Source organism: Aquimarina ulvae, from assembly GCF_053613295.3.
This window is the reverse complement of record NZ_JBSIBP030000006.1, coordinates 288,358-337,061: the sequence shown is the minus strand read 5'-3', so window position 1 is coordinate 337,061 and position 48,704 is coordinate 288,358. Positions and strand designations below refer to the sequence as shown.

Sequence of the window (48,704 nt, the reverse complement as noted above, 5' to 3'; positions counted from 1 at the left end):
AATCTGAAAAAGTATCTGAAATTAATACATAAAAAGGTGAAAAGAGGAGCAACCACAGCGAATTTAATTAAATGTATAAAAACCTCTCTTAAAGAGGCTTAAAATAAGTCGTTCTATTAAGAATTATTGGCTTGTCCAGTAGCTACCATTGTTGGCGGTAGTTAAAATTTTAAATTTTTATGTAAAGTCATTGTTGTGGCCTAAGGGTTTCAATAATCTTGGCATCAACCCAGTATTTTGTCGTCTCCCAATAGGTGCTGCCATCTTCTTTTTCTTTTTCTTCTGACCTTCCAAAAAGTAAATATTTTCCATCAGGTGTTAATCTAGCACCGCTCTCTACTAGCTCTGAATTTATCTTATCTCCCATATTAATAGCTGGACCCCATGAACCATCTTGCTGTCCAAAACTGATATAATTGTCCTGCTTACCATATCCATCGTCTCGTTCACTACCCCATATTAAGAAGGATTCATCTGGAGCTATAAATGGGTGAGCTGTCCATTTTCCCGTATTAATATGTTCGCCAAGTAATTTTGGTTCTTCACGTTTACCGTCTATTATCCTTGACATTCGGATCACGTCATTACTTTTATAGTCATCAAAAACAAAGGTGCCTTTAGAGGAAACTGACATCACCATAATACCCCAGTCTTCCCTATCAAACATGGGACCTAGACTTTTAATTTTCGACCATCCAGAACCTGTGCGCTCTATATAGTTCCATCTTGAATATAAGATGTTATTATCGCTGGGATTATGTTTAAAGCTAAATTTATTTACCCTATAATAACTACCTTCATTCCGATACACAACTAATGGGTCCTCAAAGGGATCGTTGCCGGTGTATGTAAAATAAAATTCATCCATAGTCAAAGAGTCCGTATTCCCTATTTTCCAATCTTGAGAGGTACTCTTTTTAGGGATAAAAATTTCGGGGGTTAATCCCGGTGGGTTATACCCAAAATAAAGGTTTTCCTCTTTTAAAGAATTATTCTTTTTTGTTTCAGAATTCTCGGTTTTACAGGCATTTAAAAATATTATGAATGACAGTGTTAAAAACTTAAGTATGCTATTTCTCATTGTTCATGTTGTTTTAATTACCGCCAGCATAAGTTTACATCTCCTGGTTGCTATATTGTTATAATATCCATCGAATTAAACGTTTAATTCGACGGTTACATCTTCATTTATATCATATAAATAAAACATAATTCCCTATAAACCAAAGCCAAGTACATCAATATCTGGTTTTAGTGGTTTTTATAAGGTTGACTGTGGTATTATTCCACCTTTACTCTAACGCCTTCAGAATGGCTGCTAAACTCTGGTGCATACATACTCTGTATGGTCGTGATTCCGTTAGAGAAATCTCCTTTATTGTTGACACGTAGATCATATTCAAACACATAGACTCCTTTGGGGAGATAGTCAAAGAAAAAATTAGTAGAAGCATCCTTTGTACTTTCATAATAGCCTAATCCATCCTGATATTTATATTGAGAAATGACGTTGGTCGGTTCTAGCCCAGAAGCCCTCATATCTTTCATATGTATAAACTCCATTGCGCGATCTGATCGTAGTTCGATGCGTACGCGAACCAAATCGCCTAACTGCAATGGTGTATCTTTAGTGACTTCTGTAATTTCTTCACCTTGGGCGGTATTCTTTTTTACAAAAAGCTTTTTCTTTAGTTTTAACGGAGTTTCTGCAGAAGTAATCTTATCCAGGTTTTCAAAATACTGCCAGTATAATGCTCCCCAGGCGATCCCTTTTCCTTTTTGAGTGATTTTGGCAGTAGCCATTTCTTTTTGTATTTCATTTCCGTTCCAAGACGTTTTAAAATATCCTGTACCAGCTTCTACTCTTACCTCCTCCATTTGGCTAGGATCAATTGTTTGATTTCCGATTACAATTTCTACCATATCGGTTACCGATAACCAATCGCTGCCTTGCAGAAGTAAGGCATAAACAGCTTCTGTAGTAGCTTTGGTAGTTTTCCATCGATTGGTTTGCTTGTTTTTCAATAACCAAACCTTTAGATTGTCTACAGTTGTTGTCTTTTTTGGCTCTTGTTCGATCTCAGCAAAAACTTCAACCATCAGTGCTTGGGTTTCAATAGGTGCCTGATACCAATACCAACTAGCGGTATTCGATTTCCAGTACATACCCAGTTCTTCGCTGGTGATACTTTTTTCATCCAATGATCGAATGATTTTGGTCGCGGTAGCAGGATCATTGTTTCGGTGTACTATCAACGCCAACATTCCCTGAGCATATAAACCCCTATCTAACCAATATTTTTTAGACTGGCCCATATAATACTCCCAAGCTTCATCGGTATTACTAGCTCTTTTGATATCAGAAAAGAAACTACGCATATATAAATAATGAACCTGTGTATGACTCAGATGATCTTTATTGATATCAATATTATTTTGCTTACAGTATTTCTTAAGTTTTTCATATTCTTTTACAAATTCCTGATCCAAGTATCGAACCGCTTTTTGAATCATATTCTGTGCCTTGTTATCAAATTGGGTTACTCCTAATTTTTTTAAGTGCCCAAAACCTGCGGCGACATGTTGTGTGATGTAGCGATTTTCTATTCCACCTTTAAACCACGGAAACGCTCCGGAACCATATTGTACTTGTTGCAATTTGTTTAATGCGCTTTCTAACTCATTATTCATCTTATTAAGATCAAAAAGCAATGCAATGCGTTTCTTTTGTTCTGTTTCGTTAAGTGCATCTCGTAACCAAGGTGTTTCTTGAATAATTAATGATTTTAATTCCTGATTTTTTTCGAGATTACTCAATAAAGCGTCTGTGTTTTTCCATTGCTCAAACACCTCCCGAATTCTGGGATTAGAATTGGCAATATGACTCGCTAATGAATTGGCATAATACCTGGCAAATGTTTGCTCTGCGCATTCATAGGGATATTCCATAAGGTAGGGTAGTGCCTGCACCGCGTACCAAGCTGGATTGGATGTCATTTCTAACGTGAGCTTGTGGTTTTTTAGCGTAGTCGATGTGTTGTTTTTTAACTTATCTAATGTAAAAGTTTTGGTTTGATCAGAACGTATCCACATAGGCAGTGTTTCTGTTACCATCATTCTGTTAGATAATACAGGAAGCACATTTTGTTCACCGTCAGAGAATTCACCGGCCTTGGCAACAATTTTATATTGTACCGTTTGTACATTGTCGGGGATCTCAAGTTCCCAGGAGATATTGGTGTTTCCGCCAGCTTTTACCGAGAATTCCTTGCGAATGCTGGTGTTCTTCAAATCGGTATCAATGGATTTACCAGTTAATGCATCTGTTAATTGTAATGCTATAACACCTGTAAGATCTTTAGCAGAAATGTTAGACACTTTAGAACTCAAAATTATCCGATCCCCTTCTCGTAAGAATCTTGGTGGGTTTGGTAAAATCATCAACTCTTTTTGGGTCACCGTTTCCAGTAATTGTGTACCTGCATTCAATTCTTTGGTATGGGCAAGTAATTGTAATTTCCATCGGGTCAAAGCCTCAGGAGCAGTAAAGTTAAAACTCACATTCCCTTCTGAATCTGTGGTTAACTGTGGAAAGAAAAAAGCAGTTTCCTGAAGATTTTTACGGATTTTAATACCTTCTAGAGAGGATTCTTTTTTATCATTGTTATTGTCAACAGTACCTAAAGAATCTGCTTCCTTTTCTTCTTTCATATTCCCAGCTACTGCAACTTCTTCTAATTCTTCATCGTTGGCAACAGATTCCATCGCCATTTCTGCCACAGGAGCACTTTTACTAGCCATTCTGCTCAGTTTCTCTCCTCTTACTCCTCCTACCAGATATGCGTTGCCAAAATACAGTCCAAACCAATTAAGTTGATCATAGCCTTGCGTTTGAAAGCGGTTTTTTTGATCATATCCGTCATAAATATTGAAATTAGTTTCAGTAAAACTTCTAGCAGCTTTGCGCTGAGCGTAGGAGTAATACTTAGGTCTGCTGATTGGATTAAAATACCATTGATGTGTCCTAAACTGATCTAATGAAGCATCATACATACTAGCAAGTAGTTCTGCAGTTACTTTATCTCCTTTGGATCCTTTGATGGTAAAACTCCAGGTTTCTTGTTGTCCAGGTTGTAATTTATCTCTAAAAGTGTTGGTTTCGATCGTAAGTTCTGTAGGTTCATAAGGAACTGTGATAGGCAAAGTACCACTTTGGAATCCGTTAAAATTTGCAAAGCTGTAGGCGATTGCAAATCCACCCAGATCTTCTTTTTTTACCGGTATTGTTATGGTTTTATTATTATTGGATAGTTTTACAATGTTGGTTTGGATCAGCTTGTGATTCTTTTCAATATCAACGGTTACGTATAGATCTTTTGATGCAGAACTTAGTTTTAGCACCACTTCATCCCCAGTTTTGTAGGTAGTTCTGTTTGTTGTAATTTCGAATAGTTTATTATCCGGAATTATGTTATCTGATTGATCAAATACGGTAAAGTATCTAATATCTTTCACTTCCTGTCCAAACTTGTCCGTGGTGTTTAGTGCTATCACATATTTACCGGCTTCCCATTTATTGATGGTTCCAAGGGATAATTCTTCTATGCCTTTTTCGTTATTTTTGGTCTCTTTGGTATCATAATCTTTTTCAAAAACCAGATTTCCTTTTTCCCAGTTTCTAAAATCATCCTCATTTTGATAAGCATCGTTCGGGAATAATTTTTTAAACGCTTCTTTTGTCAAACTACGATAATCAGGGGCTTTCCAGGGGCGATCACGCAATGGACATTCCGGAGCTTTTAGTTTATGGATTTTGATGGTTCCGCTATTTGCAACAAATTCATTATTAAGATTTTGCGTACGTATACCAAGGGTATGGTCTTTCTTCGCTTTGTCAATTTCAGAAGGGACGCTTATGGATGCTGTTAAAGCGTGATATCCTACACGGACATTGGTTGTAGTACTTCTTGTTTCTCCATTGATATCCGTAACATCCGCAGTCACTTTATAGGTAAAAATTGGTTGATTGTCTTTTGAAACACTTTTGTCGGGGATTGCGACAAATGTAATATGGTATTCGCCTGTATCATTTGTTTTAGTTTCTCCATAAGTGATCTCTTGTTCTTCTGTTCTATTTCTGGGAAACCAATAGCACCAGCGTGGATACTGTACTTGTCGGGATACCCGATATACTACTTTAGCATCTGTAATATTGCCACCAGCATAAGCAGTTGCAGTACCTGTAAGTTTGATACTATCATTTAGTTTATAGGTTTCTGTAACCGAATTAAATGTTGTTTCGAACTTAGGTCGTTTATACTCCTCTACCGAGAAAGAGGTACTGTTATAATTGCTTGTTTGGATGGTGTAATTGCCTGTCAGCCCCGAAGAAGGTATGATAAACTCACCTGCAAAAGACCCATATTCATTGGTCTTAAAACGTACTAGTTTAACTTCTTGTCCATTTACGTCAATGAGTTTTGCAAACGTCGGACTGTTAGTAACTACTTTGGGATCTTCTTTTCCCGTTGCAGCCATCATAATTCCTTTAAAGTACACTGTTTGTCCCGGTCTGTAAATACTTCGATCTGTAAATAAAAAAGAGGTATTTCTGGGACTATTGTCCGGAGTATTGTTGGCAGCATATTGATTGAGATATAATCCTTTAAAATATGCTTTATCAGTTCCTTTACTAATGGTTGCGGTCACGTTGTAATAATAGCCCTCTTTGATAAAAGAGGCTTCCCCTTTTTCGTCGGTGGTAAGGGTTTGATTTAAATTATTTCTTCTGTTCTCTGATATTAATTTGATCGAAGCATTTGCAATAGGAGCACCATTGTTTCTATCTATAACCTGAAACTTTGTTTCTTTTACTGTTTTGTTTTCAACAAGAGCGAGATTTGTTACCTGAAGGTTCCCAAAAGAAAACAACTGTTTTGCGTTTAGCTCTTTAGTCGTTGACCCCACAATAATGTAAGCACCTTGTAATAATTCAGGAATGATAACTTCTATATCGTGGTTTTGGTAGTCTTTTTCATCACGAAGTTTAGCTTCCCAGGAATTTACTATAGATAATTTGTTCAGAAAAGCGATTTGTTTTTCTCTTTCATAAATTGTCTGAAATAATTCTAACTGGTTTTGATTCACTTTTAAAACCTTACAATATAACCGCTCGAGATTTTTATAATTGACCAAAATTCGTGAGGGTTTGTTTATCGGAATGTAGCTTTCTACTTTTATAGAATTGACCTGTTTATCCAGTATTTGTTCTTTTAGATATTTGCAATTATTTGCACCTCTGGATTTGGGATAGGCAGCAATAGCCTCATCACATATCCTGATTGCTTTCTGAAGTGTCCATCGATGTATTTCATTTTCATTAGGGATATATGAAGCGGCTTGTGTCTGGTAAAGATGGGCAATTTCATAATCATATAGTGTAGAAGACGGACTGCTTTCGTGTTTCTTTTTTTCGGACTGTAATGTAGCCAGTAAAAGTTCTTGCTTGTCTATAAATACGGCGTGATCATAAACGAATTGTAAGCGCTCAATATTTACTTCGATCAATGCATTAGGTTGCTGATCTCTCTTATGAAAATTGATAAGGTTTTGATAAATTTTTAACGCATGAAACTGCAATGATAATGAGTCCTGAGTACTAAGTTTACGCATCGAAAATTTTACATGCCCCTCCAAATAATCAGGAGAATCTATTTCAAACGCATACGCTGGTTTGGTTATGTTGGTTTCTGAAGTTTTGTAAAAAGCTAAAGCATTATGTGATAGGAAATCATAAAGTGTAGGTCTGTATACTTTAGAATTCCTTGCTTGCGAAAGTATATTATCAAATTGTGCTAAATCGGTTTGTTGAGCTAACAACCCATTATCTAATGATTTTTGATAGTATTTATGGACTTCCTCAAATAAGGTTTCCAAATCCCAGGTTCTAAAGTCTTCTTTGTCTACTTTTTCTGAAGTTTTGGTTCTATTATAAAACTGCCACCTGTTTTCCTGAAAATATTGCCAATACAAATTTGCCAAAATACTTTCCAGAATGTTCCTGCTTGGAAACTTACTTTTGTTGATTTCACTTTTAAATTCCTGAATAATATTTAGTTGTGCATTTTCTTCTAAAATCAGATTGTATTTGGCCTTATAAAGTAATGCTTTGATGATTTGATCAGAATTGTTGGTGTTTTTGGCTTTGGTCTGTATGTTTTCTACAATTTCTAATGCAGATTTTGGAAGTCCCTGTTGGTCAAAATCTTCTACTTTTTTCCAGTCGTCCTGATAATTGTCTTGCGAGGCCATATAATGTAGGTTTGTAATAAAGAGTATGAAAACAAGAATGATATTTTTCTTCATCTGTTTGATTTTTGTGTTTGTTAAATCAGTAACAAGTCTTGTACCATTTTTCTTTGTACAAACTTGATGTAGGTAAATAACTGTATAAAGCTACATAATTGCAACGGTAATTTAGGGAAAAGCTTGTTTTGTTTAGTGAAGTCTTTTAATAAATGAGTGTTTGGGTATGTGAATAGGTTGGCAAGTGAGCAATGCAATTGGTAGTGGTTTACTTATAACCTGATCTTTATTATAGAAATGCGGCGTTGTAAATATTAATATTTCCTTTAATGAAACGTTTTATGCCTTTTTTAGCTTGCCGGTTTCTGAGGTTTTCACAAGCTCAAAGCACATAGATACTTTTTGTTTTGTCGTAAATCGTAATCCAAACTTCGCAATTAATTTTATCTTTACTCTCTTCAAAAAAAAGAACATAATTATGCGAGTACATTTTATTGCTATAGGAGGTAGTGCTATGCACAACCTGGCTATGGCACTGCATCAAAAAGGAGATCAGGTAACTGGGAGTGATGATGTTATTTTTGAACCTTCAAAATCAAGATTAAATCATTTTGGGTTGTTGCCTGAAGCTTTTGGCTGGTTTCCTGAGAAAATTACTGCCGATATTGATGCAATTATACTGGGTATGCACGCTAAAGAAGATAATCCAGAGTTACGTAAAGCCCAAGAATTAGGGGTGACAATATATTCGTACCCGGAGTTTCTGTTTGAACAGTCTAAAAATAAAACCCGTGTGGTTATTGGAGGGTCTCACGGTAAAACTACGATTACCTCAATGATTTTGCATGTCTTGCATTATCATGAAAAAGAAGTAGATTATATGGTGGGTGCACAATTAAAAGGTTTTGATACCATGGTTCATCTTACAGAAGATAATGATTTTATGGTACTAGAAGGAGATGAATATCTTTCTTCTCCGATAGACCGAAGACCAAAATTCCATTTATATCAACCTAATATTGCATTACTTAGCGGAATTGCCTGGGATCATATTAATGTATTTCCGACATTTGAAAATTATGTGGATCAATTTCAGATTTTTGTAAATAGTGTGGTTCGCGGCGGAAGTATTAATTATAATGCAGAAGATACTGAAGTGGTAAAAGTGGTTGAGAATTCTGAAAATCAAATTCGAAAAATACCATACAAAACCCCAGCTTATAGGGTAGAAGATGGAGAGACATTATTACAAACTCCAGAGGGAGAAATGCCTATTGAAATTTTTGGCGCACATAACTTAAATAATCTGGCAGGAGCCAAATGGATATGCCAACATATGGGTATAGACGAAGATGAATTTTATGAAGCCATTGCCTCTTTTAAAGGGGCTTCTAAAAGGCTGGAAAAAATAGCAGAAAGTAATACTGCAGTTGCGTATAAGGATTTTGCACACAGTCCATCTAAAGTAAGTGCTACGACCAAGGCTGTAAAAGACCAATATAAAAACAGGCAATTGATTGCTTGTTTAGAATTACATACATATAGCAGTCTTAACGCAGAGTTTCTCAACGAATACGAAGGAGCACTGGATGCAGCTGACGAAGCTGTAGTGTTTTATTCCCCAAATGCTGTAAAAATTAAACAGTTAGAAGAGGTCTCTGCAGAACAAATAGCACGGGCTTTCAAAAGGAATGACCTTATAATCTATACCAACCCAGACGAGTTTAAAACGTATTTATATCGCAAGGATTTTACGAATGCTGCATTGCTTCTAATGAGTAGTGGTAATTATGGAGGTTTAGATTTTGATGAGGTAACGGAATTGATTTAAGGTTAAAAATGCATTTCGTACAATCCATTCACAAAATCGGCAATATTCTTTTGATTATTTTTGATAAGTTCATGCTTGGCATTTTCAATATCCGCAGGTATTTTATCCTGACTTAGTTTGAACTTTCCTTCCCATTTTTGTACCTCAATTTCGAAACAATGTATGTATGGAACCAGGCGATCCATTCTAGGGTCTTCTAATGATAATATAAAATCCTGATTAGGAGCTTCAAGAAATTCTGTCATCATAACCATAGATTTTTTTATAATTTCAGTTTCTTTTATTTCGTTTACGATTCCTGTTGCGTGTGCAATAATATAGTTCCAGGTTGGTAACTGATTAGTGGTATAAATCGATGGTGAAATATAGGTTTGCGGCCCCTGAAAAATTGTAGTAACCGGATAATTACTTTTCAATAATTCGACATGAGGATTCTTGGTATCAATATGTCCAACAAGCTTTTCGTCATGAAAAATAAGCGGTGCATGCGTTACAAAAGGTGTTGTGTTCTTAGCAGATATAAGAGTGGCAAAAGGGTAAGAAGTTGCTACACTTTTAATATGCTTCTCGTTATAGTCCTGATGATGTTTTGGTGGATACACAGGCTATACGTTAAATTGTTGAAGATGATGATCTAAATGCTTGTATTGCATTTTACCCCACTGATCTTTAGTAAACTTTCCGAACATAGGATGTGGATCCCAATCGGAAACCGTTCTTTTTTCAGAGAATTCGTTTACAAGCTCTAATAAATGATGCTTTTCTTTTTCAAAAACCTTTTCATCCGCTACTTTAAGTTTTGGATGGGTGGGTAAACCTTGCTTCCAAGGTTTGTCATTATACATCGCTTTCTTAAAGAATAGTTTGGCTAATAAATTAGACTTCATTGGCGGATGATCCTTCTTAAGAGCGATTTTAAGAGGAAACTGACAGTGATAAAACATTTGGGAAACATCCATCTTACCCCACGAAGGAGTACTCGTATTCGATAAATCAAGAATACGTTTTTCTATTTCTTTTCTAGTAGATTCGTCAAAGAGAGATTTCATGTAGCGTACTTTTTAGCAATCAAAAATAACAGAATTATTTTAAAAAAGCGCGTACCAGTGCTAAGCTATTATTAAATAACTCTTAGACAATACTAAAAAGGGAGATGTTATATTTTTATTAACCTACTTTTTCGAAAACAAGTTTGAGAATACCTTCTAAATCACCATTAGCAGATATATCCGAAGGCGTTCCCAGATTGATCATTAACGGTTGATCTTTGATTTTTCCCATTAAAAAATACTGAAAAGTAGTCCCAGACTTAAATTTAAACCCTGTTAGTTGTGATCCAAAGGAAGTAAATGTTACTGCGGTTTTAGAAGTATTCTCGGCTCCAAAAGCATCAATAGTAGCGTCAAAAACAGCTGTTAACATATCATCACTGTAATAATCCCACTTTATGGATGTTCCGTTACAAGCTTGTAATTCAAACTCTGATTGTGCCTGGCATCCTCGAGGAACTTGTATGTGATTTCCTACTAGATTTAAAAAACTGATACGTTTCCTGTCTTGTCCATAGAAACATATGGTGGTGAATAGTAATACGAAAGTAAAAATGTTTTTCATAAATAGGTCAATTTGAAGTTGTTAAATTCTTTGTTTTTAGATTATGGGTGGTCAAATATAGTAAAACTTTCATTTTCAAACAAATATATATTTCAATAATATATAGATATGTGAATAGCAAGCTGTAATTGTATGAATATTTTAGGCAATAAAATATTGTGTTTGAGATAAATAGTTTATACTTATATAATTAAAATTTAAGGGAATAAAACTGTATAAAAATAGATTATGAGTAAGGTTAATTCTTCATTTTCGATCAGGGAATGGGATGAAAATGATCGCCCAAGAGAGAAATTATTGGTTAAAGGGAAGCATGTGTTAAGCGACTCAGAATTGATTGCAATCTTGATAGGTTCAGGAAATCGTAATGAGAGCGCGGTCGCATTAAGTAAAAGGATTTTAGCCAGTGTAGACCATCAAATCAATTTTTTGGGAAAGTTATCTGTAAAACAGTTGATGAATTTTAAAGGTATTGGAGAGGCTAAGGCAATTTCTATCGTTGCAGCGCTCGAATTGGGGAGAAGGAGAAAGGAGGAAGAGGTTCCTGTTGTACGTAAAATAGCAAGTAGTAAAGATGTATTCGAAATTCTAAATCCGTATATAGGTGATTTGGAACACGAAGAGTTTTGGATATTGTATCTTAATAATGCTAATACAGTATTACAAAAAAAACAAATAAGTGTAGGAGGCAAGACGGGAACATTGGTAGATCCAAGAATCGTTTACAGGTTTGCATTAGAGTTTGGTGCAACTTCTATAATCCTGGCTCATAATCATCCCAGCGGATCGTTGACTCCAAGCCAATCGGATAAAGTCTTAACCCAAAAATTGAAACATGCTGGTGCAACTTTAGATATTAAGCTCTTAGACCACCTCATAGTTACAGAAAAGAAGTATTTTAGCTTTGCAGACGCAGCAATACTATAATTAAAAGTATGTTATTAGTTCACGTTCAAAAAATAACTCCCAGAGTATCTTATACATTTAAGCACATCTGCAAGAGAATATTGGGATTAGAGATCGATTTTTCTTCTAAAATAGAATCTTTTATTGCTCATGATGGTCCCAAACTATCCTATGGAAAACAACCATTGGGAAAGGAACTCTATTTTCAAAGTGTTGATTTGCTTTTTGAACACGGCTTTAATGAGGTAGATATTCAAGTATTGCCTTGGGACGATACGCAATGTTTTTTTCAGGTTAAACATCCTAATAAGGCGTTGCCATTTGATATTTTTGCAGCTTCTTTTTATTTATTGACTAGATATGAAGAATATCTACCCCATGTAAAGGATGTACTTGGCAGATTTGCCGCCACAGAAAGTATAGCTTATCAGAATGACTTTTTGCAGGAACCGGTCGTAGATATTTGGGCACTTAAGTTTAAGAATGTTTTACAGGAAAAATATCCGGATATACTATTTCAGGAAAGAAAGTTTAGTGTACTTCCAATTTTGTATGTAAATCAAACTTTTGCCTATTGGCAAAAAGGAATATTAAGATCTTTGGGTGGAGCTTTTCGTGATCTTTGGCAACTAAAAATTAATGAGTTCACAGATCGAATAAAGGTGTTGCTAGGCATCAAAAAGGATCCATACAATACTTTTGATTTTATTATTAATTTACAAAAGAATAATGCTCGAAAGTGTATTTTGTTTTTTGGTTTGGGCGATTATACGAATTATGAAAAAAACATCAATCATAACAATCCTGAACATAGAGAAGTAATTAAACACGCTTCAGATTATATTGATGTCGGACTTAAAGTATCGTACGAAGCGATCGCTGATCTAACGATATTAAAAACAGAAAAAACAAGAATAGAGCATATTGTTAATAGGCAATTACGATATGCATTATGTGCTTTTTACAAGTTGAAACTACCCGAAGCTTATAGAAACTTTATTGAATTAGAAATTAGTGAAGACTTTTCTATGGGGTATCCTAGACATGCCGGTTTTAGAGCAGGAACGTGCACGCCCTTTATGTTTTATGATCTGGACTATGAGGTACAAACACCTTTAGTGATACATTCTTTTTGTTGTACACCCAAAAGTTTTGAAAATGCAGAGAATGAATATGCCGTAAAGAAAGAGGTACAGGTGTACATCGAAAAAATTAAAAAAGTAAACGGATTGTTTATCCCTGTTTTTAATAATGGATTATTTGGGGAACTTAGTGAACAAACCTACTGGAAATCCATACTAGAATTTATTTGGAACACTAATGAAAATAGAAAAAGTTAACCATATATTTTTTGATTTAGATCATACACTGTGGGATTTTGACAGAAACTCTGCCTTGGCATTTCAGCTTATGTTCGATAAATTCGAAATTCGAATTGCTATCGATGAGTTTTTATCAGTGTATCAACCTATTAATTTACGATATTGGAAATTGTATCGGGAAGAACAGGTAAGTAAGACCGAACTGCGCAGAGGACGACTTATAGAAGCCTTTGACGTATTGGGAAAACAATTGCCATTAGAAGTGATAGATGCTTTATCAGATGATTATATTAATTTCTTACCATTAAATAATTATTTAATCAGCGGTGCAATAGAATTATTAGAATATTTAATGCCAAAATATCACATGCACATTATTACTAATGGCTTTAAGGAAGTACAGCATACAAAACTTTCTAATGCTAGAATCAACCATTATTTTAAAACAGTTACCAATAGTGAAGAGGTTGGTGTTAAAAAACCAAACCCTATTATTTTTGAGCATGCGTTAGAAGTTTCGGGGGCCGATATTGACAGAAGTTTAATGATTGGAGACAACTATGAAGCTGATATTATGGGGGCTGAAGCGTTAGGTATCAAAGCAATATGTTATAATTACCATCAAGAGGATTTACCAAAAGAGGTTATACAGGTTGCTACTTTAAATCAGATAAAAAGATACATTTAGTAATAAATATTTGTATATTTTCGTTATCAGTAAAACAACTCTCCCCAGATGAAAACAAAAAAAACGTATGCATTGTTGCTATTTGTAGGCGCAATTTTGATAACAATTTCTTGTGTTAAAGAGCTGGATTTTGAGCAACTCGATGAGGTGGTTCTAACACCTGTCTTTGAAGCGGATTTTATTTATTCAGAATTTAACGTAGTAGATTATATTCTCGAAGGAACTCCTCCAAATACAGAATTTATGATTCCTCCCGAAGTTTTACGGGATACTATAAACTATGATTTGGTCGGGACGGATTTTGCTATCGATAATTTAGATAGGGTAGAGTTGACAATAGAAGTACGTAATACAATAGAAAGGTCATTTACACTTCAGTTTCAGTTCTTAACAGAATCAGAGCAACCTATAGGGCAAGTATATAGTGTTCCTGTTCGAGCAGGTCGAGGAGACGGCACACAACCTGTGGTGTCATTTTCTGACCCTGATCCGATCATATTGGATAATGTAACGTTAAATCAATTAGCTTCTGCTCAAAAAATAGCTACCGAGATTGTTGCCCCAACTCTAAATTCTGATCTAAGGGGAATGTTACAAATAAGATCAAAAGCCAGTTATTATGTAAATTATCAACTATGAGAATTCTATTATGCCTTTACCTTGGTTTATTGGGATCCTCATTATATTCTCAGAATAAAGAAACCTTATACGATTTTACAGATTTGCCTCAATCTTTAATGCTTAATCCAGGAGCAGAGGTTGATTTTAAGTATCATATAGGAGTACCCTTTTTATCTCAGATACATTTTAATGTTGGCTTTAGAGGCGCTTCGATTTATGATGTTTTTGCCGATGATGGCAGTAATATCAATGACAAGATAGAAAACACGATAAATAAACTAACCAGTAATGATTTCTTTACACTTACCCAACAGTTAGATCTTATCAATTTTGGCTGGCGAAGTAAAAAATATAATGATTTATACTACTCGGCGGGATTGTATCAGGAGTTGGACTTAATTGTGTACTTTCCAAAAGATTTTGCCGTATTGGCATACCAAGGTAATCAGGATTTTATCAATATTCCGTTTCGGTTTTCTAACGTAAGTGCTACAGGAGAATTACTTACAGTCTTTCATTTGGGTTACAATAAAAAAGTAAATAATAAACTTACTTTTGGAGCTAGAGCGAAATTATATTCCAGTATTTTTAATTTCAGAAGTACAAAAAACAGCGGGACTTTTACAACTATAGAAACTCCCCAAGGAAATAATATTTATCAACACGTAATTAGTAACGCAGATGTAAGTGCACAAACTGCAGGATATGCTTCTTTACGCGACATTGAATCTGAGGATAATTCTGATGGAGCTAGTCAGGTATTTAATAAATTTCTTGGAAGAGCATTTCTTGGCGGTAATTTAGGAATTGGAGTAGATGTGGGTTTTAGTTATAAAATAGAGGATCAGTGGACATTTACCGGAAGCATGACTGATTTGGGTATGATTTTTTATACTAAAGATGTGGAAACATACAGGGCAAGAGGAAGTTTTGTTTTCGAAGGGCTTGAAACTCCCATAACAGAGGATAACGGTCAGGATGTTTTGGATGAATTGGAAGAGGCAATACCTATTGACACACTAAACACTAGTTATGCTGCTTTGCGTCCGCTTAAACTCAATAGTTCCATTAAATATTCGTTTAATCGATACGATGATGGCAGCTGTAATTGTGCAAATCCTCCTTATCAAGACGCATTCGGTTTGCAGGTTTTTACACAATTTAGACCTAAAAGACCTCAATATGCAGCATCGCTATTTTATTATAAGAGATTGTCTCATTTGTTAAGAGGAAAAATAACTTATACTGTCGATGTGTATTCTTATAAAAATATAGGTTTTTTATTATCTACCCATATTGACAAAATTAATTTCTATATTTCGGCAAATAATCTTTTAGAATATTCTAATCTAGCAGATGCCAGAGGTGCATCAATTCAGTTAGGATTTAATGTAATAATGTGATGGATATAACACGTGTTTTATTTTTAGGGCTTGCTTTTTTATTGATATCAAATGTTTCTGCACAGAATGATGTGAATGACTATAAGTATGTCATTGTGCCAGAAGGGTATGTTTTTTTGAAAGAAAATGATGATTATCAATTGAATTCTTTGACTAAATTTTTGTTCAATAAATATGGATTTGAGGCATTTATGCAGGGCGAAAAATTACCAGAAGACCTAAAGACAAATGGTTGTAGGGGATTAAGAGCCGACGTGAAAAAAAATTCAAGTTTACTAAAGACAAAATTAATTGTGAGTTTAGTAGACTGTAATGGAACTACTATTTTTAGTTCTAGAGAAGGGACCAGTAGAGAAAAAGAATTTAAAAAATCTTACCACGAGGCTCTTAGAGATGCTTTTAAAGATGTTAAATTACTTAAGTATAGGTATAATGGCAAAAGTGAAGGAACTTTACAAAAAGAAGCTAAACCAGTCCCTAATACCGTGGTAGTAGCCACTCCATCTGTAAGTACAACAGATACTCCAATTACTAATAATCGTACGAATGAAAAGCAGGCTGCAAATACGATGTTAGAAGCAAAAAACATTTCTTTCTCATTTAAAGAAGAAACTTATTTTTTTGAAAATATGCCTTATGGTTTTGAAATAAAACAAAAGAAAGATAAAGCCTTTATTTCGATCGGAAAAGTTTTTAAGTCTAGCAGAAAGAATGATTTTATCCTGCAGGCAGGTGATTTAAGTGGGAGCGGTTATTTTGATTCTTATGGAAACTTTATTCTTGACAGAATCAATCCTGTAACGAATAAAGTGATAACAGATACTTTTGCCCGGCAATAATATTAATATCCGTACTTATCACCCCAACGGGATTTTAGAAAGGCTCTTAATGAATTTTCACGCTGATTGTTACCTGGTTCATAAAACTTCGTGTTTTCTAGGGTTTTAGGAAGAAACTCTTGGTTAACAAAATTATTGCTGTGGTCGTGTGCATATTTATAATCTTCGCCGTAACCTAATTCTTTCATCAGTTTGGTTGGTGCATTTCTAATATGTAATGGCACTGATAAGTCCCCTGTTTGTTTTACTAACTGTTGCGCTTTGTTGATAGCCATATAAGAAGCGTTACTCTTTGGAGAAGTAGCCAGATATACTGCACATTGACTTAAAATAATTCTAGCCTCAGGATATCCTACAGTAGTAACGGCCTGAAAAGTGTTGTTTGCCATGATTAATGCAGTTGGATTGGCATTACCAATATCCTCAGATGCTAAGATAATCAATCTGCGTGCTAAGAACTTTAAGTCTTCTCCTCCCTCGATCATTCTGGCCAGCCAATATACGGATGCATTAGGATCGCTTCCTCTAACAGATTTAATAAATGCTGAAATGATATCATAATGTTGCTCTCCTGTTTTATCGTATCGAACTGTGTTCTGTTGCACCAGTTTTAAAACAAGTTCATTAGTAATGATAACTGTATCCTGATCCTGACTGGAAACGATTAATTCGAAAATATTTAATAGTTTTCTAGCGTCTCCACCACTTAATCTAAGTAAAGCTTCTGTTTCTTTTAAATTTATATCCTTTGCAACTAAATATTCATCTTGTCTCATCGCTCTGTCCAACAAAGCTTCCAGTTCTTTTTTTCCAAAAGGATTAAGAACATATACCTGACAGCGTGATAACAATGCTGGAATTACTTCAAAGCTTGGGTTTTCGGTGGTGGCTCCGATCAAAGTAATCCACCCTTTTTCTACGGCCCCAAGTAAAGAATCTTGTTGGGATTTGCTAAAACGATGAATTTCATCAATAAATAAAATAGGATTTTTTGCCGTAAATAATCCACCACTTTGCTTGGCCTTGTCGATTACTTCCCGCACTTCTTTCACACCACTATTAATGGCGCTTAATGTATAAAAAGGTCTACCAGACTGGTTTGCTATAATATTGGCTAACGTAGTTTTGCCAACTCCCGGCGGTCCCCAAAGTATCAAAGAAGGAATAATTCCTTTTTTTATTTGTTTGGTTAGCGAACCATCATCACCAATCAAGTGCTCTTGACTTAGATACTCTTCTAAGGATTTAGGACGAATTCTTTCTGCCAGCGGTTTGTTCATATTTGCAAAGGTATAAAAAGAGTGGGGTAGTAGTATGTGTAATAATGATTAACTTTATCCTATTTTCTACAAGTAGTTGTAGGTGTTAAAGTAATCGGATTACTGACAATTTAGCGGTGTTTGGTGTTTGGATGGTTTTTTGATTTATGAAAGATACTTATGGACAGAGATAATCATTTTCGATTTAGTACTGGAGTTATAGGGTATCCATTATTATTTGTGTTGTTAATATGGATAACTTTTTGGTTTGAAATTCGCTTTGGTTTTGATTTTAATAACTTTGGGATATACCCAAGAACTTTGAAAGGATTTAGAGGAGTGTTTTTTTCTCCCTTTATTCACGGAGATTTATCACATTTATGGCATAACACGCTTCCATTATTAATTTTATCCATTTCATTATTCTTCTTTTATCCAAAAAACTCGTGGAAAGTATTGTTTTTAGGTATGCTCTTTACCGGAATTTTAACTTGGTTTTTGGGGAGGCCAGCAAATCATATTGGAGCCAGTGGTGTGATTTATATGTTATTTGGGTTTTTATTTTTTAAAGGAATTGTAGCAAAACATTTTAGGTTAATTGCAGTATCCTTTGTTGTTGTTTTTATTTATGGAAGTATGATATGGTATACCTTACCTGTAGATCCTAAAATTTCATGGGAAGGTCACTTGTCTGGGCTTTTAGTTGGTGTGTTTTTAGCTTTTATCATAAAAAAAGGTATTGTTCAACCAAAAAGATATTATTGGGAATCTTCGGATTATAATCCTGAAGAAGATGAGTTTTTAAAACATTTTGATGAAAATGGCAACTTCATAGAAAGATTACCAGAAGAAGAATTGAACGATGACATGGAAGTAATTTATGAGTACAAGTGCAAAGAAGACATTGAAAACAAGGAGTAAATGTTTTTAATCTCTTCATTATAACCTTTGTCGAATTGATTCGTATAGAAACACACCACATGCAACCGAAACGTTAAGAGATCCTATTTTTCCGTACATAGGCAATTTAGCCATATGATCCGCAATTTTTAAGACAGAATTAGATATCCCTTTGCCTTCACTACCCATTACTATGGCAGTGGGATTGGTGAGATTTATATCATAAATAGGAGAAGAAGCTTTTTCTGTTGCCGCTATTATTTGGATACCTGAAGCTTGTAAATAAAACATAGCATCTTTGATATGGTCTACTTTGCAAATCGGAACTTTAAAAATAGCACCGGCTGAAGTTTTTACAGTATCAGCACTCACAGGTGCTCCACCTTTTTTTTGGATAATAATTCCATCTACACCAGTACATTCTGCAGTTCGTATAATAGCACCAAAATTACGTACATCTGATAACTGGTCAAGAATTAGAAATAGAGGAACTTTGCCCGACTCAGTAACCTGTATTACTAAGTTTTCTAAATCGTAGAAGTCGATAGGGGCAATATGTGCAACAACACCTTGATGGTTTTTACGAGTAAGCCGATGTAGCTTTTCTACTGGCACATATGAATAATTTAAATTCTTTTTTTTAAGTAAGCTCATCAATTCCTGAGCTAACTCACCTTGTAGACCTTTTTGAATAAAGAGTTTGTCTATTGTTTTTCCAGAGTTGATCGCTTCAATAACTACTCTAATCCCAAAAATTTGTGATTCATTTTTCATAGAAAACAAAGATATATATTAAAAAACAATCCCGATGCTTCAGCATCGGGATTGTCAAATTATTGTCTAATATCGTTTTACACTTTGGTCTACAGACCAGCGATATTTATATAACTAGTAACACCAGTTTCTACATTTGTTGATTTCTCAAAAGTAGCAATAGGAATACGAGTACTAGATGGAGAACCAGCCGGTAACGTTCCACTTACTACCTCCAATACACCATTAGGAAGTGTCATTAGCACATTATAATCAATAGGTTCTGTTGGAGAAGCTGAAAAAATAGTAGCGTAAATATCATAAATCCCATCTGCTCTACCAGAGGTTTGAAATAAATCACTTTCAAATCTAGAACCAGTACCTGAACTTTCAAAGATAGCCGTAAAATCTCTATCGATTACATCCATATCTAAGTCGTTAGCTCCGGGATTATCCCAATCAAATAAGATATTCAAACCACCTGCAGCAGGAAGTGTATCAGGATATATTCCTAAACTAAGAGCATTAGAAGAAATGGTATATGTCGTATCAGGAATCAATTCGTCTAATAAGATACCAATTAGCGATATTTCAACAGCATCTGCTGCACCATCAATACTATCACCGTCGATAACATTGTCATCTGGAGATAAGGTAACAAAACCAGTACCTACTGTAGACCCTGCCTCCACAACTGCTGTACCTGTTGTAGAGTTGCCATTATCAAAAATAGCTCTTGCCGTAACAGTAGCATCAGATGAAAACGACTGCGGAAGTGTAACTGTAAAATCTACTCTGTTTCCTTCTCCAGTAACTGTAACGTCTGAAGCAATAGTAGCTTCTAAATTTATAACCTCTTTATTAAGAGGATCACCAATTCCTGCAGATATTGGATCATCGTCTTCACAAGCAGTAAATAAAAGACCAAAAACTGCTATTATCGATATATATTTTAATTTGTTTAATTTCATAGTTCCAAATTTTTATAATTTTTGTGCTTCAAATGGTATAGATCCAAAAGTAAATCTCGCTCCGGTTGCTATTTGTTCGATGGAAGTATCTACTGTTGTAGTGATAGTTCCAACACAAGAAAAGAAGAAACCACTTTCCGTTTCGATTGTCGTTGGTTTAAATCCATTGTTACCAGTGTCTGCCGTATCAAAAGCATCTTGTTCTTCGATAGTAATTTCACCACTGGCAGGATTTATCTGAATAACAATATCAAAAGGTTCTCCAGTTGATGGGTCAAATGAATTGTACGGATTTTGCATCACTACAGTATTAGGCTCATCACCTTCAACTATTTCAAATGTGTTTCCACCATTACAAAATGTAAGACCACAGGAAACTAATTGATAGGTTCCAAGTGCTTCAGCAACTGAAAATGGACAAGAAACAAAAGTTTGCAATCTGTATGCTTGTCTTTGACCAGTTTCAGCTAATATATCAGGACCTAAGTTGCTTTCCACAACAATACTACCATCAATAGCAGTTGTTTTTCCTGAAAAATCAAAACGATCTCCAGGTAAAATATCTGTGATATTCAAACCAAGAGCAGCTGCAATTTCAGGAGCTCCTATTTGAAAATCAGCAGGAAATGATGTAGCTGTAAAAATTGGAACGAACTCAGAGGCAACACCTCCACTTACTCTTCTTACCTGAAATTCATGACTAGCTACGTTATCTGTTGGAGCTTTTAAAGTACCTCCATAAGTAGATGTTTCTATAGCTGTAACATCAATAACCGGATTTTCAATATCAACTAGCACAAATGCTCCATTGACCTGTTCTCCTAATGGAGACTTTTCATTGTCTTCACAGTTTGTCAGGGTTGTACAAACCAGACAAACTAAAAGTATTTTAAATATATTTTTCATCGATATAATTTTTTAGTTAATGAATCCTGCTGGATTTGTATCCCAGAATATCTGCTCAGTACGGTCTTTCTGAACCGCGTTACTATTATTGTTGATATAGTTCGCTGGGTATAATGCACTTCTGTAGTAAGCACCAGGACTAGGATCCAAAGTTGGCTGATAGTTACTTGGAAAACCAGTTCTTCTGTATGCATTGTATATTTCCAAACCATTACCAAAGGCAGCAATCTGATATTCTTTCATTAAAATATCTAGTTTTTCACTTGGTCCTGCTGCATCGAATGCAGTAAGAACAACGGTTATATAGGCATTAACATCGGTTTGTGTAGCAGCAAATGGACTAGCAGCAGTATTAGGGTCAAAGTTTAATACTTTGGTCATAGATTCACTAATTCCACTTGCTAAGAAAGTTCTTGCATCGCCAATAGTTCCTAATTCTAGTTGTGCCTCGGCCTTAATAAAGTCCACATAAGATGATAATAAGATAGGGGTGATACCTTTTCCTAAAAGACCATCTTCACCTTCATTTTGAATACTACCTGCATCATCTATATCAAATGAACCACCTACCGGATAAACTCCGTAAACTGTTCTTTTTTCAGTATCTGGTGGAATACCTCCGTTATCTCCGTGATCTCTACCCCAATATCCTCTACCTGCATCTGCTACACAAAATGGCATTCCGATAGAAATATCATAAATAGAAGTTTCTGTTCCATAGTGTCCAGGAGCAGATTGCACGATACATCCTAGTGTAAAAATGTCTTCATTATTTGCATTACTATCTTGACGATAGAAATAGTATCGTAGACGAGGATCATCTCCTTCATCTTTTTCGTCAATCATCGCCCACATTAGATAGTTGGACATATATCCCACAGCATCAGCTTCATAATATCTATTATATCCAGGATGTCTTGAGTTAGGGTTTAATCTAGTATTTCCATAATTAAACTGCCAATCTTCAGCTGGAGTATCAATTAAATCATTTTCTATCAACAAAGAATTGATAGCGGAAGTTACATCAACACCAATGGCAGAACCATTTTTTCTAACGTTATTATAGATTTTTAATTTCAACGATTTTGCAGCAGTAATCCAATTGTCTTGTAAAGCAACATCAGTAGATCCGTCAGTGGTGTTATTTAGTGCGAAATACATATCATCACTAGGAAGCACGGTTGTTTCAGTTCCCAAAATTGAGATTGCTTCATCTAACTCTGCAAGAGCAGCTTGGTAGATAGATGCCTGATCATCAACTCCAGGGTTTTGGTTTCCATTACCTTGCAAAGCTTCTGAAAATGGTACATCTCCAAATAAATCAACAAGAGTTACCATTACGTATGCTTTCATAACCTTAGAAGCACCAAGTTGATAAGTTAACCCTTGCTCTATGGCAATTGGCTCTAAGGCTTGAACGTCGTTTAAAACTCCTGCGTATGCAGATGTCCATATTGCATTAAAGCTAATAGGAGCAAATGCATTGGCATATTGGTTTCCTCCTGTCATCGCAAATGATCGTGTTACCTGAGAGGTAAAAGACGCGTCTCCCGCAGCATTCTGAACAAAATTATTGAATCCTAATTGGATGCCGTTAAATAATTGGTCTGGATCTAACTGATCTTGAGTCACATCCGTTGGGTCTTGTAGAAGATCTAGTTCGGTCGTCTCACAGGAGATAAGTCCTAGAAGAACGAACATAGATAATATAATTGATTTTAAATGTTTATTTTTCATTTCCTTTTGTTTTTTTAGAATGTAAGGTTTAAGCTAAATCCATATCTCTTTGCAGTAGGACCAGTCAAATAATCAAAACCTTGTCCATTACCAACACCTAAACTTGTCACTTCAGGATCAAAATTTAATCCATCAGGGAAGTTTATAGCTTTATACCACATATTTTGTCCTATAATTCTTACAGATAAGCTTCCGAATGGAGTTTGCTCTAAGAATTTTTTCGGGAAGCTATAACTTAAAGAAACTTCACGTAATCTTATAGTTGATGCATCGTATACTGCTTGCTCATCAATTACAAAGCCCGAATTATTAAACCCGTAATCTGTAGCAGCAATCTGTGTAGTATTAGGAGCACCAGTGGCTGTTACACCTGGTAAGATAAATGTTTGAGTTCTATCAAAATCGGTATCTGTAGTTAAACCTCTAGATAATAATGCTGAAGCAGTTGTAGAAAAGATATCGCCACCGTGCGTATATTCTACCTGAGCAGCTAACGAGAAGTTCTTGTAAGAAAATTCGTTTATCACAGTAGTTCTCCAATCTGCATTAGGATCACCAATAATTTTTAGATCATTATCAGCTAGATAGTTTCCATCAGAACCAACAATAAAATTCCCATTAGCATCTCTAGCAATAGAACTACCTACGATTACACCATAAGCTTCTCCCGAGATAGCAGCATTCCCCTGATTACCAAAACCAGCAAATACTTCAATACTCCCAGGTTCTCCACCATTGTCTTCAACGATATTTTCATTAATAGTGTATTGTCCAGAAATGTCCCATCTAAATCCGTTTTCATCCTTAGGTCGTATTGGGTTTAGATTAAACCCTACCTCGATACCTTCATTTGATACTTCTCCGATATTGTCGGCAGTTAAAGTATATCCGGTTGATGGATCTAACTGTCTTGTTTGAAGAATAAGATCTTCAGATACTTTTCTGTACACAGATAAATCAAATCCAACTCTATTATCGAATAATTTTGTTTCTAAACCTGCTTCTAATTCTGTAATAAGCTCTGGTTTTAAGTTCGGATTTCCAAGAGTGTTAGAAATACCTAATGTATTGGTAGTTCCTCCAGTTGGACTATCAAACACATTTGTTCCACTGGCAAGACCAACAATGGTCGAATAAGCTGCAGGGAAACCTGCTGATGAACCATACCCTAATCTTAATTTTAAATAGTTGATAGCTTTGCTACCTCTCAGACTTTCGAAAGCAGCTGTTGGAACAAATGACAAACTAGCTGATGGATAAAAGATCGATCTATTCTCAGAAGGTAACGAAGAGAACCAGTCATTTCTTCCCTGAAGATTTAAATATAAGTAATCTTCATATCCAAAAATAAAACTTGCATATGCACCTACAATATTAAATTCATTAAAACCTGTCTGTCCTGTTTGCTCCTCAAAATTTTGATGAGTAAATAGCCCATAAATATTTTGTTGCGTACTATTTATGAAAGTGAACTCTGTTCTTTCTTGTCTAGGGTTTAAACCTAAAGTACCATTGATGTTGAAACTATCAGAAATATTTTTGTCAAAATTCAAACTTAACGTATGATCCCAAACAGTGCTTTCTAGATTCAATGTATTAAGGTTACCACCAATTACTTGCTGCCCACCTTTATTAGCTCTTCTTTCATTCTTTTGATTGTAACCATCAATAGTAACTCTATAAGAAAGATTTAACCAATCATTTACTTGGTAAGTGGTCGATATGTTACCAAAGAATCTTCTAATATTTTCTTCGTCCTCAATGTTGTTAAGTGTCCATAATGGGTTTTGAATATCATCACCTGCACGATAAAACACAGAAGAGTTATCTAAGGGGTTTTCAAATGGAAGCCCAAACAAATCTATACTTCTTGGTGTGTATAAAACGTTCGCAAACAACGAAGCTCCAGAAGGGTTACTACCAAATCCAACAGCGGTTGGAGGTACTAAACGATCTGTTCTAACATAGTTCATCGATGTGCTGATACTTAACTTATTTGATAACTTAAGAGATCCACCAAGACTGAAGTTAATTCTTCGATATTCATTGGTCTCAACAAACCCTTGGTCATCTGTATGACCAAATGATACATTAATATTTCCTTTCTCACCAGATGATGTAGCTGAAACAGTATTTGTTATAACGGACCCTGTTTTGAAGAATCTCTCTACACTATCATAAGCTCTATAATCATATCTTGCACCTTGAAATTCAGGAAATGCTGTAGCTAAAGCCTCTCTGTCATATGGATGTGGTACTGTTCCATCAGCAGCTATACCTTGTTGTCCTCTTACATTAAAGTTAGGTCCCCAGTTACTAAATGCTTGTGAATAGTTTTGATAAAAACCATTACCATAACTATCTTGATAATCAGGTAAATTGGCAATTTCATTAGCAAAATATGAAGTATTAACAGATACTTCAAACTTTTTGTTAGCATCCGTGTCTGATCCAGTTTTTGTCGTAATTAATACCACACCATTTCTACCAGCCTGTCCGTATAGTGTTGTTGCACTTAAACCTTTCAGTACAGAGATTTCCTTGATGTTATTTGGATCAATATCAAGAAAACGACTGGAAGCAGATGCACCACCTTGTACAAAGTTGGATGTGTTATTGGTTGCCGAGTTAAATGGGATACCATCAACTACGAATAGCGGTTGGTTACTTCCATTAATTGAGGAATATCCTCTAATAATGATGTTAGTACCTGAACCCGAAAGACCCGAAGTCTGTTGAATATTAACCCCAGGAGCTTTTCCTGTAAGTGCTCTAACAACATCAGTTTGGGGTTTTGATGAGATGTCATCGGAGGAAATAGTTGCCACAGCATAACCAAGAGCCTTTTTCTCTCTTCGTATCCCCTGCGCAGTTACTACTACCTCTTCTAATGTAGCAGCATCCTCAGAAAGCTGCACATTAATACTGCTTCCATCTCCAATTACAACCTCTTTTGTTGTAAAACCAAGATAACTGAAAGAAAGTACCGCTCCTTTATTTGCATTAATGGTATAGTTACCATCAAAATCAGATTGTGTACCCTTACTAGTACCTTTTATAACGATATTTACTCCTGGTAACGGTAGCCCACTGTTGTCGGTCACATTACCTGAGATCGTCTTTTCTTGTGCAAACGTTAGTTGCACCACAAACGCCAGCAATAGCGTTAGAATTCCTCTAAACTTTGTTCTCATTTTATAATTTATTTGAATTAGCCAATGCCAAAAATCATAATAATATCTTAATTAAACAACTTTTATTTAGTTAAAAATTAAATTATTGTTCAGTTCACGTTAATATAGTGTGAAATCCAACTATAACGTTATAGTGCTAAGTTTGAGCCTTTTTAGGTGGGCATTTAAACGGGCTTTTGGAGGTGGGTGGTTTTTTTGAGTAGCGCGTATAGTCTTTTGTGATTAACAGTAAATCTTTTGTTTTGAGGCTGTTAGTAGTGCGTGGTTTTGGTTTAATAATTTATGCTCATTTAAATTTCTTGAAAAACACCATAACTTTAAGTTGTAAGCTTGGCGTTAACAAATTGTCCAAATTTGAGAGGTTTGGGTTTAATTTTTTTAAAAATAATACTTCTCAAAGAGTGTTAAAATATTGCATTAAGGCTAATATGCACCTTTGTATTAGAGAATTTAAAGTTAGAACTGCTACTTTTTCCATTTGCAAAGATAATTCTGAACAGTCCTGTTTTTGTGAGAAGTCCCAACCCAAATCCAAAACTAGTTAGGTTGTCAGATAATTCTAGGCTTTCATCCTCAAAATAGGAATAATCAATTATTGAATGGATATATAGGTTTGATGAAAGTAAATATTGATATTCTGTGTTTAGTGTGTTAAACAACGAAGCATTAATGCTATTTTCTTCAAAACCTCGAATTGAATTAATGCCTCCAAATCTAAATAGCTCATTGGTTAATAAGTTCTCCGAAAATATTGCGGCTCCTTCGTTTTTTAAGAAAATAGAGTTTCTTTGGTTTAACTCGAATCTGTAGCTCACATCAATAATCCCTCGTACTTGATTGATATTTTCTAAACTGGTTTTTCTTGTGCCAAACTCTGCCGTGATTATGTATTTGTTTTTAATGGGGAAAAGGCTGTTGTTTTGTCGTTTAGTATGTTGGAAACTGGTTTGAAAAAAGGAAGATGAGTAGTCAGCAATATTCAGGCCTGGTTGTGGGGTGTCAAGTAAGTTGTCAGAAGCGGTTGCCTTGTAACCTAAAGATAGGTTGTTTTTATCGTTGATAAGGTAATTTAGGTTTGCACGTTGTTCTGTGACTAAAAAAGAGGAATCTTTCTTAAAGATATCTAGACCTGCTTCAAGCCCAATAGGGGTTTTAAGTATATACGGTAATGATATATTCGTTTGAAATCTCTGTTGTTCGTTTCCGTCGCTTTTATAAATTAAATTGAGCTTTTCTCCAAAATTCAGGTTGTTAATGAGGTTCAGATTTAGATATCCATTAAGTTCTAGGTTGCCTGATTCGGTATCTGAAGAAAAACCCAGAAATCCATCAAAGGTATTAGCAGATCTTTTTTCTAAGTAAAGATATACTTTAGTGGAATCCTTTTCAAATAAAACTTCAGGAGCTTTGATGTTTTTAGCAAAACCTAGATTGTCAATTTTTTCAGATTTTTCTATGATTTCATATTTGTTGAAGGTTCTTCCTTTTTGTATTCTAGTATTGTATCTAAGATAAGAGTGCGGGAATTTTTCATACCCTTTAATTATAATATCGTCTATTGTTCTGATTTTGCTTTTTGAGCTAATCAGTTTTGCGGATATACCGTTTTTGTTTTTTTGTATTCCTGTAAGCGATAAATTGCTAAAGGTGTTTCCTTTACTTACTAGGTTATCTGTAAGAAATTGCAGGGTTTCTTCTATTTTTTCAAAAGGGATTGAGAATTGGTTTTCCGTAACATTGGATGATATTTGATTTAAAGTTTTTTTGGGGATTACCTTTTGGGTGTAAAAAATAGTGAGCCCATTGTATTTTTTGTTGAGTTCTAAAACGGCCGTGAACAAGGAATCTGATGTTTTTTCGAGTTCTAACAACCTAATATCCAGGTGTCCTAATCTTAAAAGTTTTTTTTGAGTAGTTTCTATCTCAGTTTTTATGTCGATAAAGTTCTTAAAAATCGTTTTATAGCCAATGCTATCTATTTTTGAGGATTCAATAGTGTCCTTGCCTTTAATCAATAGTTTCAATGTTGTGTTTTGTGCATTACAAAATGAATGTATACATATATTAAGGAGAAGAATATAGAATAAAGATGTTTTCAATTCAATTTTTAATAGTGCTAAAATAACGCAAAATAGAAGGATTTCGCATAGTTAAGTAATATCATTTTAAATCTATTTGAAAATTAATCCCTTAGGATTTGAATTGCTCGAAAATATTTCTACCTTTGCAGCCCTCATAAAAGAGGTAATTTAAAATTATTTTAATATAGTGTAAAGCAAATTATGCCAACAATTTCACAATTAGTAAGAAAAGGTAGAACCAAAATAACTAAGAAGAGTAAATCGGCTGCTTTAGATTCATGTCCGCAACGCCGCGGTGTTTGTACGCGTGTTTATACGACTACACCAAAAAAACCAAATTCAGCTATGCGTAAAGTAGCTCGTGTTAGGTTAACAAATGGTAAGGAAGTTAACGCATACATCGGAGGCGAAGGTCATAACCTACAAGAGCACTCGATAGTATTAGTTAGAGGTGGAAGGGTAAAAGATTTACCAGGAGTTAGGTATCACATTGTTCGTGGAGCTTTAGACACCGCAGGTGTAGAAGGAAGAACGCAACGTAGATCTAAGTATGGTGCAAAACGCCCTAAGAAGTAATTAAAAACTTTAAGAAGAAGACATGAGAAAAAGAAAGGCTAAAAAAAGACCTATTTTGCCGGATCCACGTTTTAACGATCAGTTAGTGACGCGTTTTGTAAATATGATGATGTGGGACGGAAAGAAATCGGTTGCTTTCAGAATTTTCTATGATGCGATAGATATCGTAGAAGAGAAAAAACAAAACGAAGAAAAAACTGCTTTGGAGATGTGGAAAGATGCGTTATCTAACGTTATGCCACACGTAGAGGTAAGAAGCCGTCGTGTTGGAGGGGCTACCTTCCAAATTCCTAATCCAATTAGACCTGATCGAAAGATATCTACTGCTATGAAGTGGTTGATTAGTTTCTCACGTAAAAGAAACGAGAAGTCTATGGCTCAAAAACTTGCTGCAGAGATTATTGCAGCTGAAAAAGAAGAAGGAGCTGCGGTTAAGAAAAGAGTTGATACTCATAAGATGGCAGAAGCAAATAAAGCATTCTCACACTTTAGATTTTAATCACGTACAGAAATGGCTAGAGATTTAAAATATACAAGAAATATTGGTATTGCTGCGCATATTGACGCAGGAAAAACTACGACAACTGAGCGTATTTTATATTATACGGGAGTTAGTCACAAGATAGGTGAGGTGCATGATGGTGCTGCTACAATGGACTGGATGGAGCAAGAGCAGGAAAGAGGTATTACAATTACTTCTGCTGCTACAACTTGTACTTGGAAGTTTCCAATGGAAAACGCAAAACCATTGCCAGATACTAAGGATTATCATTTTAATATTATTGATACTCCGGGTCACGTTGATTTTACGGTAGAAGTAAACCGTTCTTTGCGTGTTTTGGATGGTTTGGTATTCTTATTTAGTGCTGTAGATGGTGTTGAGCCACAATCAGAAACGAACTGGAGACTTGCGGATAATTATAAGGTGCCACGTATCGGTTTTGTTAATAAAATGGATCGTCAGGGGTCTAACTTTATGGCAGTATGTCAGCAAGTAAAAGACATGTTGGGGTCCAATGCGGTTCCTATTGTGTTGAACATTGGTGATGAGGCTGATTTTAAAGGGATTGTTGATTTAGTGAAGAATCGTGCTATTGTTTGGCACGATGAGACTCAAGGAGCAACTTTTGATGTGGTAGATATTCCAGAAGATTTAAAAGAAGAGGCTAAAATTTTACGTGGTAAGCTTATTGAAGAGGTTGCTGCTTATGATGAGAATCTTTTAGAAAAATATATGGAAGACGAAGATTCAATTACAGAAGACGAGGTGCATTCGGCACTGAGAGCTGCTGTAATGGATATGAGTATCATTCCTATGATTTGTGGTTCTGCGTTTAAGAATAAAGGAGTTCAGTTCCTGTTGGATGCAGTATGCCGTTATTTGCCTTCTCCAACGGATAAAGATGGTATCGTAGGGATTAATCCTAATACAGATAAAGAAGAATTACGTAAGCCTGATGTAAAAGAGCCGTTTGCTGCTTTAGCATTTAAGATTGCAACAGATCCTTTTGTAGGACGTTTAGCATTTTTCCGTGCGTATTCTGGTCGCTTAGATGCGGGTTCGTATATATTAAACAACCGTTCCGGTAAAAAAGAGCGTATTTCTCGTATATATCAAATGCACTCGAATAAGCAGAATGCTATTGATCATATAGAAGCAGGTGATATTGGAGCAGCTGTTGGTTTTAAAGATATTAAAACTGGTGATACCATGTCTGATGAAAAGCATCCAATTGTGTTAGAATCTATGGATTTTCCAGATCCGGTAATCGGTATTGCTGTAGAGCCAAAAACAAAAGCAGATGTAGATAAATTGGGTATGTCTTTAGCAAAATTAGCTGAAGAAGATCCAACATTTACTGTAAGAACAGATGAGGCTTCTGGTCAAACTATTATCTCAGGTATGGGTGAACTACACTTGGATATTATTGTGGATCGTCTTAGAAGAGAATTTAAAGTTGAAGTAAATCAAGGTCAGCCACAAGTAGAGTATAAAGAAGCTATTACTCAGGCTGCAGATCATAGAGAGGTTTATAAAAAACAATCCGGTGGTCGTGGTAAGTTTGCAGATATTGTATTTACTATCGAACCAGCTGATGAAGGTGTAGAAGGTCTTCAGTTTGAATCTATCATTAAAGGAGGTAACGTTCCTAAAGAATTTATCCCTTCTGTAGAGAAGGGTTTCAAAACAGCTATGCAGAATGGTCCTTTAGCAGGATATGAGGTTGATTCAATGAAGGTGACCTTAAAGGATGGTTCTTATCACGATGTGGATTCAGATCAATTATCATTTGAGTTGGCTGCCAAACTAGGATTTAAGAATTCTGCAAAAGCTGCAAAAGCTGTGATAATGGAGCCTATTATGAAATTAGAAGTTATTACTCCAGAAGAAAATATGGGGGATATCGTAGGGGATCTTAATAGACGTAGAGGACAAGTAAGTGATATGGGTGATAGAGCTGGAGCAAAAACAGTGAAAGCTACTGTACCACTTTCAGAAATGTTTGGTTACGTTACTACGTTAAGAACATTGTCTTCAGGTAGAGCAACATCTACTATGGAATTTTCTCACTATGCAGAAACTCCTTCGAATATTTCAGAAGAAGTAATTGCAGCAGCAAAAGGAGTTAACGCTTAATTTTACAGAAATGAGTCAAAAAATTAGAATAAAACTAAAATCTTACGATCATAACTTGGTGGATAAGTCTGCAGAGAAGATTGTTAAGACCGTTAAGAGCACTGGGGCTGTGGTTACAGGTCCAATCCCTTTACCAACACATAAGAAGATTTTTACGGTATTGCGTTCACCGCACGTCAACAAAAAATCTAGAGAGCAATTTCAATTAAGTTCTTATAAAAGACTTTTGGATATTTATAGCTCATCTTCGAAGACAATCGATGCGTTAATGAAGCTTGAATTGCCAAGTGGAGTAGAGGTTGAAATCAAGGTGTGATAACGCTTTTGAGTAAAAAGATCTTACGATAAATGTCCCGAGCTGCGAGCAAGGGAAAAACGGAAAAAAAATACATTCAGGGTTGAAGTGTTTTTGACCCTGTTTTTTTACAAAAAAATAATAAGTATACTAATTAATAATTAATAAATATGTCTGGGTTAATAGGAAAAAAGATCGGCATGACCAGCATCTTTGACGAGAATGGAAAGAATATTCCATGTACAGTTATCGAAGCTGGACCGTGTGTGGTTACCCAAGTCAGAACTGAAGAGGTTGATGGTTATGAAGCTATTCAGCTAGGTTTCGATGACAAAGCAGACAAAAATGCTACTAAAGCGGCGCTAGGTCACTTTAAGAAGGCAGGAACTGTTGCTAAACGTGAAGCTGTCGAATTCCAAGGTTTTGATGAGGAGTACAAGTTAGGTGATACAATAACGGTAGAGCACTTCGCAGAGGGAGAGTTTGTTGATGTATCGGGAACCTCTAAAGGTAAAGGTTTTCAGGGAGTTGTAAAAAGACACGGTTTCGGTGGTGTTGGACAAGCAACTCACGGTCAGCATAACCGTTTGAGAGCTCCTGGTTCCATTGGAGCTGCATCCTATCCTGCGAGAGTATTCAAAGGAATGCGTATGGCAGGAAGAATGGGTGGAGATAAAGTAAAAGTTCAAAACTTAAGAGTGTTAAAAGTAGTTACTGAAAAGAACTTACTTGTTGTGAAGGGATGTGTTCCTGGACATAAAAACGCTTACGTAACGATTCAGAAGTAATGAAAGTAACAGTAATCGATATTAACGGAAAAGAAACAGGAAGAAAGGTAGACCTTTCAGATGCTGTTTTTGGTATAGAACCAAACGATCATGCTGTGTACTTAGATGTGAAGCAGTATTTGGCAAACCAACGTCAAGGAACTCACAAAGCTAAGGAGCGAGCAGAGATTGTAGGTAGTACAAGAAAGATTAAGAAGCAAAAAGGAACTGGTACAGCGAGAGCGGGTAGTATAAAATCACCTATCTTTAAAGGTGGTGGTAGAATATTTGGCCCGAGACCACGTAACTATTCATTTAAATTAAATAAAAATTTAAAAAGATTAGCGCGTAAATCTGCACTAAGTATTAAAGCTAGTGACAAGGCAATTACGGTTATAGAAGACTTTACATTTGATACAATTAAAACTAAGAATTTTACTGCAGTTTTAAAGTCTTTAGGACTGGAGGATAAAAAATCTTTATTTGTGTTGGGAGAGTCAAATAAAAACGTATATTTGTCGTCACGCAATTTGAAAAGCTCTGAAGTTATAACTTCTTCAGAATTAAGTACTTATAAGATACTTAATGCTAAAAACGTTGTGATTTTAGAAAGTTCTTTGAAAGGAATTGAAATGAATTTAAGTAAATAGAAGCCATGAGTATCTTAATAAAACCTATTATTACGGAAAAGGCTACTGCAGATAGTGAGGTATATAACCGCTATGGTTTTGTAGTAGATAAAAAAGCGAATAAGGTAGAGATCAAAAAAGCAGTAGAAGCTGCTTATGGAGTATCTGTTACTAAAGTTCGAACTATTAATGTCCGTCCAGACCGTAAGACACGTTATACAAAAACGGGTGTGGTCACTGGTAAAACAAAAGCTATTAAAAAAGCTATTGTACAGGTGGCGGAAGGTGAAGTAATTGATTTATATAGTAATCTTTAAGACTAAGAAATGTCAGTAAGAAAATTGAAACCAATTACCCCAGGTCAGCGTTTTAGAGTAGTTAATGGGTTTGATGCCATAACTACTGATAAGCCGGAGAAGAGTTTATTGGCTCCGAAAAAAAGATCTGGAGGTAGAAACAATCAAGGAAAAATGACCATGCGCTACAAAGGTGGAGGTCATAAAAAAAGGTATCGTATTATTGATTTTAAACGAGATAAGCAAGGAATTCCTGCTACCGTGGCTACAATAGAATATGATCCAAACAGAACTGCGTTTATAGCCCTGCTAAATTACCAAGATGGTGAAAAGCGTTACGTGATCGCTCAAAATGGTCTACAAGTTGGTCAGAACATCGTTTCTGGAAGCAATGTGGCTCCAGAAATTGGAAACGCAATGCCGCTTAGTGATATCCCTTTAGGTACCATTATATCTTGTATAGAATTACGTCCTGGTCAAGGTGCTGTTATGGCACGTAGTGCTGGTTCGTTTGCTCAGCTGATGGCTCGTGATGGTAAATTTGCTACTGTAAAATTACCTTCTGGAGAAGTCAGATTAGTGTTGGCAAATTGTATAGCAACTGTTGGAGCTGTTTCGAATAGTGATCATCAGTTGGTTGTAGGTGGTAAGGCTGGTAGAGGAAGATGGTTAGGTCGTCGCCCACGCACCAGACCAGTTGCAATGAACCCTGTTGATCACCCAATGGGTGGTGGAGAAGGACGTTCTTCTGGAGGTCACCCACGTTCTAGAAAAGGTGTTCCTGCTAAAGGATATAGAACCCGTTCTAAGACAAAAGCGAGTAATAAGTATATTGTAGAACGTAGAAAGAAATAATAAGATATGGCACGTTCATTAAAAAAAGGACCTTACATTCACTATAAGTTAGAGAAGAAAGTAGCTGCGAATGTAGAGGCTAACAAAAAGACTGTGATAAAGACTTGGTCAAGAGCATCAATGATATCTCCGGATTTTGTCGGTCAAACGATTGCAGTACATAATGGTCGCCAGTTCGTTCCTGTATATATTACAGAAAACATGGTGGGTCATAAATTAGGAGAATTTTCGCCAACACGTTCTTTTAGAGGGCACGCTGGTGCTAAAAATAAAGGTAAAAAATAATTTAAGCTATGGGAGTTCGTAAAAGAGAAATGGCAGAAAAAATTAAGGAAGAGAAAAAGCAAATTGCTTTTGCCAAGCTTAATAACTGTCCTACTTCACCTCGCAAAATGCGCTTAGTAGCAGATTTAGTTCGTGGTGAAAAAGTTGAAAGAGCGCTTCATATTCTTAGATTTAACCCTAAAGAAGCATCGCGTCGTCTAGAAAAATTATTGCTTTCGGCAATAACGAACTGGCAAGCGAAAAATGAAGACGTCAGCATCGAAGATGCAGATCTTTTTGTAAAAGAGATTCGTGTAGATGGAGGAAGTATGTTAAAAAGACTACGTCCTGCTCCACAAGGTCGCGCACACAGAATAAGAAAACGCTCTAATCACGTTACAATTGTGGTTGCAGCAAAAAATAATACACAAAGCTAATATAAATAGTATGGGACAGAAGACAAATCCAATCGGAAATCGCCTAGGTATCATTAGAGGATGGGAATCCAATTGGTACGGAGGTAATGACTACGGTGATAAGCTTGCCGAAGACGATAAGATTAGAAAGTACATACACGCACGTTTATCAAAAGCTAGTGTATCCAGAGTAATTATTGAGCGTACGCTTAAACTTGTAACCGTTACTATCACTACTGCTAGACCTGGTATTATTATTGGAAAAGGTGGTCAAGAGGTAGACAAGTTAAAAGAAGAGCTTAAGAAAATTACTGATAAAGAAGTTCAGATTAACATCTTTGAAATCAAAAGACCAGAGCTTGATGCATTTTTAGTTGGATCTAGTGTTGCAAGACAAATAGAGAGTCGTATCTCATATCGTCGTGCAATCAAGATGGCTATTGCGGCTGCGATGAGAATGAATGCAGAAGGTATCAAAATTCAGATTTCTGGACGCTTAAATGGTGCTGAAATGGCGCGTTCAGAGTCTTATAAAGATGGTCGTATTCCTTTATCAACATTTAGAGCTGACATAGATTATGCTTTGGTTGAGGCACATACTACTTATGGTAGACTTGGTGTTAAAGTATGGATTATGAAAGGCGAAGTATATGGTAAGAGAGAGCTTTCTCCTTTAGTTGGTCTTTCTAAGAAACAAGGAAAAGGAGGCGATAGAGCCGGACGAGGTGGAAATAATAAATCACGTCGTAGAAAGTAATTTTTTAAAGTAAATTAACAATGTTACAGCCTAAAAGAACAAAATTCCGCAAGCAACAAAAGGGTCGTATGAAAGGTATTTCTCAAAGAGGATATACGCTTTCTAATGGAACCTTCGGAATTAAATCATTAGATTCAAGTTTTGTTACTGCTAGACAAATAGAAGCAGCACGTATTTCTGCAACTCGTTACATGAAAAGAGAAGGTTCTCTGTGGATTAAAATTTTCCCGGACAAACCGATAACAAAAAAGCCTCTTGAAGTACGTATGGGTAAAGGTAAAGGTGCGGTAGAATATTGGGCAGCAGTGGTGAAACCAGGAAGAATCTTATTTGAGATAAGTGGTGTGCCTTATGATGTAGCTAAAGAAGCATTGCGCTTAGCTGCACAAAAGTTACCCGTCAAAACTAAGTTTATTGTATCAAGAACCTATCAAGGTTAAAATTCAAAAAGAGACTATGAAACAATCACAAGTAAAAGAATCGTCTACAGCTGAATTGCAAGAAGAACTTGGTAAATATCGAAAAGAATATTCTGATTTAAAAATGGCACATGCTATGTCTCCACTAGAAAATCCTTTACAATTACGTAAGGTAAGAAGATCTATTGCTAGAATGGCAACTGAGCTAACTAAAAGAGAATTAAACGGTTAATTCTGCTGAAAGATGGAAAAAAGAAACTTAAGAAAAGAACGTATAGGTGTAGTTACCAGTAATAAGATGCAGAAATCAATCGTGGTTTCTGAGGTTAAGAAAGTAAAACACCCGATGTACGGAAAATTCGTGTTAAAAACGAAAAAATACGTTGCACACGATGAGAAAAACGACTGCAATATTGGTGATACTGTAAAGATCATGGAAACAAGACCTATGAGTAGAACCAAATGTTGGAGATTAGTAGAAGTAATTGAAAGAGCGAAGTAATTATGGTACAACAAGAGTCTAGATTAAAAGTAGCAGACAACACAGGTGGTAAAGAAGTTTTAGTTATCCGTGTTTTAGGTGGTACAAAAAGAAGATACGCCTCTGTAGGAGACAAAATCGTTGTCAGTGTTAAAGAAGCAACTCCTAATGGAAACATTAAAAAAGGAGCGGTTTCAACTGCGGTTGTAGTTCGTACCAAAAAAGAAGTGCGCAGACCAGATGGTTCTTATATACGTTTCGACGATAACGCTTGTGTTCTTTTGAACCCAGCTGGAGAAATGAGAGGAACTCGTGTTTTTGGACCTGTTGCAAGAGAGCTTCGTGATAAACAATTCATGAAGATTGTATCATTAGCGCCAGAAGTGCTTTAATAACACAGCAAAGATGACAAAGCTAAAAATAAAATCAGGAGATACTGTAAAGGTTATCGCTGGAGACAATAAAGGTCAACAGGGGACTGTACAGAAGGTATTGAAAGATAAGAATAAGGCAGTAGTAGAAGGTGTAAACCTTGTGTCTAAACATCAGAAACCTAGTGCTGCTAATCCACAGGGTGGTATAGTGAAGCAGGAAGCACCTATTCATATTTCTAATCTATCGTTGTTAACATCTAGTGGTGATGCAACGAGAGTTGGATATAGAGTAGAAGGAGATAAGAAAGTAAGATTTTCTAAAAAATCTAATGAAGTAATATAGTTATGGCTTATATCCCAAGACTAAAACAAGAGTATAAAGACAGGATAATGTCAGCTCTTACAGAAGAATTCAGTTATAGTAATGTAATGGAAGTACCAAAACTTAAAAAAATTGTTTTAAGTAGAGGTGTAGGTGCAGCTGTAGCAGATAAGAAATTAATTGACTACGCTGTAGATGAATTAACAATGATAACAGGTCAAAAGGCTGTAGCTACTATTTCTAAAAAGGATGTTGCTACCTTCAAACTTCGTAAAGGTATGCCAATTGGTGCAAAAGTTACCTTGAGAGGTGAGAAGATGTACGAATTCTTGGATCGTTTGATTACCTCGGCTTTGCCGCGTGTAAGAGATTTTAACGGAATTAATGCTACTGGTTTTGATGGTAGAGGTAACTACTCTTTAGGAATTACTGAACAGATCATTTTTCCAGAAATAGATATAGATAAAGTGAATAAAATTTCAGGAATGAATATCACTTTTGAAACTTCGGCAAGTACGGATAAAGAAGCGAAATCATTGTTAACAGAACTAGGGTTACCTTTTAAAAAGAATTAATTATGGCTAAAGAATCAATGAAAGCCCGTGAGGTGAAGAGAGCAAAAACAGTTGCTAAATATGCGGAAAAACGTAAGGCTTTAAAAGAAGCTGGAGATTATGAAGCATTACAGAAACTGCCTAAAAACGCATCACCGATTCGTCAGCACAATAGATGTAAATTAACAGGAAGACCAAAAGGATATATGCGTCAATTTGGTATTTCACGTGTTACATTTAGAGAAATGGCTAATCAGGGTTTAATTCCAGGTGTAACAAAAGCTAGTTGGTAGAAATAGAAAATTAATTGGTCTAAGGTTCGACTATACTAGTGGAAAACCAAGATCATAAATTATATATAATGAATACAGATCCTATTGCAGATTATTTAACCAGAATACGTAATGCAAATAGTGCTCAGCATAGAGTTGTTGAGATTCCTGCATCAAAGGTTAAAAAGGAGATCACTAAGATATTATTCGATCAAGGATATATTTTAAGTTATAAGTTTGAAGAAAACACAAAACAAGGTAGTATTAAGATAGCTCTTAAATACGATAAGTTAACCAAAGAACCTGTTATTAAAGAATTACAAAGAATAAGTAAACCTGGTTTACGAAAGTATGCAGGATCAGGCGAAATACCAAGAATTCTTAATGGATTAGGTATCGCAATAATTTCTACTTCTCACGGTGTGATGACTGGTAAACAGGCAAAACAAGAGAATGTAGGTGGTGAAGTACTTTGTTACGTATATTAACAGTATAAAAGACAAAAGAAATGTCAAGAATAGGAAAAAATCCAGTAACTATTCCGTCTGGTGTCACTGTAGAAGTGACAGGTAATGTTGTTACTGTTAAAGGAAAATTAGGAGAGCTTACACAAGAGATAAATGCTATTAGTGTAAAGGTTGAGGATGATCAGGTGGTTCTTGAACGACCTACAGAGTCTAAGGACCATAAAGCAAAGCATGGTTTATACAGAGCTTTGATCAACAATATGGTACAAGGTGTGTCTGAAGGTTTTACTAAAGAATTAGAATTGGTAGGAGTGGGTTATAGAGCTTCTAATCAAGGACAAAAATTAGATTTAGCTCTAGGTTTCTCTCACAATATCGTTTTAGATATTGCTCCAGAAATTAAAATAGAGACAGTATCTGAAAAAGGTAAAAACCCGATCGTAAAATTAACTTCTCACGACAAACAATTAGTAGGACAGGTAGCAGCTAAGATTAGAAGCTTCCGTAAGCCAGAGCCTTACAAAGGAAAAGGAGTTAAATTTGTAGGAGAACAATTAAGAAGAAAAGCAGGTAAATCTGCATAATAACGAAGTTATGGCATTCTCAAAAGATTTAAGAAGATTAAAAATCAGAAAGCGTATCCGCAGTAAAGTAAGCGGAACAGAACAACGTCCTAGATTATCTGTATACAGAAGTAATAAAGAAATCTATGCTCAGATCATAGATGATGTAACCGGTAAAACTATCGGTGCGGCTTCTTCAAGAGATAAAGATATTGCTACTGCATCAGGAAATAAAGAAGAAAAAGCAAGCTTGGTAGGTAAAGCCCTTGCTGAAAAAGCTAAAAAAGCTGGTATCGATACGGTATCATTTGATAGAGGTGGATATTTATATCATGGTAGAGTAAAATCATTAGCTGAAGGAGCTAGAGAAGCAGGACTTAAATTCTAAGAAATTATGTATCAAAAATATAAAAACGCAGAATTAGTTAAACCAAGTGGACTTGAATTAAAAGACCGTTTAGTTGGAGTGCAACGTGTTACCAAGGTAACAAAAGGAGGTAGAGCATTTGGATTTTCGGCCATTGTAGTTGTAGGAGATGAAAACGGGGTTGTTGGTCACGGTTTAGGTAAGTCTAAGGAAGTTGCAGAAGCTATTGCAAAGGCAGTAGAGGATGCTAAGAAAAATTTAGTTCGTATACCATTAACCAAAGGAACATTACCTCACGAACAAAAAGGAAAATACGGTGGGGCAAGAGTGTTGTTGATGCCCGCTGCTACTGGTACTGGAGTAATTGCTGGTGGAGCGATCCGTGCAGTATTAGAATCCGTAGGTGTTCACGATGTACTTTCTAAAAATCAAGGATCCTCTAATCCGCACAACGTGGTAAAAGCAACATTCGATGCTTTATTGCAAATGCGAAGTGCTGAGCAAGTAGCAAAACAACGAGGAGTTTCACTTGATAAAGTGTTTAAAGGATAAAAATTAGGAACGATGGCAAAGATTAAAGTTAAGAAAGTAAAAAGCGCTATTAACCGTACGCAGAGACAAAAAAGGACTCTGGAGGCTTTAGGTCTTAAGAAGATCGGTCAGGTTGTTGAGCACGATGACACTCCTAATATCCTTGGGATGGTAAATAAAGTTAAACATTTAGTTTCTGTAGAAACAAAATAATATAAGCACATGGATTTAAGTAACTTAAAACCTGCTGCAGGTTCAGTAAAAAATAACAGTAAGCGATTAGGACGTGGTCAAGGATCCGGTAAGGGTGGAACTGCTACTCGTGGTCACAAAGGAGCAAAGTCTCGTTCGGGTTATTCTAAAAAGATTGGTTTCGAAGGAGGGCAAATGCCGCTTCAAAGACGTGTGCCTAAGTTCGGTTTCACGAATATCAATAGAAAAGAATATCAAGGAATCAATTTAGATACCCTACAGAAGTTGGTTGATGCTGGAAAAATAACTGATACCGTTGATCTCGACGTGATATTAGATACACGCCTTGCAGGAAAGAATGATTTAGTTAAGATACTGGGTAGAGGAGAGTTGAAGGCCAAATTAAAAGTCTCAGCTCACAAATTTACAGCCACTGCAAAAGCTGCTATAGAGGCAGCGGGTGGTGAAGCAGTAACCTTATAAAAGATATTTCATGAAATTTATTGATACAATAAAAAACATTTGGAAAATCGAAGAACTGAAGAATAGAATTTTAGTTACACTAGGATTACTTTTGGTATATCGATTTGGAGCACAGGTTGTATTGCCTGGAGTTGATGCTGCAGAATTGGCTAATTTGGGAACTCAAACCCAAGATGGTTTATTAGGCTTACTAAATGCATTTACTGGAGGAGCATTTGCGAATGCTTCGGTATTTGCCTTAGGAATCATGCCCTATATTTCTGCTTCCATTGTAGTGCAGTTGATGGGGATTGCTATCCCTTATCTTCAAAAATTACAAAAAGAAGGGGAGAGTGGTCGAAAGAAGATTAATCAAATTACTCGTTGGTTGACTATCGCTATTACGCTGGTTCAAGGTCCTGGTTATATTTACAATTTATTTGCAACACTTCCTCCTACTGCTTTTAGTGCAGAGATAAGTCAAACTGTTTTCGTTGTGTCATCGGTAATTATTCTAACTACTGGATGTATTTTTGCTATGTGGTTAGGTGAAAAGATTACAGATAAAGGAATAGGAAATGGTATTTCTTTACTGATTATGGTAGGTATTATTGCCACATTACCACAATCGTTCGTCCAGAATTTTATTTCTAGAACCTCTGGAGAAGGTGGAGATATTATTATGGTATTAATTGAGTTGGTGATATGGTTTGTAATTATTTTGGCATCCGTTTTATTGGTAATGGCGGTGCGCCAGATTCCAGTTCAATATGCTAGAAGAACAGCTGGCGGAGGTTATGAAAAAAATGTTTTTGGCTCCCGACAGTATATACCTTTAAAATTAAATGCTTCTGGTGTAATGCCAATTATATTCGCTCAAGCAATTATGTTTATTCCAGCTGCGGTTGCAGGTCTTTCAGAGTCTGAAACTTCTCAGGGAATAGCTGCTGCATTTAGTGATATATTCGGTTTATGGTATAATTTGTTATTTGCATTACTAATCATAATATTTACATACTTCTATACTGCTATTACGGTTCCGACTAATAAAATGGCTGATGATTTAAAAAGAAGTGGTGGTTTTATACCAGGTATTAGACCGGGCAGTGAAACAGCCGAATATTTAGATAAAATAATGTCACAGATAACATTACCAGGATCTGTATTCTTAGCGTTAATTGCTGTTTTTCCGGCGATAGCTGTTAAACTTTTAGGAGTTCAACAAGGATGGGCATTGTTTTTCGGAGGAACTTCTTTATTAATTATGGTTGGGGTTGCAATAGATACGATGCAACAAGTCAACTCATACTTATTGAATAGACATTACGATGGATTAATGAAAACTGGTAAAAACCGTAAAGCAGTAGCATAATGGCAAAACAACCAGCAATAGAACAAGATGGAAGTATAATCGAGGCATTGTCTAATGCAATGTTCCGAGTAGAATTGGAAAATGGTCACGTAGTGACTGCCCATATCTCCGGTAAAATGCGTATGCATTATATAAAATTATTACCTGGAGATAAGGTAAAACTAGAAATGAGTCCTTATGATTTATCAAAGGCTCGTATCACATACAGATACTAATAATTTTAAGAATATTAGTTAATTAAGATTTTTTATGTACTTTTGCAGGCTGAAAATCTTGTTAACAATACCTTCTGAAATATGCGTTGTGTATTTTCAGAATTTAAAAACAAAGAGATGAAAGTTAGAGCATCAATAAAAAAGAGAAGTGCCGAGTGCAAGATTGTGCGTAGAAAAGGCCGACTTTACGTGATTAATAAAAAGAATCCTAGATTTAAACAAAGACAAGGGTAATTATGGCAAGAATTGCAGGGGTAGATATACCCAAACAAAAGCGAGGAGTTATAGCATTAACCTATATCTTCGGAATTGGTAGAAGTAGAGCTAAAGAAATTTTAGCAAATGCCAAAGTAGATGAGAGTATAAAAGTTTCTGACTGGGATGATGATCAAATAGGTCGAATCCGTGAAGCCGTAGGAGTCTATACCATAGAAGGAGAATTACGTTCTGAAGTACAGTTAAGTATCAAACGTCTTATGGATATAGGATGTTACAGAGGGATCCGTCACAGAGCCGGTTTGCCACTTAGAGGACAGCGTACTAAGAATAACTCTAGAACACGTAAAGGAAGAAGAAAAACAGTGGCTAACAAGAAAAAGGCAACTAAATAATAAGTAGTATGGCAAAGTCAACTTCAAAAAAACGTAAAGTAATAGTTGAATCAGTAGGAGAGGCACACGTAACAGCTTCCTTTAACAACATTATTGTATCGTTAACGAATAAAAAAGGAGACGTTATTTCTTGGTCTTCAGCTGGGAAAATGGGATTCAGAGGTTCTAAAAAGAACACCCCATATGCTGCACAGTTAGCTGCAGAGGATGCTGCTAAGGTAGCAACCGAGGCTGGACTTAAGAAAGTTAAGGTATACGTTAAGGGACCGGGAAATGGTAGAGAGTCTGCAATACGATCTCTTCACAACTCAGGAATTGAAGTTTCAGAAATTATTGATGTAACTCCAATGCCCCATAACGGATGTCGTCCTCCAAAAAGACGTAGAGTATAATCATTAATTGTATCCCGAAAAAATTCGGGATCTTTTATACTTCAAAAATAGTAATTAAAGTAAGTCTCAAAGAGGAATAAAGGATTATCGAAGGAAAGAGACCTTAATTCATAACCTCCTCTAAATTAAATTAATAATATAATGGCAAGATATACTGGTCCAAAAACTAAAATCGCTCGTAAATTCGGAGAAGCGATATTCGGGGATGATAAGTCATTCGAAAAAAGAAATTACCCTCCTGGTCAACATGGAAACAACAGACGAAGAGGAAAGAAAAGTGAATATGCCATCCAGTTAATGGAAAAGCAAAAAGCTAAATATACATACGGAATATTAGAACGTCAGTTCAGAAATATGTTCGAAAAAGCAACTAGATCTCAAGGGATTACTGGTGAGGTGTTACTTCAACTATGTGAGTCTCGTTTAGATAATGTAGCTTTCAGAATGGGATTGGCAAATTCTCGTAGAGGGGCTAGACAATTAGTTTCTCACAGACACATTACTGTAAACGGAGAATTAGTAAATATTCCATCTTACCAATTAAGACCAGGTGATGTTGTAGGGGTGAGAGAAAAATCAAAATCATTAGAGGTTATCCAAAATGCTCTTTCAAATAATAGCAAGGTGTACGAGTGGATTACTTTTAACAATGATACAAAAGAAGGTACTTTCGTATCTGTTCCAGGAAGAATTCAAATTCCGGAAAATATTAACGAACAATTCATCGTCGAATTATATTCGAAGTAATAACTCTTAGAAGAAACAATAATATGGCAATATTAAATTTTCAGAAGCCCGATAAAGTTATCATGATCGACTCCAGTGAGTTTGATGGTAAATTTGAATTTAGACCATTAGAACCGGGGTACGGATTGACAGTTGGTAACGCTTTACGAAGAGTTTTGCTATCTTCTTTAGAGGGATTCGCTATAACTTCATTAAGAATTGAGGGAGTAGATCACGAGTTTTCTACTATTTCTGGAGTTGTAGAAGATGTAACTGAAATTATTCTTAATCTTAAACAAGTTCGTTTCAAGCGTCAGATTGAAGATGTTGATAATGAATCGGTTACTATTTCAATTTCAGGTCAAGAGCAGTTAACTGCTGGAGATTTTCAAAAATTTATTTCAGGTTTTCAGGTTCTTAACCCGGATCTAGTGATCTGTAATATGGATAAGAAAGTAGCACTAAACCTGGAGATAACCATCGAAAAAGGAAGAGGTTACGTTCCTGCAGAAGAAAATAAGAAAACAAACGCTCCAATCGGAACAATCTTTACAGATTCTATATATACACCGATTAAGAATGTTAAGTATAGTATCGAGAATTATCGTGTTGAACAAAAAACGGATTACGAAAAACTTGTTTTCGAAATAGTTACAGACGGATCAATTCATCCTAAAGATGCTCTAACCGAAGCCGCAAAAATCTTGATTCATCACTTCATGTTATTCTCTGATGAGCGTATTACTTTAGAGGCTGATGAAATTGCACAAACTGAAACATATGATGAAGAATCTTTGCATATGAGACAGTTGTTGAAAACGAAGTTAATCGATATGGATCTTTCTGTGAGAGCTCTTAATTGTTTAAAAGCTGCAGAAGTCGATACATTGGGTGATTTAGTTTCCTACAATAAAAATGATTTAATGAAGTTCCGTAACTTTGGTAAAAAGTCTTTAACTGAGCTAGAAGAGCTTGTAAATGTTAAAGGTCTTAATTTTGGTATGGATCTTTCTAAATATAAATTAGATAAAGACTAACACATCATATTTTGCTCTCTGCACGAGGTAGATTGAGCAAGATGATGCTTAAATTTTTAATGTCATGAGACACGGAAAAAAAGTAAACCACTTAGGTAGAAAAACAGCGCATCGTAAAGCAATGCTGGCTAATATGGCTTGTTCCCTTATAGAACATAAGAGAATAAATACTACCGTTGCAAAAGCGAAAGCGCTTAAGCAATTTGTAGAGCCACTAGTAACCAAGTCTAAAGAAGATACTACCCATAATCGTCGTATTGTTTTTAGTAAGTTGCGCAGCAAATATGCGGTTGCAGAACTATTTAGAGATGTTGCTGCTAAAGTAGGTGATAGACCTGGAGGATACACCAGAATTATAAAATTAGGGAATCGTCTTGGTGATAATGCCGATATGGCAATGATTGAGTTAGTTGATTACAATGAGCTATACAATGCAGGTAAGCCAGCTAAGAAGAAATCTACACGACGAGGTAGGTCAAAGAAAACTGAAGCTGCTCCAGTAGTTGAAACACCTAGTTCTGAAGAAGAATAAATGAATAATGTGATTGGCACATAATTATAAAGGATAAACGTTCATCGTTTATCCTTTTTTTTTGAATATTTTTAAAATAAAGTTTTAGATCCTTCAATAGGACGTTTAATATCAAAAGTGTATTAGGATGAAATATCAATCTAGAAAAAAAGCAATCGTATTATTGGCAGATGGTACTATTTTTTATGGAAAAGCTGTTGGAAAAGAAGGAACCGCTTTTGGCGAAGTGTGTTTTAATACCGGTATGACTGGATATCAGGAGATTTTTACGGATCCCTCATATTTTGGACAACTTATGGTAGCTACAAATGCTCATATTGGTAATTATGGAGCCAATGATGAAGAGGTAGAATCGGATTCAATAAAAATTGCGGGTCTTATTGTTAAAAATTTTAGTTACGAATTCTCTAGGGATTTAGCAGATGAGTCTTTACAAGAGTTTCTAGAAAAAAATAATTTATTGGCAATATCAGACGTGGATACCCGTGCACTGGTGAGCTATATACGAGATAACGGAGCGACGAATGCTCTAATCTCTACAGAGGTTGATGATATTGGCTCCTTGAAAAAACAGTTGGCAGCAGTTCCAGATATGAATGGTCTTGAATTAGCTTCAAAGGTATCTACAAAAGAACCTTATTTTTTTGGAAATCCTGAGGCTACATATAAAATATCAGCATTGGATATTGGAGTTAAGAAGAATATACTTCATAACCTTGCGAAAAGAGATGCATACATAAAGGTATTTCCATATGATGCTACTTTTGAAGAAATGAACGAGTGGGGTCCTGATGGTTATTTTCTTTCTAATGGTCCAGGCGATCCTGAACCGTTGTCACAAGCGATAGCAACAGCAAAGGAAATTATTAATAGAGACTTGCCTTTGTTTGGTATTTGTCTTGGTCATCAGGTGATAGCACTGGCTAATGGTATTAGTACGTATAAGATGCATCATGGTCATAGAGGAATAAACCATCCTGTAAAAAACCTTACAACGGGTAAAGGAGAAATCACCTCGCAGAATCACGGTTTTGCAATCAATAGAGAAGAAACAGAGAATAATCCTGATGTAGAGATAACACACTTACATTTAAACGATCATACAGTTGCCGGAATTAAAATGAAAAATAAGAATTGTTTTTCAGTGCAATATCATCCAGAAGCAAGTCCGGGTCCAAATGATTCCATTTACTTATTTGATCAGTTTATAGACAACATTAAAAGTGTAAAAGTAGAAGCATAAATATAACTGTTTATTGCAAGTAAATTGTAGTCATTATAATGAATCGATCTATAACGTTATAGTTGATAACTTGTTGTGATTAATGGGTTTTGAGCAATAAATTAAGAGGTTTTCTGAGGTATTTAAATTTACTGGTTTCGTATATTGCAAAGAATTAAAATTATCCAACAAAAACAAATCAAAAAATGAGTGTAATTATTAATATTCACGCCAGACAAATTTTAGATTCACGTGGTAACCCAACAGTAGAAGTAGATGTGGTTACCGAAAATGGTGTTTTAGGAAGAGCGGCAGTTCCTTCTGGAGCTTCAACAGGAGAGCACGAAGCTGTAGAGCTGAGAGATGGAGGTAGTGATTATATGGGTAAAGGCGTAAAAAAGGCCGTAGAAAATGTAAATACAATAATTGCTGAAGAACTATTAGGATACTCTGTCTTTGATCAAAATTTACTAGATCAAACGATGATCGAATTGGATGGAACTTCTAATAAGTCTAAATTAGGTGCTAATGCAATTCTTGGGGTTTCTTTAGCAGCTGCAAAAGCAGCAGCAAACGAATTGAATATGCCTTTATATCGTTATGTCGGAGGAGTTAGTGCTAACACCCTTCCGGTTCCGATGATGAATATTATCAATGGAGGATCTCATAGTGATGCGCCGATTGCATTTCAAGAGTTTATGGTCATGCCGGTAAAGGCAAAAGATTTTACTCAAGCGATTAAGATGGGTACAGAGATTTTTCATAATTTGAAGAAAGTACTTCACGATAGAGGGTTAAGTACTGCAGTTGGTGATGAAGGTGGCTTTGCGCCAGCATTAGACGGAACAGAAGATGCTTTGGATTCTATTGCTTTAGCAGTAGAAAAAGCTGGATATAAGTTTGGAGATGAAATAATGGTCGCTTTGGACTGTGCAGCAGCAGAGTTTTTTGTTGATGGTAAGTATGACTATACCAAATTCGAAGGAAAAACAGGTGTCATAAGAACAAGTGAAGAACAAGCTGATTACCTTGCTGAGTTAGCTTCAAAATATCCTATCATTTCTATAGAAGATGGTATGGATGAAAATGATTGGGAAGGTTGGAAATATTTAACGGATAAAGTTGGAGATAAAGTACAGTTAGTCGGTGATGATTTATTTGTTACGAATGTAGAAAGGTTATCAAGAGGAATCGAAAATGGTATCGCCAATTCAATTCTGATTAAAGTAAATCAGATAGGAACATTAACCGAGACTATTGCAGCAGTAAATATGGCACATAATGCTGGATATACTTCGGTAATGTCGCATCGTTCTGGTGAAACAGAAGATAACACAATTGCAGATTTAGCAGTAGCTTTAAATACCGGTCAAATAAAAACAGGTTCTGCGTCCCGTAGTGATAGAATGGCAAAATACAATCAACTACTACGAATAGAAGAGGAATTAGGTACAGTAGCTTACTACCCTATGGAAAAAGCATTCAAGATTAAGAAGTAAAAATAAATAAGTATAAAAAGCTCACTTTTCAGTGAGCTTTTTTAGTATAAAAGAAATCTATAGTAAAGTTACCTGAGGTGTTAGACAGTTTTTAAACAAAGGAGGAGGCCTTTTTTATATTCAAAAATTGATGATCGGATTAATAATATATTAACACTATATTTTGTAATTTAGCATCCCTTATTATAACAGCAAAATTCTAAATAATCACAATGTCAAAAAAAGCTACGCTAGAAATCGACGGTAATAAATATGAGTTCCCAATAATAGA

General features: G+C 35.6%; 55 protein-coding genes (1 of these 55 running past the window's edge). 43 read left to right on the top strand and 12 right to left on the bottom strand.

Annotated features, from left to right (window positions below; translation table 11 throughout):
- Positions 1-187 precede the first annotated feature (187 nt).
- Both ACWGOQ_RS15465 and ACWGOQ_RS15460 read right to left on the bottom strand, forming a co-directional pair.
- Entirely contained in the window at positions 188-1,081 is an 894-nt protein-coding gene (locus tag ACWGOQ_RS15465) for a hypothetical protein (protein ID WP_452058744.1), read from the bottom strand.
- Between the two features lie 200 nt (positions 1,082-1,281).
- A complete protein-coding gene (locus ACWGOQ_RS15460) occupies positions 1,282-7,365 on the bottom strand; it encodes an alpha-2-macroglobulin family protein (protein WP_452058745.1) in 6,084 nt (2,027 codons plus the stop codon).
- Between the two features lie 418 nt (positions 7,366-7,783).
- Between ACWGOQ_RS15460 and ACWGOQ_RS15455 the strand changes: the two genes are divergently transcribed.
- Entirely contained in the window at positions 7,784-9,136 is a 1,353-nt protein-coding gene (locus ACWGOQ_RS15455) for a UDP-N-acetylmuramate--L-alanine ligase (protein WP_452058746.1), read from the top strand.
- 2 nt (positions 9,137-9,138) lie between these two features.
- Here ACWGOQ_RS15455 and ACWGOQ_RS15450 read toward each other — a convergent pair whose 3' ends face one another.
- From ACWGOQ_RS15450 to ACWGOQ_RS15440, 3 genes are all read right to left on the bottom strand, one after another.
- Positions 9,139-9,738 carry an FMN-binding negative transcriptional regulator gene (locus tag ACWGOQ_RS15450; RefSeq protein WP_452058747.1) on the bottom strand — a complete coding sequence of 200 codons (600 nt, stop codon included), beginning with the start codon at positions 9,736-9,738 and terminating at the stop codon, positions 9,139-9,141.
- Between the two features lie 3 nt (positions 9,739-9,741).
- Complete coding sequence (locus tag ACWGOQ_RS15445) at positions 9,742-10,185, bottom strand: DUF1569 domain-containing protein (protein ID WP_452058748.1); 444 nt, start codon at positions 10,183-10,185, stop codon at positions 9,742-9,744.
- 118 nt (positions 10,186-10,303) lie between these two features.
- Positions 10,304-10,750 carry a hypothetical protein gene (locus ACWGOQ_RS15440; protein ID WP_452058749.1) on the bottom strand — a complete coding sequence of 149 codons (447 nt, stop codon included), beginning with the start codon at positions 10,748-10,750 and terminating at the stop codon, positions 10,304-10,306.
- A gap of 228 nt (positions 10,751-10,978) precedes the next feature.
- Here ACWGOQ_RS15440 and radC point away from each other — a divergent pair, with 228 nt between their 5' ends.
- The 6 genes from radC to ACWGOQ_RS15410 are packed head-to-tail and all read left to right on the top strand — an operon-like array spanning position 10,979 to position 16,529.
- Complete coding sequence (gene radC, locus ACWGOQ_RS15435) at positions 10,979-11,677, top strand: RadC family protein (RefSeq protein WP_452058750.1); 699 nt, start codon at positions 10,979-10,981, stop codon at positions 11,675-11,677.
- Positions 11,678-11,685: 8 nt separating this feature from the next.
- Positions 11,686-12,996, top strand: coding sequence for a polysaccharide deacetylase family protein (locus ACWGOQ_RS15430; protein WP_452058751.1), 1,311 nt, complete (start codon positions 11,686-11,688; stop codon positions 12,994-12,996).
- On the top strand, positions 12,977-13,666 hold the full coding sequence (locus tag ACWGOQ_RS15425) for a YjjG family noncanonical pyrimidine nucleotidase (protein ID WP_452058752.1): 690 nt from the start codon (positions 12,977-12,979) through the stop codon (positions 13,664-13,666). Before ACWGOQ_RS15430 ends, ACWGOQ_RS15425 begins: the two co-directional genes overlap by 20 nt.
- Positions 13,667-13,714: 48 nt before the next feature.
- A complete protein-coding gene (locus tag ACWGOQ_RS15420) occupies positions 13,715-14,305 on the top strand; it encodes a hypothetical protein (RefSeq protein WP_452058753.1) in 591 nt (196 codons plus the stop codon).
- Positions 14,302-15,690, top strand: coding sequence for a DUF5723 family protein (locus ACWGOQ_RS15415; RefSeq protein WP_452058754.1), 1,389 nt, complete (start codon positions 14,302-14,304; stop codon positions 15,688-15,690). The genes ACWGOQ_RS15420 and ACWGOQ_RS15415 overlap by 4 nt, the downstream gene beginning before the upstream one ends.
- On the top strand, positions 15,690-16,529 hold the full coding sequence (locus tag ACWGOQ_RS15410) for a hypothetical protein (protein WP_452058755.1): 840 nt from the start codon (positions 15,690-15,692) through the stop codon (positions 16,527-16,529). Before ACWGOQ_RS15415 ends, ACWGOQ_RS15410 begins: the two co-directional genes overlap by 1 nt.
- 2 nt (positions 16,530-16,531) lie before the next feature.
- On the opposite strand, the gene ACWGOQ_RS15405 is transcribed toward ACWGOQ_RS15410, so the two are convergent.
- On the bottom strand, positions 16,532-17,809 hold the full coding sequence (locus ACWGOQ_RS15405) for a replication-associated recombination protein A (RefSeq protein WP_452058756.1): 1,278 nt from the start codon (positions 17,807-17,809) through the stop codon (positions 16,532-16,534).
- 159 nt (positions 17,810-17,968) lie between these two features.
- Here ACWGOQ_RS15405 and ACWGOQ_RS15400 point away from each other — a divergent pair, with 159 nt between their 5' ends.
- Positions 17,969-18,709: a rhomboid family intramembrane serine protease gene (locus ACWGOQ_RS15400; protein WP_452058757.1), complete on the top strand. Its 741-nt coding sequence runs from the start codon at positions 17,969-17,971 to the stop codon at positions 18,707-18,709.
- A gap of 18 nt (positions 18,710-18,727) precedes the next feature.
- Here ACWGOQ_RS15400 and rlmB read toward each other — a convergent pair whose 3' ends face one another.
- The 6 genes from rlmB to ACWGOQ_RS15370 form a co-directional block, all read right to left on the bottom strand.
- Positions 18,728-19,462, bottom strand: a complete 735-nt coding sequence (rlmB, locus tag ACWGOQ_RS15395; RefSeq protein WP_452058758.1) for a 23S rRNA (guanosine(2251)-2'-O)-methyltransferase RlmB — start codon at positions 19,460-19,462, stop codon at positions 18,728-18,730.
- Positions 19,463-19,551: 89 nt separating this feature from the next.
- Positions 19,552-20,412: a hypothetical protein gene (locus tag ACWGOQ_RS15390; RefSeq protein WP_452058759.1), complete on the bottom strand. Its 861-nt coding sequence runs from the start codon at positions 20,410-20,412 to the stop codon at positions 19,552-19,554.
- A gap of 12 nt (positions 20,413-20,424) precedes the next feature.
- A complete protein-coding gene (locus ACWGOQ_RS15385; RefSeq protein WP_452058760.1) occupies positions 20,425-21,318 on the bottom strand; it encodes a hypothetical protein in 894 nt (297 codons plus the stop codon).
- A 12-nt stretch (positions 21,319-21,330) separates the two neighbouring features.
- Positions 21,331-23,055: a SusD/RagB family nutrient-binding outer membrane lipoprotein gene (locus ACWGOQ_RS15380; RefSeq protein WP_452058761.1), complete on the bottom strand. Its 1,725-nt coding sequence runs from the start codon at positions 23,053-23,055 to the stop codon at positions 21,331-21,333.
- Positions 23,056-23,069: 14 nt separating this feature from the next.
- Positions 23,070-26,249, bottom strand: coding sequence for a SusC/RagA family TonB-linked outer membrane protein (locus ACWGOQ_RS15375; RefSeq protein WP_452058762.1), 3,180 nt, complete (start codon positions 26,247-26,249; stop codon positions 23,070-23,072).
- Positions 26,250-26,653: 404 nt separating this feature from the next.
- Entirely contained in the window at positions 26,654-28,273 is a 1,620-nt protein-coding gene (locus ACWGOQ_RS15370; RefSeq protein WP_452058763.1) for a POTRA domain-containing protein, read from the bottom strand.
- 258 nt (positions 28,274-28,531) lie between these two features.
- Here ACWGOQ_RS15370 and rpsL point away from each other — a divergent pair, with 258 nt between their 5' ends.
- From rpsL to ACWGOQ_RS15195, 35 genes are all read left to right on the top strand, one after another.
- Positions 28,532-28,906, top strand: coding sequence for a 30S ribosomal protein S12 (gene rpsL, locus ACWGOQ_RS15365; RefSeq protein ID WP_367590913.1), 375 nt, complete (start codon positions 28,532-28,534; stop codon positions 28,904-28,906).
- 22 nt (positions 28,907-28,928) lie between these two features.
- A complete protein-coding gene (gene rpsG / locus ACWGOQ_RS15360; protein ID WP_452058764.1) occupies positions 28,929-29,405 on the top strand; it encodes a 30S ribosomal protein S7 in 477 nt (158 codons plus the stop codon).
- A gap of 12 nt (positions 29,406-29,417) precedes the next feature.
- Positions 29,418-31,544, top strand: coding sequence for an elongation factor G (fusA, locus tag ACWGOQ_RS15355; RefSeq protein WP_452058765.1), 2,127 nt, complete (start codon positions 29,418-29,420; stop codon positions 31,542-31,544).
- A 10-nt stretch (positions 31,545-31,554) separates the two neighbouring features.
- Positions 31,555-31,860: a 30S ribosomal protein S10 gene (gene rpsJ, locus ACWGOQ_RS15350; protein WP_010181931.1), complete on the top strand. Its 306-nt coding sequence runs from the start codon at positions 31,555-31,557 to the stop codon at positions 31,858-31,860.
- A 149-nt stretch (positions 31,861-32,009) separates the two neighbouring features.
- Positions 32,010-32,627, top strand: a complete 618-nt coding sequence (gene rplC, locus ACWGOQ_RS15345) for a 50S ribosomal protein L3 (RefSeq protein WP_452058766.1) — start codon at positions 32,010-32,012, stop codon at positions 32,625-32,627.
- Positions 32,627-33,256: a 50S ribosomal protein L4 gene (gene rplD, locus ACWGOQ_RS15340; RefSeq protein ID WP_452058767.1), complete on the top strand. Its 630-nt coding sequence runs from the start codon at positions 32,627-32,629 to the stop codon at positions 33,254-33,256. Before rplC ends, rplD begins: the two co-directional genes overlap by 1 nt.
- Before the next feature lie 5 nt (positions 33,257-33,261).
- Positions 33,262-33,552: a 50S ribosomal protein L23 gene (rplW, locus tag ACWGOQ_RS15335; protein WP_452058768.1), complete on the top strand. Its 291-nt coding sequence runs from the start codon at positions 33,262-33,264 to the stop codon at positions 33,550-33,552.
- A 9-nt stretch (positions 33,553-33,561) separates the two neighbouring features.
- Positions 33,562-34,386, top strand: a complete 825-nt coding sequence (rplB, locus tag ACWGOQ_RS15330) for a 50S ribosomal protein L2 (RefSeq protein ID WP_452058769.1) — start codon at positions 33,562-33,564, stop codon at positions 34,384-34,386.
- Between the two features lie 6 nt (positions 34,387-34,392).
- Positions 34,393-34,671: a 30S ribosomal protein S19 gene (gene rpsS / locus ACWGOQ_RS15325; RefSeq protein ID WP_027392549.1), complete on the top strand. Its 279-nt coding sequence runs from the start codon at positions 34,393-34,395 to the stop codon at positions 34,669-34,671.
- Between the two features lie 8 nt (positions 34,672-34,679).
- Entirely contained in the window at positions 34,680-35,087 is a 408-nt protein-coding gene (gene rplV, locus ACWGOQ_RS15320) for a 50S ribosomal protein L22 (RefSeq protein ID WP_452058770.1), read from the top strand.
- A gap of 10 nt (positions 35,088-35,097) precedes the next feature.
- Positions 35,098-35,823, top strand: coding sequence for a 30S ribosomal protein S3 (gene rpsC, locus ACWGOQ_RS15315; RefSeq protein WP_452058771.1), 726 nt, complete (start codon positions 35,098-35,100; stop codon positions 35,821-35,823).
- Positions 35,824-35,843: 20 nt separating this feature from the next.
- Positions 35,844-36,263 (top strand): 50S ribosomal protein L16, encoded by a 420-nt coding sequence (gene rplP, locus ACWGOQ_RS15310; protein WP_452058772.1) that lies wholly within the window; start codon positions 35,844-35,846, stop codon positions 36,261-36,263.
- Between the two features lie 16 nt (positions 36,264-36,279).
- Complete coding sequence (gene rpmC, locus ACWGOQ_RS15305) at positions 36,280-36,474, top strand: 50S ribosomal protein L29 (protein ID WP_118387126.1); 195 nt, start codon at positions 36,280-36,282, stop codon at positions 36,472-36,474.
- Positions 36,475-36,486: 12 nt separating this feature from the next.
- A complete protein-coding gene (gene rpsQ / locus ACWGOQ_RS15300) occupies positions 36,487-36,744 on the top strand; it encodes a 30S ribosomal protein S17 (protein ID WP_025741866.1) in 258 nt (85 codons plus the stop codon).
- 2 nt (positions 36,745-36,746) lie between these two features.
- Positions 36,747-37,115: a 50S ribosomal protein L14 gene (rplN, locus tag ACWGOQ_RS15295; protein WP_027392543.1), complete on the top strand. Its 369-nt coding sequence runs from the start codon at positions 36,747-36,749 to the stop codon at positions 37,113-37,115.
- Positions 37,116-37,128: 13 nt separating this feature from the next.
- On the top strand, positions 37,129-37,440 hold the full coding sequence (gene rplX, locus ACWGOQ_RS15290) for a 50S ribosomal protein L24 (protein ID WP_452058773.1): 312 nt from the start codon (positions 37,129-37,131) through the stop codon (positions 37,438-37,440).
- 2 nt (positions 37,441-37,442) lie between these two features.
- Entirely contained in the window at positions 37,443-37,994 is a 552-nt protein-coding gene (gene rplE, locus ACWGOQ_RS15285) for a 50S ribosomal protein L5 (RefSeq protein ID WP_452058774.1), read from the top strand.
- A gap of 2 nt (positions 37,995-37,996) precedes the next feature.
- Positions 37,997-38,266: a 30S ribosomal protein S14 gene (rpsN, locus tag ACWGOQ_RS15280; protein ID WP_010521648.1), complete on the top strand. Its 270-nt coding sequence runs from the start codon at positions 37,997-37,999 to the stop codon at positions 38,264-38,266.
- Between the two features lie 68 nt (positions 38,267-38,334).
- Positions 38,335-38,733, top strand: coding sequence for a 30S ribosomal protein S8 (gene rpsH / locus ACWGOQ_RS15275; RefSeq protein WP_452058775.1), 399 nt, complete (start codon positions 38,335-38,337; stop codon positions 38,731-38,733).
- 20 nt (positions 38,734-38,753) lie between these two features.
- Complete coding sequence (gene rplF, locus ACWGOQ_RS15270) at positions 38,754-39,296, top strand: 50S ribosomal protein L6 (RefSeq protein WP_452058776.1); 543 nt, start codon at positions 38,754-38,756, stop codon at positions 39,294-39,296.
- A gap of 10 nt (positions 39,297-39,306) precedes the next feature.
- Positions 39,307-39,663 (top strand): 50S ribosomal protein L18, encoded by a 357-nt coding sequence (gene rplR / locus ACWGOQ_RS15265; protein ID WP_452058777.1) that lies wholly within the window; start codon positions 39,307-39,309, stop codon positions 39,661-39,663.
- A 6-nt stretch (positions 39,664-39,669) separates the two neighbouring features.
- A complete protein-coding gene (gene rpsE / locus ACWGOQ_RS15260) occupies positions 39,670-40,194 on the top strand; it encodes a 30S ribosomal protein S5 (protein ID WP_452058778.1) in 525 nt (174 codons plus the stop codon).
- Between the two features lie 12 nt (positions 40,195-40,206).
- Entirely contained in the window at positions 40,207-40,386 is a 180-nt protein-coding gene (gene rpmD / locus ACWGOQ_RS15255) for a 50S ribosomal protein L30 (RefSeq protein ID WP_452058779.1), read from the top strand.
- Positions 40,387-40,395: 9 nt separating this feature from the next.
- On the top strand, positions 40,396-40,848 hold the full coding sequence (gene rplO, locus ACWGOQ_RS15250; protein ID WP_452058780.1) for a 50S ribosomal protein L15: 453 nt from the start codon (positions 40,396-40,398) through the stop codon (positions 40,846-40,848).
- 10 nt (positions 40,849-40,858) lie between these two features.
- Entirely contained in the window at positions 40,859-42,199 is a 1,341-nt protein-coding gene (gene secY / locus ACWGOQ_RS15245; RefSeq protein ID WP_452058781.1) for a preprotein translocase subunit SecY, read from the top strand.
- On the top strand, positions 42,199-42,414 hold the full coding sequence (gene infA, locus ACWGOQ_RS15240) for a translation initiation factor IF-1 (RefSeq protein ID WP_010181908.1): 216 nt from the start codon (positions 42,199-42,201) through the stop codon (positions 42,412-42,414). The genes secY and infA overlap by 1 nt, the downstream gene beginning before the upstream one ends.
- A 117-nt stretch (positions 42,415-42,531) precedes the next feature.
- Complete coding sequence (ykgO, locus tag ACWGOQ_RS15235; protein WP_013621733.1) at positions 42,532-42,648, top strand: type B 50S ribosomal protein L36; 117 nt, start codon at positions 42,532-42,534, stop codon at positions 42,646-42,648.
- A 2-nt stretch (positions 42,649-42,650) separates the two neighbouring features.
- A complete protein-coding gene (rpsM, locus tag ACWGOQ_RS15230) occupies positions 42,651-43,025 on the top strand; it encodes a 30S ribosomal protein S13 (protein ID WP_452058782.1) in 375 nt (124 codons plus the stop codon).
- Between the two features lie 8 nt (positions 43,026-43,033).
- Positions 43,034-43,417 (top strand): 30S ribosomal protein S11, encoded by a 384-nt coding sequence (gene rpsK / locus ACWGOQ_RS15225; protein ID WP_452058783.1) that lies wholly within the window; start codon positions 43,034-43,036, stop codon positions 43,415-43,417.
- A gap of 141 nt (positions 43,418-43,558) precedes the next feature.
- The gene (rpsD, locus tag ACWGOQ_RS15220) at positions 43,559-44,164 is read left to right on the top strand and encodes a 30S ribosomal protein S4 (protein ID WP_452058784.1); all 606 of its coding nucleotides are present in this window, start codon (positions 43,559-43,561) and stop codon (positions 44,162-44,164) included.
- Positions 44,165-44,187: 23 nt separating this feature from the next.
- Positions 44,188-45,180 (top strand): DNA-directed RNA polymerase subunit alpha, encoded by a 993-nt coding sequence (locus tag ACWGOQ_RS15215; protein ID WP_452058785.1) that lies wholly within the window; start codon positions 44,188-44,190, stop codon positions 45,178-45,180.
- 64 nt (positions 45,181-45,244) lie between these two features.
- Complete coding sequence (gene rplQ / locus ACWGOQ_RS15210; protein ID WP_452058786.1) at positions 45,245-45,712, top strand: 50S ribosomal protein L17; 468 nt, start codon at positions 45,245-45,247, stop codon at positions 45,710-45,712.
- 127 nt (positions 45,713-45,839) lie between these two features.
- A complete protein-coding gene (gene carA / locus ACWGOQ_RS15205) occupies positions 45,840-46,955 on the top strand; it encodes a glutamine-hydrolyzing carbamoyl-phosphate synthase small subunit (RefSeq protein WP_452058787.1) in 1,116 nt (371 codons plus the stop codon).
- A gap of 185 nt (positions 46,956-47,140) precedes the next feature.
- On the top strand, positions 47,141-48,433 hold the full coding sequence (gene eno / locus ACWGOQ_RS15200; RefSeq protein WP_452058788.1) for a phosphopyruvate hydratase: 1,293 nt from the start codon (positions 47,141-47,143) through the stop codon (positions 48,431-48,433).
- 212 nt (positions 48,434-48,645) lie between these two features.
- Positions 48,646-48,704: the 5' portion of a citrate synthase gene (locus ACWGOQ_RS15195; RefSeq protein WP_452058789.1), read on the top strand. The gene runs 1,228 nt beyond the window's last position; 59 of the gene's 1,287 nt are visible here — the first part of the coding sequence; the start codon lies at positions 48,646-48,648; its stop codon lies beyond the right edge, outside the window.

Coding starts and splice junctions, on each gene's coding strand:
- ACWGOQ_RS15465 (WP_452058744.1), bottom strand. CDS start 1,081: ATGAGAAATAGCATACTTAAGTTTTTAACACTGTCATTCATAATATTT.
- ACWGOQ_RS15460 (WP_452058745.1), bottom strand. CDS start 7,365: ATGAAGAAAAATATCATTCTTGTTTTCATACTCTTTATTACAAACCTA.
- ACWGOQ_RS15455 (WP_452058746.1), top strand. CDS start 7,784: ATGCGAGTACATTTTATTGCTATAGGAGGTAGTGCTATGCACAACCTG.
- ACWGOQ_RS15445 (WP_452058748.1), bottom strand. CDS start 10,185: ATGAAATCTCTCTTTGACGAATCTACTAGAAAAGAAATAGAAAAACGT.
- ACWGOQ_RS15440 (WP_452058749.1), bottom strand. CDS start 10,750: ATGAAAAACATTTTTACTTTCGTATTACTATTCACCACCATATGTTTC.
- radC (WP_452058750.1), top strand. CDS start 10,979: ATGAGTAAGGTTAATTCTTCATTTTCGATCAGGGAATGGGATGAAAAT.
- ACWGOQ_RS15430 (WP_452058751.1), top strand. CDS start 11,686: ATGTTATTAGTTCACGTTCAAAAAATAACTCCCAGAGTATCTTATACA.
- ACWGOQ_RS15425 (WP_452058752.1), top strand. CDS start 12,977: ATGAAAATAGAAAAAGTTAACCATATATTTTTTGATTTAGATCATACA.
- ACWGOQ_RS15420 (WP_452058753.1), top strand. CDS start 13,715: ATGAAAACAAAAAAAACGTATGCATTGTTGCTATTTGTAGGCGCAATT.
- ACWGOQ_RS15415 (WP_452058754.1), top strand. CDS start 14,302: ATGAGAATTCTATTATGCCTTTACCTTGGTTTATTGGGATCCTCATTA.
- ACWGOQ_RS15410 (WP_452058755.1), top strand. CDS start 15,690: ATGGATATAACACGTGTTTTATTTTTAGGGCTTGCTTTTTTATTGATA.
- ACWGOQ_RS15405 (WP_452058756.1), bottom strand. CDS start 17,809: ATGAACAAACCGCTGGCAGAAAGAATTCGTCCTAAATCCTTAGAAGAG.
- ACWGOQ_RS15400 (WP_452058757.1), top strand. CDS start 17,969: ATGGACAGAGATAATCATTTTCGATTTAGTACTGGAGTTATAGGGTAT.
- rlmB (WP_452058758.1), bottom strand. CDS start 19,462: ATGAAAAATGAATCACAAATTTTTGGGATTAGAGTAGTTATTGAAGCG.
- ACWGOQ_RS15390 (WP_452058759.1), bottom strand. CDS start 20,412: ATGAAATTAAACAAATTAAAATATATATCGATAATAGCAGTTTTTGGT.
- ACWGOQ_RS15385 (WP_452058760.1), bottom strand. CDS start 21,318: ATGAAAAATATATTTAAAATACTTTTAGTTTGTCTGGTTTGTACAACC.
- ACWGOQ_RS15380 (WP_452058761.1), bottom strand. CDS start 23,055: ATGAAAAATAAACATTTAAAATCAATTATATTATCTATGTTCGTTCTT.
- ACWGOQ_RS15375 (WP_452058762.1), bottom strand. CDS start 26,249: ATGAGAACAAAGTTTAGAGGAATTCTAACGCTATTGCTGGCGTTTGTG.
- rpsL (WP_367590913.1), top strand. CDS start 28,532: ATGCCAACAATTTCACAATTAGTAAGAAAAGGTAGAACCAAAATAACT.
- rpsG (WP_452058764.1), top strand. CDS start 28,929: ATGAGAAAAAGAAAGGCTAAAAAAAGACCTATTTTGCCGGATCCACGT.
- fusA (WP_452058765.1), top strand. CDS start 29,418: ATGGCTAGAGATTTAAAATATACAAGAAATATTGGTATTGCTGCGCAT.
- rpsJ (WP_010181931.1), top strand. CDS start 31,555: ATGAGTCAAAAAATTAGAATAAAACTAAAATCTTACGATCATAACTTG.
- rplC (WP_452058766.1), top strand. CDS start 32,010: ATGTCTGGGTTAATAGGAAAAAAGATCGGCATGACCAGCATCTTTGAC.
- rplD (WP_452058767.1), top strand. CDS start 32,627: ATGAAAGTAACAGTAATCGATATTAACGGAAAAGAAACAGGAAGAAAG.
- rplW (WP_452058768.1), top strand. CDS start 33,262: ATGAGTATCTTAATAAAACCTATTATTACGGAAAAGGCTACTGCAGAT.
- rplB (WP_452058769.1), top strand. CDS start 33,562: ATGTCAGTAAGAAAATTGAAACCAATTACCCCAGGTCAGCGTTTTAGA.
- rpsS (WP_027392549.1), top strand. CDS start 34,393: ATGGCACGTTCATTAAAAAAAGGACCTTACATTCACTATAAGTTAGAG.
- rplV (WP_452058770.1), top strand. CDS start 34,680: ATGGGAGTTCGTAAAAGAGAAATGGCAGAAAAAATTAAGGAAGAGAAA.
- rpsC (WP_452058771.1), top strand. CDS start 35,098: ATGGGACAGAAGACAAATCCAATCGGAAATCGCCTAGGTATCATTAGA.
- rplP (WP_452058772.1), top strand. CDS start 35,844: ATGTTACAGCCTAAAAGAACAAAATTCCGCAAGCAACAAAAGGGTCGT.
- rpmC (WP_118387126.1), top strand. CDS start 36,280: ATGAAACAATCACAAGTAAAAGAATCGTCTACAGCTGAATTGCAAGAA.
- rpsQ (WP_025741866.1), top strand. CDS start 36,487: ATGGAAAAAAGAAACTTAAGAAAAGAACGTATAGGTGTAGTTACCAGT.
- rplN (WP_027392543.1), top strand. CDS start 36,747: ATGGTACAACAAGAGTCTAGATTAAAAGTAGCAGACAACACAGGTGGT.
- rplX (WP_452058773.1), top strand. CDS start 37,129: ATGACAAAGCTAAAAATAAAATCAGGAGATACTGTAAAGGTTATCGCT.
- rplE (WP_452058774.1), top strand. CDS start 37,443: ATGGCTTATATCCCAAGACTAAAACAAGAGTATAAAGACAGGATAATG.
- rpsN (WP_010521648.1), top strand. CDS start 37,997: ATGGCTAAAGAATCAATGAAAGCCCGTGAGGTGAAGAGAGCAAAAACA.
- rpsH (WP_452058775.1), top strand. CDS start 38,335: ATGAATACAGATCCTATTGCAGATTATTTAACCAGAATACGTAATGCA.
- rplF (WP_452058776.1), top strand. CDS start 38,754: ATGTCAAGAATAGGAAAAAATCCAGTAACTATTCCGTCTGGTGTCACT.
- rplR (WP_452058777.1), top strand. CDS start 39,307: ATGGCATTCTCAAAAGATTTAAGAAGATTAAAAATCAGAAAGCGTATC.
- rpsE (WP_452058778.1), top strand. CDS start 39,670: ATGTATCAAAAATATAAAAACGCAGAATTAGTTAAACCAAGTGGACTT.
- rpmD (WP_452058779.1), top strand. CDS start 40,207: ATGGCAAAGATTAAAGTTAAGAAAGTAAAAAGCGCTATTAACCGTACG.
- rplO (WP_452058780.1), top strand. CDS start 40,396: ATGGATTTAAGTAACTTAAAACCTGCTGCAGGTTCAGTAAAAAATAAC.
- secY (WP_452058781.1), top strand. CDS start 40,859: ATGAAATTTATTGATACAATAAAAAACATTTGGAAAATCGAAGAACTG.
- infA (WP_010181908.1), top strand. CDS start 42,199: ATGGCAAAACAACCAGCAATAGAACAAGATGGAAGTATAATCGAGGCA.
- ykgO (WP_013621733.1), top strand. CDS start 42,532: ATGAAAGTTAGAGCATCAATAAAAAAGAGAAGTGCCGAGTGCAAGATT.
- rpsM (WP_452058782.1), top strand. CDS start 42,651: ATGGCAAGAATTGCAGGGGTAGATATACCCAAACAAAAGCGAGGAGTT.
- rpsK (WP_452058783.1), top strand. CDS start 43,034: ATGGCAAAGTCAACTTCAAAAAAACGTAAAGTAATAGTTGAATCAGTA.
- rpsD (WP_452058784.1), top strand. CDS start 43,559: ATGGCAAGATATACTGGTCCAAAAACTAAAATCGCTCGTAAATTCGGA.
- ACWGOQ_RS15215 (WP_452058785.1), top strand. CDS start 44,188: ATGGCAATATTAAATTTTCAGAAGCCCGATAAAGTTATCATGATCGAC.
- rplQ (WP_452058786.1), top strand. CDS start 45,245: ATGAGACACGGAAAAAAAGTAAACCACTTAGGTAGAAAAACAGCGCAT.
- carA (WP_452058787.1), top strand. CDS start 45,840: ATGAAATATCAATCTAGAAAAAAAGCAATCGTATTATTGGCAGATGGT.
- eno (WP_452058788.1), top strand. CDS start 47,141: ATGAGTGTAATTATTAATATTCACGCCAGACAAATTTTAGATTCACGT.